We start from the raw sequence: 55759 nt of genomic DNA, 5'->3' as shown, positions 1-55759 counted from the left end.
GCTTCAGCCATTCCCCGCGACCCATGTTGCTCCCGGCAAGATCCGTATGCAGGCTCTGCCTGTCAATACTAAGCGGGCGCCGGGCAGGGCCGTTCGACGCGCGTCAGCAAGCGCGCGTTTGCATTGCCTGGTGGGCGCCGGTATGCTTGAATGATTGCCGTTGGGCAGCCCCAGAGTTTCTTTTCGGAAGGATCAGTAGCATGACCACGTTCGCCATCACCCCTCCCGCCATCCCGTCGCTCGCGATTGCCGGATCGTCCGAGCGCTTTCCGCTGCGGCGCGTCTTTTGCGTCGGGCGCAACTACGCAGCGCACGCGCGCGAGATGGGCAACGATCCGGACCGCGAGCCGCCGTTCTTCTTCACCAAGCCGGCCGACGCGGTGGTGCCCGCGGCCGGCACGCTGCCGTATCCGCCGGCCACGCGCGACATGCATCACGAGATCGAGATGGTGGTCGCGCTGGGCAAGGGCGGCGCCAACGTGGCGGTGGCGGACGCGCTGTCGCTGGTGTGGGGCTATGGCGTGGGCATCGACCTGACCCGGCGCGACCTGCAGGCCGTGGCCAAGGAGATGAGCCGGCCGTGGGACATGGCCAAGGGCTTCGACGCGTCTGCGCCGTGCAGTGAACTGCATCCGGTTGCGCAGGTGGGCCATCCGTCGGGCGCGCGCATCTGGCTCGAGGTGAATGGCGCGGTCAAGCAGGACGGCAACCTGGACGAGATGATCTGGCCGGTGGCGGACGTGATCGCGCACCTGTCGCGCTACGTCACGCTCATGCCGGGCGACCTGATTTTCACGGGCACCCCGTCAGGCGTGGGGCCGCTTGTGCCCGGCGACCGCGTGCGCGGCGGGCTCGATGGCGTGGCTGGCTTCCAGCTCGAAGTGGGGCCGGCTCCCGCGGCTTAAATGCGCGCGGCGATCAGGGCGGCGACCTGCGCGGTGAGCGCGGCGCGGGTTGCGTCGATCTGGTCGCCGTTGGTGTTGGCCGACAGCGTGGCCTTGTCCTTGCGGCAAAGGAAGTAGGCCACCCGCTCCGCGTTGGCGCCGGACGGGTGGGGCAGGCCGTGCAGGATGCGGGCCGGGTCGATCACGCCGCGCTCGGCCAGCCAGTCGAGCGCGTCGCTGACGGCCGCGCCCATCGGGATGAACAGCGCGCCGCGCAGCTGGGCCGCTTCGGCGCCAAACCATTCCAGCACCTGCTGCTGCAAGAAGGGCGTGCGCGTCATCGGCGGCGTGCCGCTGTAGTTCTTCCCGTTGACGAAGACCGCGTGGCGCAGCACCGAGGTCACCTGCACCAGGTCCGCATGCGCGCCGAACAGCGAGGCGCAGCTCTCGATGCCGAGCCAGCGCGCAACCCCGATCGCATCGAGCAGCGCCACCAGGTTCGGGCGGATCGCGCCGCTGAAGGCGCCGGCCACCCGCGCCGCGCGCAGCACCTCGTCCTGCGCGGCGCCGCGCGCCAGCTGGCGCTGCGCTTCGGCCACCGCATTCTTCCACTGGTTGAAGCCGGGCGTGATGCCGACCACGACCACTTTCGCCGCCGCGTTGATCGATTCGAAAGGGATGTAGTAGGTGGACAGCCTGCCTTCGCTCCTGACCAGGAAGCTGTCCGGGATCTGCAAAGGCGCCGCGACCTGCTGCAGGTCCACGGCGCCGATCGCGCTTGCATAGCGCGGGAAGAGCAGGGTCACTTGGCCAGGTTCCTGGCGACGATCGCGTCGGTGGCGGCCTGCGCTTCCTGCAGCGGCTGGGTCAGCACGCTGGTCTCGTAACGCGCCGTGGGCTGGGCCACGGTGCCAAGCGCGCTGCCCTGCTTGTTGCTGATGTCGATGTCCACCGTGGCCGACAGGCCCACGCGCAGCGGGTGCGCCGCCAGTTCCTTGGGGTCGAGCGAGATGCGCACCGGGAGGCGCTGCACCACCTTGATCCAGTTGCCGGTCGCGTTCTGCGCCGGCAGCAGCGAGAACGCGCTGCCGGTGCCGGCCGACAGGCCCACCACCTTGCCGTGGAACTTGATGTCGCTGCCGTACATGTCGGCCTCGATCGTGGCCGGCTGGCCCACGCGGATGTCGCGCAGCTCGGACTCCTTGAAGTTGGCATCCACCCACAGGTCGTTCAGCGGCACGATCGTCAGCAGCGGCGTGCCCGGCGCAATGCGGCTGCCCACCTGCACGCTGCGCTTGGAGACGTACCCGGTCACCGGCGCGACGATGGCGTTGCGGCGCGCGGCCAGCCAGGCGGACAGGTAGTCGGCCTTTGCGGCCAGCACGTTCGGGTGCTGCTGCGGCGCCACGCCGGCCACGGTCACGCGCGCGGCGGCGGCCTGCTTCTGCGCCACGTCGAGCGCGGCGCGCGCCTCTTCCACGTTGCGGCGCGCGTGCGCCACGTCCTCGCCCGACACGATCTGGCTCGCGGCCAGCGGCAGGCGGCGCGCCAGGTCTTCCTGCGCGGTCTTGAGCGCGACCCGGCGCTGCTCGACCGCCGCTTCGAGCTGCTGCACGGTGGTGTAGCGCTCGCGTTCCTGGCGCACCACGGTGCCCAGCCGGGCCTCGGCCTGGGCCAGCGCCACCTGGGCGTCGGACGGGTCGAGCTTGATGATCTCGGTGCCGGCCTGCACCAGCTGGGTCTCGTCCACGCGGATCTCGACCACGCTGCCGGTCACCTGCGAGCTCACGTTGACCAGGTTCCCGCCGACGTAGGCGTTGTCGGTTTCGACGCGCTTGGACAGCACCAGCACGTAGTAGGCGGCGTAAGCCAGGCCGCCAAGGATGAACAGGGCGGTGATCGCCAGCAGGAACGCGCGGCGCTTCTTTTCGTGGGGGGCGGTGGTTTCGTTACTCATTTGGCGATGGCGTGGTTGTCTTGTTGGTTGTTGGCGGCGGTCTGGATCGGTGAGGCGCGGTAGCCGCCGCCCAGTGCCTTGACGAGGGCGACCTGCGACTGCAGTTCAGCGTCGCGCAGCTGCAGGCCGGCGTCGCGCAGGCGCAGCGTGGCCAGTTGCGCCTGCAGCACGGCGGCGCTTTCGGCCAGGCCTGCTTTCAGGCGCGTGCGCGCGTTCGCTTCCAGGCTGGCGGCCTTGTCCACCGCTTCCTGGTAGGCGCGGCGTTGCTGCGCGATGCCGGACAGCGTGGCCGCCTCTTCGGCCACGTCGCGCACGGCGACCAGCACCGACTGGTTGTAGTCGGCCAGCAGCTCGTCGCGCTGGGCACGTGCTTCGCCCAGCCCGGCCTCCAGGCGACCGGCGTCGAAGATCGGCAGGTTCAGCGCCGCGCCGGCCAGCATGGTGCGGCTGCCGTACTGCAGCAGGCGCGACAGCGACACCGAGTTCAGGCCGGCCGCGGCCATCAGGTTCAGGTCCGGGTAGAACGCGGCTTCGGCGGCGCGCGTGCGGCCCAGCGCAGCCTCCACACGCCAGCGCGCGGCCAGCAGGTCGGGCCTGCGCGCCAGCAGTTCGATGCCCAGCTGTGCCGGCAGCGCGGCCTGCACCCCTTGCGGCGGCTGGAACGACAGCTTTGGCATGCCCTCGCTGTCCGCGCCGATCAAGGCGCGCAGGGCCTCGCGTTCGCGCCCGGCCTGGGTGGCGAAATACTGCGCCTGCTGGTTCAGGCTGGCCAGGTCCTGTTCGGCGCCTTGCACGGCGTCGATGTTGACCAGGCCCTGCTTGAGGCGCTGCTGGCGTCCGGACAGCACGTCGCGCTGGACCGCCTGCTGCGCGGCCACGTTGCGCTCGCGCGCCCACAGCATCTGCAGCCGGAAGTAGCTTTGCGCCACCGCCGCCGACAGCGTTTGCGCCGCCTGCGCGGCTTCAGCCTGGCGTGCGCTGGTTTCGCCCAGCGCGGCGGCCACCAGCGCGCGGTGCCGGCCCCACCAGTCGAAGTCATAGCTGGCCTTGACCTGCACGGTCGAATCGTTGAACCAGTTGCCGCCGATCGGCTCGGGGAAGAGGCCAGTGGCCGAGTACCGCTGGCGGTTCAGGCTGGCGTTCAGGCCCACCTGCGCGCCACCGGCCGCTTCCTCGGCGCGCAGCGCGGCGCGCGCGGTGGCCACGCGTGCCTGCGCCACCGCGATCGACGGGCCGTTGGTGAGCGCGCGCGCCACCAGGTCGTCCAGCTGCGCGTCGCCGTACTCCTTCCACCATTGCTGCGCCGGCCACGCGTCGCGCGCCAGCTTGAGCGCCGCTTCGTGCTGCGCCTGCGCGAAGTCGGGCGCCTTGGCGGCGCTGGTGTCGGCCGGGACGTGAACGCAGCCGGCCAGGGCAAGCGCCAGCACCGCGCCCGCCGCTTTCGTGAGTCGTAAATGTCGCACTGTCGTTTTAGCTTTCATGGTTATTCGAGGGCGGCGTGGTCCACCTGGGCTGGCGCGGCGCTGCGCTTGGGCGGGCGGATCAGGAGCAGCGCCGGGATCACGGCCGCGGTCAGGATCATCATCAGCCAGTAGTCGTCCACGTAGGCGATCATCGAGGCCTGGCGCGAGATCTCGGCATTGAGCGCGGCAGCGCCGGAGCCGGCCAGCGCGGCGGCCGGGTTGCCCAGCTCCGGGTTGGCGATGGTGACGTGCTCGACCAGCGAACTGTGCGCGATCTGCGTGTTGCGCACCAACAGGGTCTGCACCAGCGCGATGCCGATCGAGCTGCCGATGTTGCGGATCAGGCTGTAGAGCGCCGTGCCTTCGGCGCGCATTTGCGGCGACAGCGTGGCGAAGGTGGCGGCCGACAGTGGCACGAACACCAGGCCCATGCCGATCCCCTGGATCACGCCCGGCCACACGATGTCGCTTTGCGAGAGCACCAGCGTGTACTGGGTCATCTGCCACAGCGAGAAGCCGGTCACTGCAAAGCCGATGCCCAGCAGCAGGCGAAAGTCCACGCGGCCGGTGAGCTTGCCCACCACGAGCATCGACAGCATCGTGCCCAGGCCAGACGGCGCCGTGACCAGGCCCGCCAGCATGGCCGGGTAGCCCATCAGGCCCTGCAGCATGGTCGGCATCAGCGCGCGGGTGGCGAACAGCACCATGCCGACGATGAAGATCAGGAGCAGGCCGGTGACGTAGTTCGAATTGAGCAGCAGCCGGTAGTCGATGAACGATTGCCCGGCCGGGCGCGTGGCCGTGTGGGCGATGAAGTAGGCGGCGCTCATCGCCAGCAGAATCGCCTCGACCCAGGTTTCGGTGGAGCCGAACCAGTCGTTCTGCTCGCCGCGGTCGAGCAGCATCTGCAGCGCGCCGATCGCCACCGACAGCGTGACGAAGCCAAAGGTGTCGAACCTCACGCGCCGCGCTGCCGGCGTGGCGTGGATATAGCGCCAGATGCCGTAGAACGCGATCGCGCCGATCGGCACGTTGATGAAGAATACCCAGCGCCAGTTGTACTGGTCGGTCAGCCAGCCGCCCAGCGTCGGTCCCAGGATCGGGCCGATCATCACGCCCATGCCCCACACCGCCATGGCCGAGCCGTGTTTTTCGCGCGGGTTAATGTCGAGCAGGACCGCCTGCGACAGCGGCACCAGCGCCGCGCCGAACACGCCCTGCAGCATGCGCGCGATGACGATTTCGGTAAGCGTGGCCGAGATCCCGCACAGCACCGAAGCCGCGGTGAAGCCGGCCACCGAGGCCAGGAACACGTTCTTCAGGCCATAGCGGTCTACTAGCCAGCCGTTGAGCGGGGTGGCGATGGCGGCGGCCACGATGAAGGAGGTCAGCACCCAGGTGATCTGGTCCTGCGATGCCGACAGGCTGCCCTGCATGTGCGGCAGCGCGACGTTGGCAATCGTGCCGTCGAGCGCCTGGATCACGGTCGCGAGCATGATCGAGATCGTGATCATGGTGCGGTTGATCGGCGGAGCTCCCGGCGGAGCGGTGGCGGCAGCGCTCACAGCATCTCCTCGATGCGCTCGCGCAGCGATTCGAGCAGGGCGGTGGCGGCGGCCAGTTCGGCTGGCGGCACCTGGCCCAGCACCGAGGCGCGGAAGGCGTCGGCCTGCTTGCGCACCTTGGCGAACAGCGCGCGGCCGGCGTCGGTCAGGTGGACCAGCTTCACGCGCCGGTCGGTGGGGCAGGGCGCGCGCAGCACCAGGCCGGCCGATTCGAGCCGGTCGAGCATGGCGACCACGGACGGGCCTTCCACGCCCAGCTGGTCGGCAAGGGCGCGCTGCGACAGCTCGGTCTTGGACTTGGCCAGGATCGCGATCGTCAGCCAGCCCGACTGGCCCACGCCCAGGTCCTTCAGGCGCGCGTCCAGTGCCAAGCGCCAGCTGCGCGCGGTTGCGTGCAGCACGGTGGAAAAGCGCTCCTGCGGCGTCGGATCGGGTAGAACGGACATAATTCACCATCAAATAGGTAGGTAGCTATCTAGTTTATCGCAAGAAAACGAAATGCGTAAACTATGTGTGCCGGGTGGAAGGTGATTTTGTGACAAACCGGCGACGGATGTCGCAGCCTTGCTGGGGGTTTCGTAGGGTGGGCAGGTCTCCTGCCCACGCGTTCAGATCCGGCAAGCATTCCCCGCCCAAGCGTTCCGATCCGGCAGGCCTTGACTGAACGCGTGGGCGGGAAACCCGCCCACCCTACGAAAAGCGCGCCCGGGTCAGCTCGAACAGCGGCCGAATGTCCCCCGCCACCGTGCCGCGCGCATTCTTGATGGGCGGCTGGCGATAACGCTCCAGCACCGCGCGAGCGTGTTCGTCGAGCAGGCCAAGCTGGTCGAGCACGCGGTAGGTGGCCGTGTGCAGCGCGCGGCTGCCGCCATCGGCGATCTTGATCGCGATGCCAAGCCCCGCCGAGCGCACGCCGATCGCCTGCACCGCATCAGCACCGATCTTGCAGACCCAGTCGCCGCGCCCGGCGGTCATCAGGTGCAGGTCGCTGCGCTCCTCCCCGGACACCAGGTCGGGCCGCGCGGTCATCGCGTCGAACAGCGGACCGAATGCCGCGCCCAGCCGCGCGTCGCGCTCGCCCTGCGCCAGCCGCGCGTACAGGTGCGCAAGCAGCGACAGCGGCAGCGCATAGTTGGGCGCGGAGCAGCCGTCGATGCCGCACGCCAGCGCCTGCGCCGGCAGGCCCGCGGCCTCGGCCAGCCGCGCGCGGATCGTCAGCTGCAGCGGATGGCGCGGATCGACGTAGCGCGCGGTGGGCGCGCCGTGCAGCCGGCACCACGCTAGAAATCCGCTGTGCTTGCCGGAGCAGTTGTGGTGCAGCGCGCTCCAGCGCCGGTCCGCCGGCGGAGGCAGGTTCACCATGTCGTAATACAGCGGGACCTGGCAGCCGCACTCCAGGTGCTGTTCGTCCAGCCCGATCTTGCCAAGGATCGCGCGCACCACCTGCACGTGCTTCTCTTCGCCCGAATGGCTGGCGCACAGCAGCGCCACTTCGTCGCGCGACAGGCTAAAGCGATCGGCGCCGCCATCGAGGATGAAGGGCAGCGCCTGGAACGGCTTGAGCGACGAGCGGGTGAAGGTCAGGTAGCTTGCGTCGCCGGCGGACCACAGCAATCGCCCGTTGACATCGACCACCGCCACCGAACCCATATGCACGTTCTCGGTGGTGTAGCCGCTGTCCGGATAACCGCGCGTGGTGGCGACGAGGGGAATCGTATGCATGCTGTGGTCTCGCTCCATGTGCAAGCGAGCACTGTAGAACAAAGCGCCGCGCAAGCGCGCCCGTCACGACGGCTTGTTCCGCAAATCGCGCACTTCATCCCGCGTTTTGCGCACTTCAGCCGGTTGGCGCTTGAGGCGCGCGCTGCGCTGGCTACACTGTCATCATTCGCCAGGCTAATTACGAACGCGCCCGGCGAAATTGAACGACGTGGACCGCCCTGCATCGCGGTGCGGTCCGTCCCCAAATTTCACCAAAAGGATGAACATCATGCGCATGACCCACGTATTGGCCCTGGCCGCCGCCGCCACCGTTTCGCTGTCCGCTTCGGCCGCTCCGGCTGCTACCAACGTTGACGCCACCGTCAATGTTTCCGCTCCGGCGGTCCACGCCAGCTATCGCCTGGACCCGTCGCAATTCAAGGCGGTGCAGGGCGCCTACGCGCTGGAAGACGGCCGCACGCTGCACGTGACCGCCGACCATCGCAAGCTGTACGCCGAAGTGGATGGCGAGAAGACCGAGATCGTGCCGGTCGCGCCCAACCGTTTCGCCTCGCGCGACGACGCGATGCGCCTGAACTTCAACAGCGATTCGCTCGCCACCGACGTGACGATGAACGTCGCCGTACGCTAAGCCGCGCGCCACGGCGCGCCGCGTTCAGTGCGGCGCGCCGAACTTCCCGGCCTGGTAGTCGTTGATGGCCTGGATGATTTCCTCGCGCGTGTTCATCACGAACGGACCGTGCGACACCACCGGCGCGCCGATCGCCTCGGCGTGCCCGAACAGCAGCAGCGCGTCCGACTCGGCCGACAGGTCGAGCGCGTCGCCTTCCGCATTCAGCTCGGCCAGGTGCAGCGGCTCGACCTTGTCCGGCCCCACCTCGACCATGCCGCGCACCACGTACAGGAGCACGCTGCGGCCCGTCAGGCCCGTCAGCAGCAAGCGCGCGCCCTTGGAAAGCGCAATGGTGCTCATGAAGACGCCGGTCAGCGACTGCACCGGTCCCGTCACCCCATTGAACGTGCCCGCCACCAGGTTGACCACGGCGCGCCCGTCGTCCACTTCGATGGCGGGGATGTCCTCGCGCTGCAGGCCCACATAGGCCGGCTCGGCCATCTTCAGGTGCGGCGGCAGGTTCACCCACAACTGCAGGATCTCGAGCGGACCGCCGTGGCGCAGGAATTCGCGCGGCGAGATCTCGGCGTGGATGATGCCGCGCCCGGCCGTCATCCATTGCACGCCACCGGCCCGGATGATGCTTTCGTGGCCGGCGCTGTCCTGGTGCGTGAGCATGCCATCCAGGATGAAGGTCACGGTCTCGAAACCGCGGTGCGGGTGCGGCCCGAACGGCAGGCCCTGGTTGTGCGGCGGGTAGGTCTGCGGGCCGTGGTGGTTCAGGAACAGGAAGGGATCGACCTGGTCCAGGTGCGGGTTCGGCAGCGGCCGCTGGGTCAGCAGGTCGCCGATGTCGTCGCGCACTGCCGGGTGCACGCGCTTGATGGTCCTTTGGCTCATGTTCTTGTTCTCCGTGGCTTGGGTCGTTGGCAATACGATACTCCAAGCCGCGCGCGTGTGCCGGAGCGGGAAGCGCTGTTCCAACGCCGTTAACTCATCTGTAGTGCACTCTGGCCTGTAGGCGTCCGCCGCACGGAAACCCGTAAAAACGCCCATTCGTTTTGTAAGCCCAGGACTACGTCCTTGGCCGAGCGGCGCGTGCAACGTCGCGCTGTGCAACGCCTTCCCTCTGGGCGGCGCGGGCCACGGCCTGTTCCGTTGTCGCGCGGTAGCACACCCGGCTTTACCTATAGAAATTGCAATGGTTATGCACGGAAAAAGTGGTGAAAACTGCATGATAGGATCGGTCCCCAGCCGCGGTGCGTTGCCAAGGAAGGTCTTTGCGGCGTGCCTCCAATTCACATGCTCGACATTCAAACGATGCCATGCATTTCAAAGAATTAACCAAGCCGGACGGTCGACACCTCACTCTCTACAGCAACCAGCCCATACCGGACGGGATCGTGGCCCCGAGCCCGTTCGCCGACCCGCAGCATGCGAACCCGCACCTGCGCTGGCACCCGTTGCGAGGCGAATGGGTGACCTACGCGGCCTATCGCCAGAATCGCACTTACCAGCCGCCGCCGCAGTACAACCCGCTGGCGGTCACGGTTGATCCCGCGCACCCGACCGAACTGCCGCAGGGCGAGTACGAAATCGCCGTGTTCGACAACAGATTCCCGTCGCTGTCGTTCGAGTCGCACGACCCGCCGGTACTGACGGTGCCCACCGCGCCCGCCAACGGGCATTGCGAAGTGGTCGTGTTCACGCAGGACCCGGTGTCATCGCTGGGCGCGCTGCCGTTGTCGCGCATCGAGTTGCTGCTGGCCGTATGGGGCGACCGCACCACGCGCATCGGCGGCCAGCACCACATCCATTACGTGCTGCCGTTCGAGAACCGCGGCGCCGAGGTCGGCGTGACGCTGCACCACCCGCACGGGCAGATCTACGCCTATCCGTTCGTGCCGAGCGTGCCGGCGCGCATGCTGGCGCAGGAGCGCGAGTACTACCTGCAGCACGGCACCAGCCTGTTGTGCGACATGGCGCGCGACGAGGCGGCCGACGGCAAGCGCGTGCTGTACGAAGGCGAACACGCGATCGCATTCGTGCCGCCGTGCGCGCGCTATCCGTACGAGGTGTGGGTGATGCCGACGGCGCCGTGCAAGGACTTCGCCGCGCTCACCCCGCCGCAGCGCGAGGACCTGGCGCGCGCGCTCAAGACCGTGCTGCTCAAGTACGACCACCTGTGGGATCGTCCCTTCCCGTACCTGATGACCTGGTACCAGGCCCCGACCGACGGCGGCGAGCATCCCGAAACGCAGCTGCATGCCCAGTTCTTCCCGCCGTACCGCACGCGCGACCGGCTCAAGTACCTGGCCGGCACCGAGATCGGCGCCGGCATGTTCGCCATGGACGTGCTGCCCGAGACCACCGCTTACGAGCTGCAGCAGGTGCCGGCGAACCTGGAGGAGAGCGCATGAGCGAGGCAGTGGCAATCAGGAGCGCGGAGGCGCTCGAAAAGCTGGCGCTGCTGCGCACCGCCCTTGACCAGGCCGGCGCCGGCGCGATCCGGCTGCGCGGCACCGACTGGTTCGCGTGGATCACGGCGGGCGGCTCCAACACGGTGTTGATGGCCGCCGAGACCGGCGTGGCCGAGGTGCTGGTCTCGCGCGAGGAAGCCTGCGTGCTCACCGACGAGATCGAGGCGCAGCGCCTGCGCGACGAGGAAATTCCCCCGGGGTTTGCGTTCCACGTGGTGCCGTGGGCCGAGCTCGAACTGCGCGAGCGCTACGTGCTCGAGGTGGCGGACGGGCGGCCGGTGCTGTCGGATCGCCCGGTGGCGGCCGAGCAGGCGTTGCCGGCCGCGCTGCGCCAGCGCCGCCTGGTGCTCTCAAGCGACGAGCAGGAACGCTATCGCGCGCTGGGCCGCGAGTCGGCCGAGGCAATGACCGAGGTCTTGCACCTGGCGCGGCCCGACTGGACCGAATACGACCTGGCCGGCGCCGGCGCGCAGGCGCTGTGGCGGCGCGGCATCCACCCGGCGCTGGTGCTGGTGGCCGGCGAGCGCCGCTTGCCGCTGTACCGCCACGCCACCCCGTCCGGCGAGCGGCTCGGCCAGCGCGCCATGCTGGTGTTCTGCGCACGCCGCCACGGCCTGTACGCCAACCTGACGCGCTTCGTCAGCTTTGGCCCCGCCAGCGGCGACCAGCAGGACCTGATGGCGGTCGAGGCCACCGGCCTTGCCGCGATCAAGCCGGGCAATTCGCTGTCCGCGGTGTACTTCGCGTTCGAGCAGGCCTACCGCCACGCCAACCGGCCCGATGCGATCCGCGAGCACCACCAGGGCGGCATCACCGGCTACCTGTCGCGCGAGATCGTGGCCACGCCCTATACCGCGACCGAGCTCGAGACGGGCATGGCGTTCGCGTTCAACCCGAGCTTCGTGGGCACCAAGATCGAAGACACCTTCGTGCTCGGCGCGGACGGACTGGAGAACCTGACCTGCGACCCGGCCTGGCCGGCGCTGGAAGTGCAGGGCCGCAAGCGGCCGCTGTGGCTGGAGGTGACATGACGAGCAGCGATACCTTTTTCGGCGGCGCACCCGACGTGGTGGCCTCGGCGCCCGGCCGCGTGAACCTGCTGGGCGAGCACACCGACTACAACGACGGCTTCATGCTCCCGGTTGCCACGCCCCAGCACACCACGGTGGCGATGAAGAAGAGCGGCGACGGGCATTTCTACTTTTACTCGTCCACGCTCGACACCGGCATCGATTTCCCGGAAGGCGGCAGCCCGCCGCCGGGCTTCGGCAGCTACATCGAGGGCTGCATCCGTTTGCTCCAGTCCGAGGGCATCAAGGTGCCGGCGCTGCGCGTGTACGCGTCGACCGAGCTGCCGGTGGGCTCGGGCCTGTCGTCCTCGGCGGCGCTGGAAGTGGCGACTTTGCGCGCGCTGCGCCAGCTGCTCGGCATCGAGCTGGACGACGTGAAGCTGGCACGGCTGGCGCAGCGCGCCGAGATCGAATACGCGCGGGTGAACTGCGGGATCATGGACCAGATGGCGTCCAGCCTGGCCGACCGCGGCCACATGCTGTTCATCGATGCGCGCACGCTCGAGCACCGGCTGGTGCCGCTGCCGCCCGACGCCGAGATCATCGTGCTCGATTCGGGCGTGGCACGCAAGCTCGCCGCCAGCAAGTACAACGAGCGCCGCGCCGAATGCGAGGAGGCCGCGCGCAAGCTCGGCGTGGCCTCGCTGCGCGACGTGACAGATCCCGAATCGGTCGAGCAGCTTCCCCCGCCGCTGCGCCAGCGCGCGCGCCACGTGGTGCGCGAGAACCTGCGCGTGCTCGAAGCCACGCGCGGCGTCTCGGCCGAGCGTTTCGGCGAACTGATGAACGCATCGCACGCCAGCCTGCGCGACGACTACGAGGTGTCGATTCCCGAGCTCGACGCGCTGGTGGACGCGCTGCGCGCCGCGCCCGGCGTGTACGGCGCGCGCCTGACCGGGGCCGGCTTTGGCGGCGCGGTGGTCGCGCTGTGCCGCGCGGGGCAGGCCAGGCAGGCGGCGCAGGCTGCGCTTTCCGCATACAACAAGCATGAACGAGCCGGCCGGATCCTGATCCCGGTGCCAGAGCAAGGAAAGGAAAACAATGAGCCAGTTTGAGTATCCCCGCCCGCAGCTGGTGCGCGACCAGTGGATGAACCTGAACGGCAAGTGGCGCTTCCGCTACGACGACGAGGGCCAGTTCAAGCTGCCCGGCCAGGTGAGCGGCTGGACCCACGAGATCAACGTGCCGTTCGCGCCGGAGACCGAACTGTCGGGCATCGGCGACACCGGTTTTCACCGCGCCTGCTGGTACCAGCGCGAATTCGAGCTCAAGCCCAGCGCCGGGCGCACGGTGCTGCACTTTGGCGCGGTCGATTACGCATGCCGGGTGTGGGTCAACGGCCACCAGGTGACCGAGCACGCGGGCGGGCACACGTCGTTCTCCGCCGACATCACGATGGCGATGCACGCCGACGGCCGCCAGGTGGTCACGGTGTACGTCGAGGACGACCCGTTCGACCTCGAAAAGCCGCGTGGCAAGCAGGACTGGCTGCTCGAGCCGCACTCGATCTGGTACCCGCGCACCACCGGCATCTGGCAGACGGTATGGGTGGAGCAGGTGTCGAACACGTACATCGGCACGCTCAAGTGGACCCCGATCTTCGAGACCTTCGAGATCGGCTGCGAGGTGTTCGCGGCCGGCGATATCCCGACCGAGGACATGTTCGTCGAGGTGAAGATCTGGCATGGCCGGCAGCTGCTGGCGGACGACAATTACAAGGTCGTGTCGGGCGAGGCGAATCGCAAGATCGCACTGTCGGACCCCGGCATCGACGACTCGCGCAACGAGCTGTTGTGGAGCCCCGAGCGGCCGACCCTGCTCGACGCCGAGGTCACGCTGCGCGTGGACGGCCAGGTGGTGGACCGGGTGCGCTCGTACACGGCACTGCGCGCGTTCGCGATCAATCGCGACCGCCTCATGCTCAACGGCCGCCCCTACCAGCTGCGCCTGGTGCTGGACCAGGGCTATTGGCCCGAGTCCTTCCTGACCGCGCCGTCCGACCAGCACCTCAAGCGCGACGTCGAGCTGGCCAAGCTGATGGGCTTTAACGGCGTGCGCAAGCACCAGAAGATCGAGGACCCGCGCTACCTGTACTGGGCCGACCGGCTGGGCCTGCTGGTGTGGGAAGAGATGCCGTCGGCCTACCGCTTTTCGCCCAAGGCGATCACGCGCATGGTGCGCGAGTGGACCGAGGCGATCCACCGCGACTACAGCCACCCGTGCATCGTGGTGTGGGTCGCGTTCAACGAATCGTGGGGCGTGCCGAACCTGACGCTGACGCAGGCGCATCGCAACGCGGTCGAGGCGCTGTACCACCTGACGCGCACGCTGGACGCGACGCGCCCGGTGATCGGCAACGACGGCTGGGAGGCCTCGGCCACCGACATCCTCGGCATCCACGACTACGACTGCAATCCTGAAAAGCTGTGCGAGCGCTATGCCGTGTCCGATCCGGTGCGCACGCTGTTCGACCAGCGCCGTCCCGGCGGGCGCATCCTCACGCTCGACGGCTTCCCGCACCGCGGCCAGCCGATCGTGCTGACCGAATTCGGCGGCATCGCGTTCGACCCGAACGCGACGCCGGATGACAAGACCTGGGGCTACACGCGAGCCCACACGGACGAGAGCTATCTCTCGCTGTACCGCCGGCTGCTGGAGGTGGCCAACACCACCTTCATGTTCAGCGGCTTTTGCTATACCCAGTTCGCCGACACCTTCCAGGAAGCGAACGGCCTGCTCAATGCGGACCGTACTCCCAAGCTGCCGCTGGAGGTGATCAGCGCCGCCACACGCAATGTCTCGCTCGAGAAAAAGGATGTGGAGGAGGGAACCGGGCCCGGCGCATGACCTGCACCCTGGTGCAAGGCGGCCGGCCCATGTGCGACACAGACCGATTAACCGCACGCCTCGCGAGCGCGGGGCGGTAAAGGAGTCATCATGCCTTCGATCGTTGTATTCAGCCACCTGCGCTGGGATTTCGTCTTCCAACGGCCTCAGCACCTGCTGACGCGCCTGGCGCAGCACTATCCGGTCCTGTTTGTCGAGGAACCGGAACATGATGACGGGGAACCGTATCTCGACAAAAGCAGCCCGGCGCCCGGCGTGACCGTGTGCCGCGCGCATACGAAGGTAGCGGCCGGGGGCTTTCATGACGACCAGATCCCGCTGCTGCAACCATTGCTGGCGGACCTGCTACCGCCCGGGGAGCGCCCGATCGTCTGGTTCTACACGCCGATGGCGCTGCCCCTGCTGCAGGGGCTCAACCCGAGCCTGGTGGTGTATGACTGCATGGACGAGCTGGCATCGTTCAAGAATCCGCCCAAGCAGCTGTTGCAGCGCGAGACGGCGCTGCTGAACCTGGCCGACCTGGTGTTCGCCGGCGGCCCGAGCCTGTACGAAGCGAAGCGCACGCGCCACCACAGCGTGCATTGTTTCCCGAGCAGCGTGGACGTGGCCCACTTCGGCCAGGGCCGCGACCGGAGCCTGAGCCATCCGGCGCAGTCCGCGATCCCGCATCCGCGCCTGGGTTTCTACGGCGTCATCGACGAGCGCTTCGATACCGGCTTGGTAGAGGCGGTGGCCAAGGCCCATCCCGAATGGCAGATCGTGCTGGCCGGGCCGGTGGCCAAGATCGGCGAACATGAGCTGCCGCGCCAGCCCAACATCCACTACATGGGGCAGCAACCGTATGAGGCGCTGCCGCAGTTCCTGGCGGGCTGGGACGTGTGCCTGCTGCCGTTCGCGCTGAACGAGGCGACGCGCTTCATCAGCCCCACCAAGGTGCTCGAGTACATGGCGGCGGAGCTGCCGATCGTCTCCACGCCGATCGCCGACGTCGCCACGCCCTACGGCGACGTTGTCGCAATTGCCGAAGGCCCGGCCGAATTCATCGCCGCGTGCGAGGCGGCCCTGGCCATGGAGCCGGCCCAGCGCGCGGCCCAGGCCGAGGCGATGCGCGAGATCGTCGCGCACACCTCGTGGGACGCCACCGCCAGCCAGATGCGCGCGCTGATGGATGGCGCGCCGCCACGGCACGCCGCCAAGGCCAGCTTCGTGCAGCCGGGCGCGGCGGTCAAGGCCGACGGCAGCAAGGTCAATCCGCTGCGCTCGCCGCAGGGCGGGGCGGCGCAGAAGACCGGCACGGTGATCATCGGCGCCGGGCCCACCGGCCTGTCGGCCGCCTACCACCTGGGCGCGAACACCGTGCTGCTGGAGAAGAACGCGACCGTGGGCGGTTGGTGCCGCTCGGTGGACGACAAGGGCTTCACCTTCGATTACGCCGGCCACATCATGTTCTCCAACGACCCGTACGTGCTCAAACTGTACGAGGTCCTGCTGGGCGATAACATGCACTGGCAGAACCGCGAAGCCTGGGTGTACAGCAAGAACACCTACACGCGCTACCCGTTCCAGGGCGCGCTGTACGGGCTGCCGCCGAAAGTCATCACCGAATGCATCATGGGCGCGATCGAGGCGCGCTACGGCAACGCCGACGGCGGCGCGGCGTGTGCGATGAAGCCGGTCGAGGACTGCTGCGGCGACGGCACGGCCGACGTGGCCAATGCGACCCAGCTTGCGCCGAAAAAGCGCGAGGCCGCCAACTTCGAGGAATTCATCTACCGCGTGTGGGGCAAGGGCATCGGCAAGCACTTCGCGATCCCCTACAACCGCAAGCTGTGGACCGTGCCGCTGACCGAGATGGAAACCTCGTGGCTGGGCGGGCGGGTGCCGCTGCCGAACCTGGAGGAAATCATCGAGGGCGCGCTCGAGCCGGTGGGCAAGCCGATGGGGCCGAATGCGCGTTTCGGTTATCCGCTCAAGGGCGGCTTCCAGGCGCTGATGAACGGCTTCGTTCCGCACATCAAGGGCCGGATCGAACTGAATGCCTCGGTGGTGCAAGTGCTGCCGCGCGAGCATGTGGTGGTCATGGCCGATGGCAGCCGCTACCGCTACGACCACCTGGTCTCGACCATGCCGCTGCCCGAGCTCGTCAAGCTGATCGGCGAGCAGGCGCCGGAAGAGGTGCGCCAGGCCGCCAAGGGCCTCAAGCACATCTCGATCAAGTGCGTGAACCTGGGCGTGGGGCGCGAGAACGTCACCGACAAGCACTGGATCTATTACCCGGAGGACAGCATTTTCCATCGGATCTTTGTGCAGGGGAATGCCAGCCCGTACTGCAACCCGCCCGGTGGTTTTGGCCTGACCTGCGAGATATCGTATTCGCCATGGAAGCCGCTGCCGGTGGATGGCCAGGCGCTGATCGAGCGCTGCATCGCGGACTGCCGCAAGGTGACCATGCTGCGCGACGATGACGAGATCATCACCGCCAACATCGTCGACATGCCGTACGCCTACGTGGTGTACGACCACCAGCGCGCCGCCAACGTGCAAACCATCCGTGCCTGGCTGGCGCGCTACGACATCGTGCTCGCCGGACGCTACAGCGAATGGGAGTACTACAACTCCGACCATGCCTTCATCGCCGGCAAGAAGGCGGCCGAGGCCGTCATGGCCGAGCGCGCGCGCGCACAAAAGGTCGGCGCCGAGTAGACTGGTAGGGTGGGCGGGTCTCCCGCCCACGCGTTCAGGCGACGCATGAGCTGCCCAAGCGTGTGCCTGAAACGATTGATTGACGTGACAGAAAGCTACGCCGCATGCCAGCCAGGACATCGGGTGACCAACACAATGCGGCGCGGCACAGCCCCGGGCAGGCGTTCCTGGTCCGGGCGGCGTGGCGCCTGACCGCTGCCGCCGCACTGGCGCTGGCCAGCGCCGCCGCGTGGGCCGGCAACATGGCGCTGGCGGCCAGCACGCACATGCTGCCGCAACCGGCCGTGCCGCCAGGCCCGGCCCCGGTCGCCGCGCACCACCAGGGCGGGCTGTACCGCATCAGCCGCGACGGCCGCGTCGCCTACCTGTTCGGCACCATTCATGTGGGCAGCGCCGCGTTCTACCCGCTCGCCCCCGAAGTCGGCCGCGCGCTGCGCAGCGCGAGCCGGCTGGTGGTCGAGCTGGACACCCGCGGCAACGATGCGTTCGCGCGCGCCGTGGACAAGCACGGCAGCTACGCCCCGGGCGATGATGTGCGCAACCACCTGCCCCCGGACACGGCAGCGCAGCTCACCGAAGCCCTGCACGACCAGGGCATCAGCGTGGCAAGCATGCGCCGTTTCAAGCCCTGGCTGCTGGCCAACCTGCTCCTGAGCATGGCGCTGGAGCGCGACGGCTACCGCCGCAGCATCGGCGTCGAGAGCGTGCTGCTGGCGGATGCGCAAAGCCGCGGCGCACCGGTCGCCGAGCTGGAAAGCGCGGACTACCAGCTGGCCCTGTTCGACACCATGAACGATGTCGAATCCGAACGCTACCTGCGCGAAACGCTGCGCGCCTTGCGTGATGGCAGCGCACTGCGGCGCGCGCACGCGGTGGTCGCTGCCTGGTCGTCTGGCGACGCGCAGGCGCGCGACGCCCTGCTGCAGGACGCCACCCGGGGCGGCGACGCGGTAGCCGATTTCACGCGCCGCGTGCTGCTGGGCCGGCGCAATCCGGAGATGGTCGCCCACATCGAACAGCTGATGCGCCAGGGCAGCGTCACCTTCATTGCCGTTGGCTTGCTGCACCTGCTGGGCGCGAACGGATTGCCTCAGCTGCTTGCGCAGCGAGGCTATCTGGTCGAACAGGTCTACTAGCCGGTCAGTGCGAGATGACCCCGCTGGTCAGGTTGATGCGGTCGCCGGCGCGGTAGTCGGGGGTGGTCTCCTGGGTGACGACACGGGTGCTGCCGTCGTCCATGCGCAAGGTGACACGGTACACGCGGTCGGTGGCGCTGCCGGTCGCGCCGCCGGTGCTGCCGCCCACCGCCGCACCGGCCATGCTGCCGGCCCCGGTGGCGCCGCTGGCGCTGCGCGGGATGACGTCGATCGACACCACCGTTGCGTTCGGGGCCGAGCTGGCCGCCGTGGACTGGCCTGCCGCCGACGAACCCTGCGACATGTCCTGGCTGCCGGCGGCGGTGCCGGCCATGCTGCCGGCCGAACCGCTGTCTTCCATGCTGGCGCTGCCGCCGCCCGAGCTGCCCGACATGCCGGAGGTGCCCGAGGTGCCGGAGCCAGACTGGTCATTGCCCGAGGAACCGGAAGTGCCCGAGCTGCCGGAAGTGCCCGAACTACCCGAACTGCCCGAGGTGCCGCCCCAGCCCGAGGAGCCGGAGGTGCCCGTGCCGGCCGCGCCCGTGCCCGATTGCGAGCCGCCTGAGGCGCCGCTGGTGCCGCCGCCGTAGCCGCCGGCGCCGCTGCTGCCGGTGCCCGTGCCGGTGCCGGACTCGCCGCCACTGCTGGTGGCGCCCGACATGTCGCCGCCGGTGGATTGACTACCGCCGTGCCGCATGTTGCTGCACGCCGACAGCGCAATGGCCAGCAAGCCAACCAGCAGCAAGCTCTGGTGTCTATGCTTCATGATCAACTCCTTCCGATTGGAATGGTTTTACTGGAGATGCGTGACGATGCCGCGTGCCACTCGGGTGTAAGAGGCACGAACGGCGGGCGCGTTCCAGCTGACTCGGCTTGACCATGAGCCAGATCAAAGCTGGCTCGGGAGGAAGGAATGTTGTGGGCGCGTGGGGGTCAGCCGCGGCGCGCGCGCTCCTGGCCGGGCATCAGCAGCCACAGCAGCACGCTGGTGACGAGGGCGGCGGAACAATCGACGATCCAGTCGCCCACCGCCGGTCCGCGGTAGGGGAAGAAACTCTGGACGAATTCGTCGCCGGCGCCCATCACCGCCACCGCCAGCACCGCCTTGGCGGCGCGCGCGGGGGCGCTGCCGGTGCTGCCGGTGAACCACAGGAAGGCCAGCACCGCGTAGGCGATCGAGTGCAGCACCGCGCCGGAGGCGACGTGCCCGATCTCGGCGCGCGCGCCCGGGATCGAGCCGGCCACCAGGATGGTCAGGTACATCAGGATCGCGCAGCCGAGGCGCAGCGTGCGCAGTTTGGGATCGAAGACGAGGGTTGCTAACAGGGCAGGCATGGAAGACGTTCAATGCGGAAAACATCTACCATACCATGCCGCCCGGCAGCCCGGACGCACGACTGCCCGGCGTTCAGAGCGTCAGGGCCGGCGTGCCGTTGGCGTAATGGGCGTCAAAGCAGCTGTCGCAGCCGGAACAGAGCAGGTGGGCGATGCGCACCCGCGCCTGGCGCAGCACCAGCTTCAGGTGCTGCTTGCATTTGGGGCATACCTCGCGCACGTTGCCAAACGTGATCAGGTTCAGGGGCACCCCTTCGTCGAGCGCGTCCACGACCGCTTGTGGGTTCAGCTCGCTCAGGATCAGGTGGTCTTCCGGCCCGTGCTGGCGACGGCCGGAATCAGTCGGGTTCTCTCGTGCATTGGACATCGTTTCAGGTACGTGAATAGTCATCGGACCAGCTCCCTTTGTCGTTTGTCTGGCGCGGCGGCGTGGCGAAAACGCGGCGCGCGGAATTCATCATAGCCAAGACTGAGCCGTCTTCAAGACGGGCCGGCGTCCTTTTTTTGCTCGCTTTCCTGCAGGAAAAAATATGACTGGATAAAAAAATGCCCGCCGGTAGAGGCGGGCACAACCCAAGATCGGGCCAAGAGACGCGAGAATTCGGGTGGTGTGCCGTGCATGGGCAGGGCACACCGGGCTGCGAGTCGGGCATATCGGTTGCGCGTACCGCAGATGAATCCAGTATAGGCAGCCAATGTGACTGCAGGATGACGTGGCTCAAGCGTTTGGGCGTCACCGGGCGGAACATTTGCAGCTCGGCCGGATCGCCGTTGGCCCTGCCATTGCGCAAGCTATCAACACGCACAGTGTTGCGGCCGATTAAACCGGCACAAGATGATTTCCCTGCGAAACAAAACGGAGGAGGGGCTTGCCTCCTTACCCAAGCCCGCCCAAGAAGGGGGAGATCGACCATGCAAACGCTCGGAACGTATCTGGTGAACGGTCTTGCCGGCAACGAGAATGTCGCCGGTGCGCCAACGCTGCATTTTTCGCTGGTGGTGGTGTCCGGTAGCGGCAAGGTGTCCGGCCACGCCATGATCACGCAGGCGGTGGCCCCGCCCAACAACGAGAAGGTCATCAACAACGTGACCGGGCAGGTGCACGCGGCAGGGCTGGGCCCGGTGACCAAGCTGGTGGCGCTCAAGGGCACCTACCTGGATTACCTGCCGCCGCCTGCGATCGGCGTGGTCGAGGTGCCGTTCGAGGCCCACTTCGCGATCGATGATGCGTGGAACGGGCGCGGCGGCTTCCGCTGTGGCATGACCCAGGCCGAGAACGTGCCGGTGAAGACCATGCCGCGTTAATGTCCCGGATTTTCGTAGGGTAGGCGGATTTTCCGCCCACCCGTTCAACAGGCGCTGTTGCACATGCTCAGGCAGAAAGGACAAAAAAAAGCCCGCTGTAGAGAGCGGGCTTAAACTATTTTCTTGGAGGAGAATAGTGGAGACAGGTGAAGTATGCTGCGCCGCAAAATATATGTCCAATTTCGTTTTCCGATACCAGACATTCATTTTAGAAATATCACTGTCGCGCTGCTTCCCGCGCCCCGGTTTTCACTCCCGGACCGGCACCGTATAGTTCAGCGCCATCCGGCCGCCGTCCGCGTACAGGGTCTGGCCGGTCAGGTACGAGGCATCGTCGCTGGCCAGGAAAGCGGCGATGGCGGCCACCTCCTCCGGTTCGCCGCAGCGCCCCAGGGGCGTGCGCGACAGGATGGTATGTCGCGCTTCCGGGCTGCCCAGCACCGCCTTTTTCGCCAGTTCCGTCAGGATCGTGCCCGGCCCGATGGCGTTCACGCGCACCCCGTGCGGCGCCAGGCTGATCGCCGCCACCCGCGTCAGCTGGTTGACGCCGCCCTTGGACACCACGTAGGGCACCTGGTTGGGAATGGCCAGCTCCGCGTTCACGCTCGACATATTGATGATGCAGCCGCTGCCGCGCTTGACCATCTCGCGCGCCGCTGCCTGGCTGCACAGGAACATCGACTTCAAGTTGATCCGCAGCACACGGTCGAAGTCCTCCTCGGCCAGGTCGAGGAACTCGGCCGCATGGGTCACGCCGGCGTTGTTGACGAGGATATCGAGCTGGCCGAACCCCTCCAGGGTCGCCGCCACCAGCGCGTCCACGTCGGCCTTCTGGCTCACGTCCGCGCAAAAGAAGCGCGCCGCCGCGCCAAGTTGTTCGACAGCCGCGTGGCCCTCGGCCTCGCGCACGTCGGCCAGCATCACGCGTGCCCCTTCCTGCACCAAGCGCTTGGCGCAGGCCAGGCCAATACCCTGGCTCGCGCCAGTGACGATCGCGACTTTGTTGGCTAGTCTCATGGTGGCTCCTCGTGGTGGAATGCACGGCTGGTGGCCGCGCCATCGCTACAGCATGACCGGGTGGTCGGGCAGCTCGTTAGGGCGGGGACCGTCGGACGGGAAATGCTGGCGCAGCAGCTGGTTCACCTGGCCGATCGCGTCCAGCGTGCTGCTGCGGAACTCGCCGCGCGCGTAGCCCTCGGTCAGCGTGCGGCACACCTGCTGCCAGGTGGCCTGGTCGATCTTGCGGTCGATGCCGCGGTCGGCCACGATCTCCACCTGGTGCTCGGCCAGGTTCACATAGATCAGCACGCCGCAGTTTTCCTCGGTGTCCCACACGCCGTGATCGGCGAACAGGGCAAGCGCGCGCTGGCGGCTGCTCATGCAAGCCCAGGCCGCGTCCAGCGGCAATGCTTTCTCGACGATCAGGCGCACTTCGCCGCGATGGGTCTGCTCGCCGGCGGTGATCGCCTCGGCGAACGCCTTCAGGTCGTCCGGCGGGAAGGTGCGGCGCGCGTGCCCGGCACTGCTGCGCACATGGCGCAGGGCACGCTTGATACGGTGGTGCAAGCTGTGCGTCATCACCAGTTCCCCGAGGCGCCGCCGCCATCAAAACTGCCGCCGCCGCCCGAAAAGCCGCCGCCACCGCCGCCGCCAAATCCGCCACCGCCAAACCCGCCACCGCCACGGTGACGGCTCATGTCGGAAAGGATACTGCCGAGGATAAAGCCAGTGGCGCCGCTGCCCCAGCCGCCGCCGGACAGGCGCGACCGGCCGCCGCGCCGGAATATCGAAAGGAGGATCATGATGCCGATGAAGGTGAAGAACAGGCCGGGCAGGGCGCCGCCGTCATCCTCCTGCGGCTGCTGGCGCTGCTGCGCGGCCGCCGGGAACTGCTCCTGGTTCAGCAGGGTGGCAATCGCCCCCACGCCGGCCACCAGGCCCTCGTAATATTGGTTCTGGCGAAAGTAGGGCGCAATCACGTCCTGCAGGATGCGCTTGGACTGGGCGTCGGTGAGCACGCCCTGCACGCCGCGGCCTGCCTCGATGCGCAGGCGCCGCAGGGCGGGCGGATTGTCGCGCGCCACCATCAGCAGCACGCCGTCGTCCACGCCCTTGCGCCCGAGCTTCCACTGGTCGGTCACGCGGATGCTGTACTGTTCGATCGCTTCCGGCTCGGTGGACTTGACCAGCAACACCGCGATCTGGCTGCCGGTCTTGGCCTCGTAGTCGGCCAGCACCGCTTCCAGCCGCTCGCGCTGGCTGGCGTCGAGCATGCCCGCCTGGTCCACCACATGCGCGGTGAGCGGCGGCACGGGCTTGAACTGTGCGTGCGCCGGCCCGGCCAGGCAGAACGCCAGGGCCAGGCACCAGAAATAGCGCAACAGGATCATCGTCTTATTTGCCGAAATCGACTTTGGGTGCCGTCGAAATCGCCGCCTCGTTGGCCACCGTGAACGACGGCTTGGGCTGGTAACCGAACACCTTGGCCGTGATATTGGTCGGGAAGCTGCGCACCGTCACGTTGTAATCCTGCACTGCGGCGATGTAGCGCTGGCGGGCCACGGTGATGCGGTTCTCGGTCCCTTCCAGCTGCGACTGCAGGTCGCGAAAGCTCGTGTCCGCCTTCAGGTTGGGATAGTTTTCCGACACCGCCATCAGGCGCGACAGGGCGCTGGTCAATTCCCCCTGCGCCTGCTGGAACTTCTGGAACGCAGCCGGGTCGTTCAGCACCTCAGGCGTGACCTGGATGCTGGTGGCAGCCGCGCGGGCGCGGGTGACCGCTTCCAGCGTGTCCTTCTCGTGCGAGGCGTAACCCTTGACGGTGTTGACCAGGTTCGGGATCAGGTCCGAGCGGCGCTGGTACTGGTTCACCACCTCGCTCCACGCTGCCTTGGTGGCCTCGTCCTTTTGCTGGAACTCGTTGTAGCCGCAGCCGGACAGCACGGTCGTGACGAGAGTGAAGGCAAAGAACAGGCGGAACCAGCGCGCAAAAACGGATCGGGTCATGATGCACCATTAGCAAGGTTGTTGAATGTCCAAAATATACTCCAAACGGGCAAACCCCGCACTTCTGCCGGGTACAATGGCGGGGTTTGCAGAATTGGAAAGGTAAGCCATGAACTTCATCGACAAACTCTCGGCCGCGTGGGCGGGCAACAACTCGCTGCTCTGCGTTGGCCTGGACCCCGACCTGGCGCGCTTTCCTGCGCACCTGCGCGGGCAGGCGGACGGCATCTACCAGTTCTGCAAGGCCATCATCGACGCCACCGCCGACGTGGCCTGCGCATTCAAACCGCAGATCGCGTACTTTGCCGCGCTGGGCGCCGAGGCCCAGCTGGAAGCGGTGTGCCGCTACCTGCGCGAAACCTACCCCCATATCCCGCTGGTGCTGGACGCCAAGCGCGGCGACATCGGCGCCACCGCGCACCAGTATGCGCGCGAGGCCTTCGACCGCTACGGGGCCGATGCGGTGACGGTCAACCCTTACATGGGCTCGGACTCGGTGGAACCGTACATGGAATGGGCGGACCGCGGCGTGATCGTGCTGTGCCGCACCTCCAACCCTGGCGGGTCGGACCTGCAGTTCCTGCAAGTGGATGGCGTGCCGCTGTACCAGCACGTGGCGCGGCTGGTGGCCGAAAAGTGGAACCGCAACGGGCAGTGCGCGCTGGTGGTAGGCGCGACCTTTCCGGAAGAGCTGGCCCAGGTGCGCAAGATTGTGGGCGACATGCCGCTGCTGGTGCCGGGCATCGGCGCGCAGGGCGGGGATATCGCGGCGACCGTCAAGGCAGGGCGCACGGCGGCGGGCACCGGCATGATGATCAATTCCTCGCGCGCGATTCTGTACGCCACGCCAAAGGACGGCGAGGATTTTGCCGCGGCGGCGCGGCGCGTGGCGATCGAGACGCGCGACGCCATCAACCAATACCGCTGATGATTTGTAGGGTGGGCTCTCGAGCCCACGCGGCCGCACACGGCGCGTGACAAGCGCGTGGGCTCAAGAGCCCACCCTACGTGTGCTACCGCCGATTTTGGTAGGGTGGGCAGGTTTCCTGCCCACGCGTTCAACCAGTGCATGCGCTGCATGAACGCGTGGGCGGGAAACCCGCCCACCCTACGGACATCTCAGCGCCGGCTCGGGGCGATGGATTCGGCGTAGTCGTACAGCGCGCCAAGAATCTCTTCGTCGCGCTCGCTTGCCGTCTCCGACAGCGCATCGATCTCGCCCATCAGCTGCTCGATCGTGCGCGCTCCGCCGGCGCCTTCGAACAGCCGCGCGGCCCGGTGCTCTTCCCATTGCTGCATTTCTGTTTCGGACAAGGTGTGCGGGAAGTTGCGTGCGCGGTAGCGGAACAGGAGTTCGCCCAGCCGCGGATCGTCGAACGCGGGCCGCAACTGCGCCAGCCGCTCCGGCGCTTCCTGCCGCAGCGAGTCCAGCTTGCGCCGGTCGCCATTGCCCACAAAGCCGCCGTACAGGTCTTCATCCACATCCACCGGCCCCTCGGCGCGCGGCCGCTCGAATACCTGCGCCCAAGTCGCCGCCATGTCCGGACCCTGCGCCGCCGCCTGCGCGTGCGCGCGGCCGCGTTCCAGGTCCATGCCCCAGCGCTGGGCCATTTCCTGGCTCAGGGTCTTGAGGTTGGAGACCAGCATGGGCGACTTGTTGATGTGCACGCTCTTGATCGGCAGCCGCGTCACGCCCTCGGGCAGCTCGCTGCTGCGCGTGAACATGCGCGTGCGGATCGTGTCCACGTCCAGGTCGAACAGTTCGGACGGGTCGTGCGCGCAGTCCCACACCAGGATCTCGTTCTTGTTGGTGGGGTGCTGCGCCAGCGGCCACACCAGCGCAAGGCACCCGCGGTCGGCCGGGAACATGCCCGACACATGCAGGAACGGCTGGCGCTCGGCTGGGGCCAGGTGCAGGCCCATCTCGGCCGCCACCTTGTCCTTGTTGCGCAGCCCCAGGCAGAACTCGAACAGGCGCGGCTGCTTTTGCCGGATGAGGCGCGCCATGGCGATGGTGGCGCGCACGTCGGACAGCGCGTCGTGCGCCGCCTCGTGCGTGAGGCCGTTGGCGCGGGTCAGGTGTTCCAGCCTGAAGCTTGGCTTGCCATCGTCGTTGCGCGGCCATTCGATGCCTTCGGGCCGCAACGCGTAGGTCATGCGCACTACGTCGAGCAGGTCCCAGCGCCCGCAGTTGTTCTGCCACTCGCGCGCATAGGGGTCGATCAGGTTGCGCCAGAACAGGTGGCGCGTCACCTCGTCGTCGAAGCGGATCGTGTTGTAGCCCACGCCGATGGTGCCCGGCTGGCTGAAGGCCTCGCAGATGGTGGCGGCGAACTTGTGCTCGGGGACGCCGTATTCCAGGCACTGCTGCGGCGTGATGCCGGTGATCAGGCAAGCCTGCGGATCGGGCAGGTAATCCGGCGCCGGCTGGCAGTACAGCATGATCGGGTCGCCGATCTCGTTCAGGTCCGCGTCCGTGCGGATCGCGGCGAACTGCGCCGGCCGGTCGCGCCGCGGTGTTGCGCCGAAGGTTTCGTAGTCGTGCCAGAGGAAGGTATGCGTGCTCATGGGGTAGGTTCTCGCCTGCGCATCTTGCCACGCGCGGGCGGAAAGGACAGGGGATAGGTCAATCGTTCAAAGCGAAATGGTGTCGCGCCCGGCTTGCTTGGCGCGGTACAGGGCGGCGTCGGCCGCTTCCAGCAGCGTGTTCTCGTCCAGCCCCGGCGCCAGCGTGGCGATGCCGAAGGAGCCGGTGATGTGCGGCAGCGGCAGGCGCATGTCGTCGAACACCACGGCCGCGCGCACGCGCCTGCACAGGCGCTCGGCCACGGACAGCGCGACCTTGCCACCGGTCTCGGGCAGCACCACCAGCATCTCTTCGCCGCCGTAGCGCACCGCAAAGTCGGTCGGGCGCAGCGCCGCGCGGATCACGTTGGCGGCGGTGCACAGCGCGCTGTCGCCGGCCAGGTGGCCGTGGGTGTCGTTGAACTTCTTGAAGTGGTCCAGGTCGATCATCACCAGCGACAGAGGCCTGCCGTCCTGGCAGGCGCGCGCCACTAGTTTACCCAGCATCTCGTTGAGCCAGGCGCGGTTGTACAGCCCGGTGAGCGGGTCGTTCAGCGATAGTTCGCGGTAAAACTCGCCCAGCCGCTGGCGCCGCCGCAGCAGCGCATTGGCGGCGCGCACGCGGAACGACAGCAGCCGCAGCAGGGCGCGCGGCAGCGCCACCGATTCGTCGATCAGGCGCCAGACCAGCTCGTGCTCGATCACCAGCAGCTCGCTGTCCTCCACCGCCGAAATGCGCGACAGGTTGGGCGACTCGTCCAGCACGGCCTGCTCGCCCACGCTCTCGCCGGGGTGGATCAGCGTGACGGTGCCGTCGTGGATGCCGACCGGCACGTCCGATTCCACTGCCAGCGCGCCGGACAGCACGATGTACAGGCGCGCCAGGAACGGGTCTTCCACGCGGCTGCCCTTGGCGACGCGCACGACTTCGCACCCGGCCAGCGCATCGAGCACGGCCGGTTCGTCGGACTCGCAGAACAGCTGCAGGTCGCGGATCGAGTAGCGCGAGGCACCAAAGGTGCCGATCGTTTCCAAGTGGAGTTCCCCCGGGGGTGGTAGTGACAACTATCATACCTGATTGCAACTGTGGTGCGCAGGGTGGCATTCTGCCGGCAACAATGGTCCAATAACAGGCTATGACCACTCCTGAATTCGTTGACGCCATTGGCCAGCGGCACGCCCGGTGCCTTGATGCGCGCATTGTCTCGCTGGTGCCATCGATAACCGAACTGCTGTGCGACCTGGGGCTGGCCGGCCGGCTCGTCGGGCGCACCGGTTTTTGCATTCACCCGGCAACGACCGTGGCCACCATCCCCAAGGTGGGCGGGACCAAGGACGTGAACATCGACAAGATCCGCCAGCTCGCGCCCACGCACCTGGTCGTGAACGTCGACGAAAACGAGAAGCCGACCGTGGACCTGCTGGCGCAGTTCGTGCCGCATGTCGTGGTCACGCACCCGCTGGTCCCTGAGGACAACCTGGCGCTGGCGCGGCTGGTCGGCGGCGTGTTTGGCGCGGACGAGGCGGCGGCCAGCTGGTGCGAGGCCTTCGGGCGCGAGCTGGCCGCGCTGCGCGCCCTGCCGCCGGCGCCCGCGCGCACGGTGCTCTACTGCATCTGGAAAGACCCGTGGATGACGGTGTCGGCCGACACCTACATCGGCGCCATGCTGCACGAGCTGGGCTGGCAGGTCGCACCGCTGGCGCAGGATGGCAGCCGTTACCCGCGCTTTGCATGGTCGCAGGAACTGGTGGACCAGCTCGACGCGGTGCTGCTCTCGTCCGAACCCTATCGTTTTACCGAAGAGCACGCGGACGCGCTGGAACGCCAGATCGGCAAGCCGGTGTTGCTGGTGGACGGGGAGATGATGTCCTGGTACGGCAGCCGGGCGCTTGCCGGGGTGCGCTATTTGCGCGAGCTGCGCGCGCGGCTCGCGTAGGGTGGGCGGGTTTCCCGCCCACGCGTCCAAACAGAGCATGCATTCGTTGGACGCGTGGGCAGGAGACCTGCCCACCCTACGATGAACTGGTCAGGTTCTTGTACGACTCGGCGTCCACTGGCGGCGGCTCGTGCATTTTCTTGTCGTTGAGCCGGCCCAGCGCGCTGTCCAGCGCCCGCTTGAGCTTGCCGCCGGCGTTGTCGATGGCCTGGTGCAGGTCGGCCGCATGGTCGTGCACCACGACCGGCTCGTAGCCCGTGACCAGCGCTTCCATCATGCAGTAGTTGCCGCCGTCGGCGCGCTTTTCCCGGTTCTCGTTGCTGAGGTGCACGTCCACGCGCCGGATGTGCTCGCCAAAACGCTCGATCGATGCCTCGACCACGGACCGCACGTACTCGTCCAGCCCCTGGTGCTTGCTCTTGATGGTGTTGTCGGTATTGACGTTGATTTGCATAAGATCGCTCCTCCTTTCGAACGATCTTACCCGTTTCGCCATCTTTCCAGCGCGCCCAAGCGGATCACTGGTTGAGCATACCTGCCGCGATGTTGATCGAAAAGCCGAGGATGGCCAGGTTGAAGAAGAACGACAGCACCGACTGGCCCAGCACGAACTTGCGCATCGTGCGCGACACCACCACCACGTCCGAGGTCTGCGCCGCCACCGCGATGGTGAAGGAAAAGTAGAGAAAGTCCCAGTAATCCGGTTCCTTGAGGTCGTCGGGAAACCGCAGCGGCAGCCGGTCTTTGGCCGCGCGGTAATACATGTGGGCGTAGTGGAAGGTGAACAGCACGCCGACCAGGAACCAGGAACCGCCCACCGTCAGTGCGGTGAAACCGTAGCGCAGCGCGCGCGCGTGTTCGGGCAGGTGTGGAATCTGTCCCAGCTCGAACACGATGGCAGACAGGCTCAGCACCGCGCCGATGGTCAGGCTGAACAGGACCAGGCCCGCGCTCTCGTCCTGCTGGCCGGCGATGGCGCGCACCTTGCGATGGTCGGCGCGGGTCATGAGCACACCCACCGTCACCAGGTACACCCAGACCGCGACGTTCCAGCCGATCAGGGCACGGGTGAGCGGCGGTTCCGAGTCGGGCACCAGCAAGCCCACCAGCACCCCCAGCGCGATCGCGAGCGACAGGTGGGGGCGGCTCCGGATGAAACGGTGCAGCAGCTGGTTCTTCCCGATCATGTGCAAAGGCTGAGATGTTGACGTTCAGCCATTATTCCACATCGGCTAGGAAGCACGCGCCGCTTCCTCTTTCTCGTGGTGCGGGAAGCGGTCCATGCGCGAGAGCACAGGGAACAGCACCGACCAGATGCCCGTGACCGCCAGCGTGGCCGCGCCGCCCAGCAGGATCGCGCGGACCAGGCCGAACCAGCCGGCGGTGATGCCCGATTCGAACTCGCCCAGCTCGTTGGAGGCGCCGATGAACACCGAGTTGACGGCCGAGACCCGGCCGCGGATTTCGTCGGGCGTTTCGTACTGCACCAGCAGGTGCCGCACATAGACGCTGATCATGTCGCCGGCGCCGAGCGCGAACAGCGCGGCCAGCGCCACCGCGGTGTTGCCGGTCCAGCCCAGCACCAGGGTGGCCAGGCCAAACACGGCCACGCCGCCGAACATCCATACGCCGACCCGGCGGGTGATCGGAAAGAAAGCCAGCGCGACCGAGCACAGGGCGGCGCCGGCGCCGGGCGCGGTACGCAGCAGGCCCAGGCCGGTGGGGCCCGCGTGCAGCACGTCGTGCGCGTAGGCGGGCAACAGCGCCGTGGCGCCGCCGAACAACACCGCGAACAGGTCGAGCGAAATGGCGCCCAGCACGATCGGGCGCGACCACACGAAGCGCAAGCCTTCGAGCAGGGTGTGCCAGCTGACCGGGTTCTTGTTCATCGCCTGCGGCGCGCTCTTGGTGATGCCCATCAGGATCACCGCCAGCACCAGCAGCGCGGTGGAGGTACCGTACACGGCGGCCGGGCCGAACACGTACAGCAGGCCGCCCAGCACCGGGCCGGCGATCACCGCCACGTGGAAGGTCGAGGACGACAGCGCCACGGCTTCGCCGAATTGTTCGTTGGGCACGATGTTGCGCAGCACAGCCTGCGAGGCCGGCATCATGAACGCGCGGGCGCTGCCGTACAGGACGAGGATGGCGAACACGAGCGCGACATTGTGGCTGCCGCTGAAGGTGAACAGGAGCAGCAGCACGCTGCACAGCAACTGGACCGACTGGCACAGCTGGACGATGACGCGGCGGTTGTGGGTATCGGCCACGTGGCCGGCCCACAGGATCAGCAGCAGGAAGGGCGCGAACTGCGCCAGGCCGATCAGGCCCAGGTCGAACAGGCTGCCGGTGAGCTGGTACACCTGCCAGCCGACGGCGACGCTTTGCATCTGGACGGCGACCGTGCCGAGGAAACGGGAGGACAGGTAGAACGAGAGATTGCGGTTGCGAAGGACGCCCAGGCCGCGGGACGACGATGCTGACATAAATGCTTTCGGAACAATGATCGGCGGATGCCGGCCCGACATTGTGCCGGAAAAGGGGCGGGGAGGCTGTACCTACGGCTGATTTGGCGCCTGCACGGGAACAGTACCACCAGCCGCAAATCCGTCGTCCCGGCGAAGGCCAGGACCCATAGAGCGCTCGCTACTTCGGCAAGTCAGCATGGATCCCGGCCTGCGCCGGGATGACGTTGCTTGATTTCTGTGGAAGTGCAGGCGCCTCGGCTTCGGCCTTACTTCACGAACCGGATGGCAAACTTGTCATCCGGTGCGCCCTTCATTTCCCAGAACGGCTGCTCGCGCGGATCGGACGGCGCGCGCAGGTAGTCGCTCTTGGCGTCGACCTTGAAGCCGGCCTTGGTCACTTCCTCGATCACGGCCGCCTCGTCGATGCGGTGCAGGGTCTTGGTGGCCGACAGGCCGCTGCCGTTCTTGGCCGCGTTGTCGATCACCACGTAGTAGCCGCCCGGCTTGAGCGCGTCGTAGAGTCGCTTGTTCATCGCGGCGCGGTCCACCGGCGCGTTCACCACGTCGTGGTAGGACATGTTGATGGTCACCAGGTCAAGCGGCGGCATGTCTTTGGCGATCGGGTTGTCGATCGAGGCGACCACCGCGTGCAGGTTCGGCACCTTGCCCGAGGCGATCCGCTGGTCGATCTTCTCCGACGGCTTGAACGTCTGCGCCCACACCTCGCCGCCCGGCATCACGGCCGCGGCCAGCAGTGCGGACGTGGTGCCGCCACCGGCTGCCAGGTCCAGCACCTTCATCCCGGGACGAACCTTGGCAAAGGCCAGGAATTCGGCTGGCTTGCGCTTGTCGTCGCTCTTGCGGTCATCGTCGGTGCGCGCCGGGCTGGCGATGGCTTGTGCGTACTGCGATTGGCCCTGCGGCGCGGCGGCCGGTTCGGCGAAGGCCTGGCCCAGGAGGCCACAGGCGGCCAGGGCGAGGGCGGCGTGGGCGAGTCGGTATTTTTGTTGCATGTTCTGACCCTTCGGTTGGTTGATCTGGGAACGCGGCAGGTGCTGCGCGCGAACTGCATAACATACCTGAAACTGTTGTCACAAGCATCAAGATTTGCGTGCATATGCGAAGTCCCGGACAATACCGCCGACCGAACATTGTTCAAGCAGGAAAATGGATTCTCTCACCTTGTCCGTGCAAGACCGCTGGATCGACACGCCACGCGGGCGCCTGCTGGCGCGCAGCTGGCAGCCGGCCGGGGCCGATCCGGCACTGGCGCCGGTGCTGCTGTTTCACGATTCGCTGGGTTGCGTCGAATTGTGGCGCTCGTTCCCCGAGGCACTTGCCCTGGCAACGGGCCGGCGCGTGGTCGCTTACGACCGGCTCGGCTTCGGGCAATCCGCGCCGCGTACGGACCGGCTCGATAGTGGCTTTGTCGGGGAAGAGGCGGAGCATGTCCTGCCTTTGCTGCGCCAGCAGCTGCAGATCGACCGCTTCGTGGCGTTTGGGCACAGCGTGGGCGGCGGCATGGCCGTGCATTGCGCGGCGCGCGAGCCGGCCGCATGCGAGGCGCTGGTGACCGAGTCGGCGCAGGCCTTCGTGGAGGAGCGCACGCGCGCGGGCATCACGCAGGCGCGCGAGCTGTTCAGGCAGCCCGGGCAGTTCGAGCGGCTGCAGCGCTACCACGGCGACAAGGCGCGCTGGGTGCTGTCGGCATGGATCGACACCTGGCTGTCGCCGGAATTTGCGGCGTGGTCGCTGGCGCCGGTGCTGGGCCAGGTGCGCTGCCCGGCGCTGGTATTGCATGGCAGCGAGGATGAATACGGGTCGCAGCAGCACCCGTTGGCGATCGCGCGTGGCGTTTCGGGGCCCGTCGAGCTTCAGATCATGCCGGCGGTGCGGCACGTGCCGCACCGCGAGCAGGAGGCGGTGGTGGCGGCGCGCGTGGCCGCCTTCCTGGCGACGCTTAAGGCTGCGCCAGGTCCTTCTCGGTCGTGAACGCGTCGGCGTAGAACTCCTCGGCCGGCAGCTTGCACTGCTCCACGTAGTCGCGCCGCGCCGCATCGACCATCACCGGCGCCCCGCAGGCGTACACCTGGAACCCGGACAGGTCCGGGAAGTCCTGCATCACGGCCAGGTGCACGAAGCCGGTGCGGCCTTGCCAGTTGTCCTCGGGCAGCGCGTCGGAAATGACCGGGATGTAACGCAAGTGCGGCAGCTCGGCTGCCCATTTCTCGCACAGCTCGTGCATGTACAGGTCCTGCGGCCGGCGCCCGCCCCAGTACAGCGAGACCGGGCGCGTGGACTTCAGGTGGATCATGTGCTCGACCAGCGCCTTGACCGGGGCAAAGCCGGTGCCCGAGGCGAGCAGCACGACCGGCTTGTCCGACTCCTCGCGCAGGAAGAAGGTGCCCAGCGGCCCCTCGAAGCGCAGGATCTCGCGCTCCTTCATGGTGTTGAACACGTGGTCGGTGAAGGAGCCGCCGGGCATGTGGCGGATGTGCAGTTCCAGCGGCTGCTCCAGCGACGGCGCACAGGCGATGCTGTAGGCGCGGCGCTTGCCGTCCTTGAGCAGGAATTCGATGTACTGGCCGGCGCGGTAGGCCAGCGCCTCGTTGGCGGGCAGCTGCAGGGTGATGATGGCCACGTCCGGCGCGGCCTTGCGGATGCTGGCAACGCGGGTGGGCATTTTGCGCACCGGGTAGTCGCCGGTACCGGCCACTTCGCGCGCCTCGATCACCAGGTCGCCTTGCGGTACCGCGCAGCAGAACAGCGACATGCCGCGCACTTCCTCGTCCGGCGACAGCGCGCGCTCCTGGTGCGCCTTGTGGACCACCGAGCCCTCGACGACCTTGCCCTTGCACGATCCGCATGCCCCGTTCTTGCACCCGTAGGGCAGGCCGATGCCGGCGCGGATCGCGGCCGCGAGGACGGTATCGCCTTCCTCGCATTCGAATTGGTGGCCGCTGGGCTGGACAGTGATCTGGAACGTCATACAATCCTCGATATGAAGAACAATAAACACAGGTTGAATTTGCCGCGCCTTGTCATCGTTGGCTGCGGCGATGTCGGCATGCGCCTTTTGCCGCTGGTGCGCGAGCACTTTCGGGTGTTCGCGGTCACCAGCGATCCCGGGCGGCGGGCCGAGCTGCGCGCCGCCGGGGCGGTGCCGGTCGTGGCGAACCTGGACCGCAAGGACAGCCTGCACCGGCTTACCGGGCTGGCGCGCCGGGTCGTGCACCTGGCGCCACCCCAGCCGCAAGGGCCGCGGGATTGCCGTACACGCAATTTGACCGCCATTCTACCCGACGGGGCGCAGGTCGTTTACGTCAGCACCAGCGGGGTCTATGGCGATTGCGGCGGCCAGCTGATCGACGAGACGCGCCCGGTGGCGCCAAAGAACGCGCGCGCGCTGCGCCGGGTGGACGCCGAACGCGCCCTGCGCGCGTGGGCGCGGCGCGCGGCAGGGCGGGTGTCGATCCTGCGCGTGCCCGGCATCTACGCGAACGACCGGCTGCCGCTCGAGCGGCTGCGTGCCGGCACGCCGGCGCTGGCGCCGGAGGAAGACGTGTACACCAACCACGTCCACGCCGACGACCTGGCGCGCATGGTGGCGCTGGCGCTGTTTCGCGGCCTGCCCGGGCGGGTGTACCACGCGAGCGACGACACGCGCATGAAGATGGGCGAATACTTTGACGCGGTGGCCGATGCGTTCGCGCTGCCGCGTCCGCCGCGCTTGCCGCGCAAGCAGTTGCGCCAGGTGGTGTCGCCGGCGGCGCTGTCGTTCATGGTGGAGTCGCGCCAGCTCGACAATCGACGCATCAAGCACGAGCTTGGCGTGCGGCTGCGCTACCGCACCGTGGCGGACGCGCTGGCACGGGTTGCGCAGGGCTGAGTGTACGGGGCGCCACACGCGGGACGGTGTACCGGCTCCGCTTGATTCTCCTCAACCCGGGCCCGGTTGGTGCTCGTATCGTGGAGGCGTTCGTATCCCAGAGTCACTTTGTGGTGGAGCTCGCCATGGACCGCTGCGTAACCCATCCGACCAAAGAGCAAGTGCGCGCCTATATGCTGGCGCGCGAGCATGACGTGCGCCCGCCACCGCCGCCGGACGAGATCCGGCGGCAGTTGGACTGGCATGTCGTTTCTTCGGAGCCCGACCTGGCACTGGTGTCGCTGTGCCTGCTGCCTGCACGGCTGGGGCAGTTTGCCATGCAGGCGGCGTTCGGTTGGTGCTTTGTTCCGTTGAGTGTGCCAAACACCAGCCGCCATTAGCCGGCTTCAGCCAGTACCGACCATTGGCAGCGGCAATGCGCTGGCTTTCGCCTAGTTCGGCGCTTGCCCGGATAGACGCGGCCGGATCAGTGACGCTGCGGTAGACGGGGTCATCGAGTACGCTTGGCCAGCGGTACTCATCGAATAGGCTGCGCTCGACGTGCTCATCGAATAGGCGGGCCCGGTCGTGCTCATCGAATAGGCGGCTCCCGACCTGCTTTTCGCATGGGCAGTCCTCGCTGCATTGTCGGTTTCTTCCTGAAGCTGTTCGCCGTGCCCCTCGGTGGTAAACGGATAGGTGTCGCCGAACGTGTCTTCGTACAGGGAACGCATACGCGCACCAACGCGCTGGTGGGTAATGAGGTCGTCCTCACCGCGCAGGCCAACATAGGGGAAATGATGAAGGAAATAGCCGAACACGACTTGGCAGTCCTCGGCATACTTGAGCGTGTCGAGAATGTGGTAGTGCCAGAACGTGTCGACTTCCATGCTCGGTGACGCTTGTTCCTGCGGGAACTTCTTCATCAAATACAAGAAGCGGCGATATTCAAACTCTGCCGCCGCTGCACGCTCCAGGGACCAGGCTTCCCCAGACTCCTTGTGCATCAGTTTGACCTTGATCGGGTCGAGATCCAATGAGGCAATTGTTGCAAATTCGTTGTTCGAAGTACTCATAAGCTTCTCCCTCGTCATTTAGTTGGTTTGGATCGTAGGATTTGCGTCGTCGTTTGACGGAGGTCAACTATTAGGTGAACTCATGAGTCCGCTTTTGATATAGATCAATTGTATGGGTCATTCAGAATATTCCTAATGTTGAGTAGGACCGGGACTACTTATGATGGCAACAGGATGAGGCGGACGGGGACAAGCCCGAGTTAGACAAGCGCTTGCGTAGGCTCGAAGAAGGAATGAGTGTGACTGAACTGTCAGTGGGTCGAAGTGAACAAAAAAAATGCCGTTCAGTTGCAGCTGAACGGCATGGTGATGCAAACAACTTAAGGTCAGTTTGCTATGGCTTGCACCGGAAGTCGCGGGCGGGTCGTGAAAAACGTGTTCATCGAGATGTGACGGTCGGCAACGGTCACGGCAGTATTCTTCGAAAATGCGCTGGTTGGGGCGTGGGAGGGGAAGTCCGTCTCGTCCGCATTCGCACTGAGCGTGCGCGCTTCGGTGGTGGTGCCACCCCCAGGGGACATGCAATAAGCCGGCTTGGCCGAGGTGCCGCCGGTGGTGGACATGCAGTAGGCAGGATGGGCTGCACTGCCACCGCCGGTCGCCATGCAGTAGGCGGGCTTGGCCGTGGTGCCACCCCCGGTTGCCATGCAGTAGGCGGGCTTGGCCGTCGTGCCACCGCCGGTTGCCATGCAGTAGGCGGGCTTGGCCGTCGTGCCACCCCCGGTCGCCATGCAATAAGCTGGCTTGGTCGCGCTGCCACCCCCGGTTGCCATGCAATAGGCCGGCTTGGCCGTGGTGCCACCGCCGGTTGCCATGCAGTAGGCGGGCTTGCTGGTGGTGCCGCCGACGTCGCTGTGGCTGGCGGTGAACGAAGAAACCTGCGCACCGGTCGGGCTCCACTGGTACTTTTCGCCGAAGGCTTCCTCGTAGAGGAGCGCCATGCGCTCGCCTGCCTGCATCAGCGTAGCGAGATCCTGTTCCGAGCGGAGGCCGACGTAGGGAAAGTGATGGAGGAAATAGCCGAACACCTGCTTGCAGTCTTCCGCGTATTTCAGGGTGTCCAGGATGTGGTAGTGCCAAAAGGTATCAACGTCGTCGGAGGTGGCAATTTTCTCATTCGGGAACATTTTGCTCATGTACAGAAAACGGCGATATTCGGCTTCCACCGCGTTCGCCTGTTCCAGGGTCCAGCCCTCGCCTGATTCGTCGTGCATTAACTTGAACTTGATCGGGTCGAGATCGAGTTCAACGATTTCCGTGCATTCGTTATACGAGTTCATGGTCCACTCCTATTCAATTTTGACGTTTTCTTACAAATTTATTCAGGATTCGGACGGATAGATATGTAGTCGATTCTTACGCCTCCTCTGTAATGGTTGATCGGTGGTTAGGGCTGCTCCATGCATTCGGGATTGTTATGGCACAAGCATGAGAGGATTCTTATCCAAACTTATGCATAGGAAGCTGACTTCGCTCAACATTTTGCTCAGCACCTTCCGAAAAACCTAGGATGATGTCCGACACGCCAACAAGGCGTCTGCCCAAGCGAAATTAGGAAAATCAGGCCGTTAGGCGAGTTCGTCGTGCAGGGACTCTTCTGCAATTGCCGAAAGAGGGCGCTGACCGCCGTCGGGATTTTCCTGCTGTGTCGGTAATGCGATATCGATCACAGTGCCACCTCCCGGGGCATCACCGATTGAGAAGGTCCCACCGAGCATGTTGACGCGTTCTTCAATGCCGAGAAGTCCAAAACTGCCGGGCTTGCGCGCGCCCCGGACGAAGCCCGTGCCGTTGTCGCGGATACTCATCCGGAGCCATCCATTTTCGACCAGCAGGTCAACCCGTACCCAGTTCGCGTGGGCGTGGCGTCGTACATTCGACAAAGACTCCTGCAGGATTCGGAAGGCGGCAGTCGCCAGCTCGTCGTTTACCCTGATGTCCCGGTGGTACTCGACGAGGTCGCAGAGGATGCCCGTACGGCGGCGGAAGTCGGCAACCTGCCAGTCGACAGCAGCGTTCAATCCAAGATCAAGCACAGTGGGGCGCAAGTCGTTGATGATCTGGCGCACGCTTTTGATTGTCCTGTCGATGTGGTTCAGGGTCGCACCGGCTCGCGCATGCAGGCGAGGGTGGCGCTCTCGGGTGCGAGAGAATAGCAGCTCGGCTTCGATACGTAGCGCGAGCAGGTTCTGCCCGAGATCGTCGTGGATTTCCCGCGCGATCCGCTTGCGCTCTGCCTCTTTGATGTGTTCGGCGTGCGCGGCGAGCCGCCGGAGTTTATGATGCGAGCGAATGAGCTCGGCCTGGCTGTCCCGAAGTTCCATCGTCATCTCTTTTGCGAGCTCAAGGGCACGCGAGCGCGACGAAGTCAATGTGTAGTAGAGACCGTACAACAACATTGTGGTCGTAAATCCGGCGACCATGGCCAGCAGGGGAATCGAAGCGTCGCTGCGCCTGTTGACCGATTTCTTCGGCACACTGAAATGCACAGTCCATGGATGCCCGTTGAAGTCAACGGGCAACCAGACGTGAAATTTTGTCGGGTCGTGGAAGTCCTGGGGCTGGGGCGGACGATCCGGCGCAGTCGCGCTGTCGTAGATTAACCGAACAGGCTTGTTTTTGTTGAGTTCGTTAACGTTGAACAAACTGAACCGTACAGGTTTCACCGGCACATCGTCGAGCACGCCGTGCACCATGATCGCCACGTTGAAAGCGACACCGACCGAGCCGCGGAAGGCCTCCCGACGTTGCTCGACCGTGTCGAGCGGTGCCCCTGGCCGATAGACAGGTAGCCTCATGGCCAGGCCGAGTCGCTTTTGCGTCATCATCACCGGTACCGGCATACCCGATGTCGCGATTTCTCCAGTGTCGCGGGATTCGAGATATTTTTTCAGATAGTTCGGATCCGCAGTCATGTCCCGCCCCAGAAACGTGAGGTATGCGGCAGGTTCAGCCAACACAAGAGCGGAATAGTTGGGGCGGCGGCCGGGCGGAAAGATGCGAAACGGAGGGCCGCCGAGATGTTGCTCTTGCTGTTCGCGGCGCATCTTTGCCTCGAACGCGTCACGCTCGTCGGCGCGTACCCACGCCATAAAGTTGAGCGTTTCAATCGCTGGATAGTGGGTCGCGAGGTCAAGGCCCGTGACGTAACGATGGAATTGTTGGCGGGTGACTTCCGGCGTCGAGTTGAACATGCTTGCCATCGCCCGCAACACATAGGTGTAAGACCTGATGCGCGCGTTAATGGTGAATTGCGCAGTCCGCGCCATACTCTGAAAACGCAGTTCGTTCTCGTGCTCAATGGTCCGGAGCGTCACGAAATACGCGAGGACGCCGACGGCAAGCGATAGCACGAGCCCGAGCAAAATCCCCGGCTTCACGAAGATGGCAAACGCACTAAGACGGCGGCTCAGTTGCATGACGTTCACCTCTGGCAATGTGGGAGATCCGGCGTGGTTTGTGGCCGGTCAAGTGTTACCGATTCATTAATGCAAGTTACACATTGCCGAGTGAACTGATACCTATCAGCCGTAACAGGTAGCGGTTTCGCGAAAGCGTGCTTGTGGCCAGGATGAAAAAAATCCCGCCGCCGGCCGGGCCGGGGCGGGATTCGTCAGGGCGCGGGACGCGCGGGTTTACTTGCCGCCCCAGCTATCCTTGAGCGTGGTGATGCGATTGAACACCGGCTTGCCGGGCTGCGAATCGACGCGGTCGGCCACAAAATAGCCGTGGCGCTCGAACTGGAAGCGGTCTTCGGCGTTCGCCTTGGCCAGCCCGGGTTCGAGGTAGGCCGTGATGGTTTCCAGCGCGTTCGGGTTGAGCGCCGCCTTGAAGTCCTTGCCGCCCGCGTCCGGATGCGGGTCGGTGAACAGGCGGTCGTACAGCCGCACCTCGGCCTGGAGCGCATTGGCGGCGCTGACCCAGGTGATGTTGCCCTTGACCTTGTAGTTGTCCGCGCCCGGCGTGCCCGATTTCGAATCCGGGAAGTAGTTCACGTGCACCGCCGTGACCTTGCCGTTCTCGTCCTTGTCATAGCCGGTGCACTCGGCCACGAAACCATACTTCAGGCGCACGCGGCTGCCCGGCTTGTCGTCCACCGGCGGGGTGAAGCGGAAGTAGCCCTTGGTGGGCACTTCCATGAAGTCTTCTTCCTCGATCCACAGCTCTTTGGTGAACGGGAAGCTGCGGGTGCCCCACTCGGGGTGGTGCGGGTGCACGGGCGCGGAGCAGTCGACCGACTCGCCCTCGGGGAAGTTATCCACGATGAGCTTGAGCGGCCGCAGCACGGCGATGCCGCGCGGCGCCTTGGGATCGAGGTCGTCGCGCAGCGCGATTTCCAGGTTGCCCATGTCGATCCAGCCGTCGGCCTTGGAAACGCCGCTGCGCTCGCAGAACAGTTGGATCGATTCGGGCGTAAAGCCGCGGCGGCGCAGGCCGACCAGGGTGGGCATGCGCGGATCGTCCCAGCCGGACACGATGCCTTCCTCCACCAGTTGGCGCAGCTTGCGCTTGCTGGTGACCACATAGGTCGTGTTCAGGCGCGCGAATTCGTACTGGCGCGGCACCGGGCGCTGGAAGAAGCCGCCTTCGGCCAGCGTGTCGACCAGCCAGTCGTAGAACGGACGGTGGTCCTGGAACTCGAGCGTGCAGATCGAGTGGGTGATGTTCTCGATCGCGTCCGAAATCGGGTGCGTGTAGTCGTACATCGGGTAGATGCACCACTTGTCGCCCGTGCGGTGGTGGTGCGCGTGACGGATGCGGTACAGGGCCGGGTCGCGCATGTTCATGTTGGGCGAGGACATGGCGTCTTCGCTGATCTTCGCGCGCAGGATGTGCTCGCCGTCCTTGTACTTGCCGGCCTTCATGTCGCGGAACAGCTGCAGCGATTCCTCGGCCGGGCGGTTGCGGAACGGCGAGTTGGTGCCCAGCGTGCCGAAGTTGCCGCGGTTTTTCGCCATTTCCTCGGCGCTCTGGCTGTCCACGTAGGCCTTGCCGGTCTTGATCAGGTACTCGGCCATTTCGTACAGCTTGTCGAAGTAGTCGCTCGCGTAGTGCAGGTAAGCCTCGCCGTCCTGCTCCCACGAAAAGCCGAGCCACTTCACGCTGTCCATGATCGTGTCAACGTATTCCTGCTCTTCCTTCTCCGGATTGGTGTCGTCGAAGCGCAGGTGGCAGCGGCCGGCATAGTCGCGCGCCAGGCCGAAGTTCACGCAGATCGACTTGGCGTGGCCCAGGTGCAGGTAGCCGTTCGGCTCGGGCGGGAAGCGCGTGATCACCGACGGCAGGCCCGGTCGCTTGTGCTTGCCCGTCGCAATATCGTTCTCGACGATTGCGCGCAAGAAATTGGACGACGGCGCGTTCGCGGCCGCGTTGTTGTTGTCGTTGCTCATTGAAAACTGAGATGGATAAGTAAAGTTGCCGACATTTTACCGTACGTGATGCAGGACAGCCCTCTATGTGGCGAAACGCACGGTACAGCGGCCAGGAATGATCAATACTGGGGGCAGAGTCCTCAAGTTGCAAGACAAAACCATGAAAACCCTCGCTACCGACCGCGCCCTCGTCACCGCCTGGCTGCTGGCCCAGGGCGGGTTGACTGTGCCCGTGCAGCAGGCCGGCCCGGCAGCCGCTGCGCCAACGGCAGCGCCGGTGCCGTCCTCGGCCACGCAACGCTGACACGTCGTCCCGGCAATAGCCGGGACCCATAGACAGCTTGCTGCACCGGCACTGCTGGCGCTCATCTGATATGAGTTCAGCATGGGTCCCGGCTTTCGCCGGGACGACGGTGGTATGCGTGTGGGAGTAGCCTGCACGAGACATCCCGGCGTTTTCTGTAGGATAATCCCGCTTTTCCCCTGTTTCGGCCCAAGCCGGAGAGTTCCAATTGGAAAACCTATACGCGATCCTCGGCGTCGCGCCGAACGCCAGCGACGACGAAATCAAGAAGGTGTACCGCTCGCTGGCGATGCGCTACCACCCGGACCGCAACCAGGCCCCGGGTGCGGAAGCGCGCTTCAAGGCGGTCACCAAGGCCTACGAGATCCTGTCCGACCCGGCCAAGCGCGCCGAGTACGACCAGAGCGTGAACCATCGCATCGTGCTGGACGCGGCGGGCGAGGCGTACGAGCTGTGGCGCTCGCTGTTCGCGCTGCACGGCGTCACGCTGGCGCCGTAATGACCGGCATTCAAAATTCAAGAAGCTACCCATGAAGAGAGTACATCCCGAGTTCGCCTACCAGTCGCGCGAACTGGAAGGCCAGATCGAAGGCGTGCTGGGCGACCCGCCCGACCGCCGCAACTACCAGCGCATGGTCGACGCCCTGGTGTCCGAGTACACCCAGGGCGGCGGCATCGACGACGTGAACATGATGAGCTTTGCGCTGGTTGACCGCATCCGCTTCCTCGACCCCAAGGGCCTGGTGCGCGAAGCGGCCGACTACGAAGGCGACGACCCCGAGCGCGTGTTCGCGATGGCGCAGTGCGATGGCGACGATGGCACCGCGCTGTACGACGCCATCACGAGCGAATACCCGGAACTGGCGCGCAAGGCGATCATCACCGCATTCCTGTACAAGAACCAGAACCGCTGGGAAGACGACGACCAGTCGCTTGACCAGCTGGCTGAGGGCGACGAAGGCGACGAGGACGAAGAGGAAAGCGCCGCCTCGGACGAGTTCATGCAGATGTTCGATCCTGAAGGAGACAAGGAATGAGCGACGACGACAAGACCTACCTGCCGGCGCTGACCAAGCAGGTGAGCGAGCTGGTGCTCTCCGGCTCGCTGCAGCACGCCGAGGAAGCGCTGTCGCAAGCGGCCGACGCGCAGGGCGACTATGCGGTCGCCGAAGTGCTCTCGACGCTGCCGCCGCACGTGACCGCGCTGCACCTGGCAGGCTTTGACGGTTCCAAGACCTCGCTCGCCACGCTCCTGGTGCCGCCCAAGGCATGGGCCGACAGCCTGGCCTACATGGCCGCCACCTGGCCGGACGACATGATCGAGGACGACCCCGAGCGCATCGCCGAAGGCCTGTTCAACCACGTGCACGGTATCGTGTTCGGCACCGACGACATCGAGCGCCGCCACGAGCTGCTGGCGGAAGCCTCCGCGACCGACCATGGCGCCACCGTGTTCGCGATCCTGTGGTCGCTCGCGCCCAAGGAGATCCTCGAGGTGGCGGGCGAGATCATCGCCAAGGGGCCGTACACCACTGGCCAGACGAGCTCCGACAGCGACATCGTGCCGCTGGCGCTGGAACTGGCCAAGGCCAGCGAAGATGGCTGGGAGCGTTCGCTGATCGAGCTGTTCCCGGAGTTCCGCCACAGCGCCGACCTGGCCGATGCCGAATTTTCGGACGACCCGGACGAGGAGCCCAAGCACATGCAGCGCACCACGCGCGAGCTGCTGTACCGGCTGCGCAAGCAGGTGCCTTCGGTGCGCTCGACGTCGCGCCGCGGCGCCCGCAAGAGCATGGGCACGGACATCTTCTCGTAACAGGACCGATACCAACGCATGCTTCCAGCAATAGTCATTGAAAAGCTGCCGCGCCTGATCCGCGCCATCAAGCTCATGCCCGGCGACGCCGACGAAGAAGAGGCCGCGATCCTGGCCGAGGAGCTTGCCGGGATCACGGCGATGGTGGCGGAGAAGTTCACCAACGACCGCACCGCCGAGGGCATCCAGCGCGCGCAGCTGCTCACCATCGGCGGTGTGTCGCTCGGTCTCGAGCACGCGGTGCAGGGCGAGGACGACATGGCCGCGCTCGACTACCTGATCGAGAACGGCGCCGAGCAGGCGTTCCAGGCGGGCTTCCGGCTGATCCGCGAGCTGGCGGCCATGCCCGAGGATACGCTGGTGGGCGAGTACGACAACGACCCGGTGTATTCGCAGCGGCGGCTCAAGGAGCTGTTCGTGGACCTCTGCACCGCCGATCCGGCCGAAACCTGGTCCGGTTATGAGCGCTACCTGGGCCAGTTGAAGCAGCGGCAGCAGGTGCAGGCGATCGTGGATGCGGCCCGGTGGCTGCGCCGGCACCACGCCGAGGGGCCGGTCAAGGATCCGGACCTGAACGCGGAAGGTGTGATCGCGCTGGCGATCATCTTTGCCGTGGAAGGGGGCGGGCGCATCGTCGCGCGCGCGGGGCAGAAGGAGTTCGAGCGCTTCGTCGCGTCGGTACGCAAGAACAAGCCCGACTTCCAGGCTGGCTGGGCCGAGCTGATGGAGCACATTCCGGCGCCGCACCAGCCGATCGTCGCCGAGCGCATCGCCAACTACCGCGAGAACTGCACGGTGCTGCAAAAGCTGTACACCAGGGCGTCGATCAAGCAGCTGTGGACTGAGCTGGAAAACTACGCAGGGTCCGAGATCGAGGCTGATTACCCTTGATATCCCGTCGTTCACGCGCAGGCGGGAACCCATGCCGAGCGTCCTGACACGCGTTCCATGGGTTCCCGCCTGCGCGGGAACGACGGGTTGGCGCTAACCGCGCCGCACGCGCCTGCGTCACCTCCGCCGTCGTCCCGGCGATAGCCGGGACCCATACAAACTTTGGGCCGCCGCGCGGCATGCGAGGCCGCGTTCCGGTTGCACTCAGCATGGGTCCCGGCTTTCGCCGGGACGACGTGACGACTGCACTTGTTGTGCCTCCTGCGGCTCCGCCCGGTTCGGCGTATCATGTCCTGCTTCTAGCCAGGATATTCATGCAGCACTCCGCAATCGCCGCCGGCACACCTGATTTCAAGCGTATCAACCGGGCCATGGCCTTTGGCGGGTTCTCCACCTTCGCCCTCCTGTACTGCGTGCAGCCGCTGATGCCGCTGCTGGCCCGCGACTTTGGCCTCACTCCCGCGCAAAGCAGCCTGGTACTGTCGCTGTCCACCGGCACGCTCGCCGTCGCCCTGCTCGCTTCGAGCGTGATCTCGGACCGCTTTGGCCGCAAGCCCATCATGGCCGCGTCCATGCTCAGTGGCGCCGTATTGACGCTGGCGGCCGCCTTCTCCCAGGACTATGCGCAACTGCTGGCGCTGCGTGCCTTGCTTGGCCTGCTCATCGCCGGCATGCCCGCCGTGGCGATGGCCTACCTGAGTGAAGAAATCGACGGCAGGTCGCTGGGCCTGGCGATGGGCACCTACATCGGCGGCAGTGCGTTCGGTGGCATGCTGGGCCGCGTGATCGCCTCCTTCATCAGCGACTTCTATTCATGGCGCGTGGCGCTGGCGGCGATGGGACTGGCGGGGCTGTACGCCGCCTTCGAGTTCTGGCGCAGCCTGCCGGCTTCGCGCAACTTCCGCCCCGGCGCGCGCGGCGTGGGCGCCTTGCTTGGCGGCCTGCGCACGCACCTGTTTGACGCCGGGCTGCCGCTGCTGTTCTCGATCGCGTTCCTGCTGATGGGTGCGATGGTCAGCATGTACAACTACATCGGCTACCGCCTGCTGGCGCCGCCGTTTTCGATGCGCCAGAGTGCGGTCGGCGCGCTGTCGGTCCTGTACCTGCTCGGCATCTTCTCGTCCGTGTGGGCGGGCCGGCTGGCGGACAGGCTCGGCCGCCGCAACGTGCTGTGGATGGTGATGTCGGTGATGCTCGCCGGTCTGCTGCTGACGCTGCTGGACAACGTGTGGATGATCGTGGCTGGCATGGGCCTGTTCACCTTCGGCTTTTTCGCGTCGCACTCGGTGGCGAGCAGCTGGGTTGGCCGGCGCGCGCAGGCACCGCAGGCGCTGGCCTCGGCAATTTACCTGTTCCTGTACTACCTCGGTTCCAGCGTGGTAGGCTGGATCTCGGGCTACCTGTGGTCGCATGGCGGCTGGCTCGGCGTGGTCGCGCTGCTGTCGGCGGTGCTCGTGGTGGCCCTGCTGCTTGCACTGCGGCTGCGCAGCGTGCCGCCGCTTAATCCGCAAGAGGCCCGGACGTAGGGTGGGCGGGTCTCCCGCCCACGCGTCCAACCAGCGCTCGCGCGGCTCGTCCGCATTTGTTTGAACGCGTGGGCAGGAAACCTGCCCACCCTACGACTGCAACTTTGGTCGTATGCGCGGATCAAACCTGATCTAACAGACCATGGAGGCAAGCATGTTGCAACAAGCCGAAATCCAGCAGCGGTTCAGTCACCTGCAGCAAACCATCGTCGAGGCCGAGAAAGCCTGCAAGGATTCGACGGATACGCCGAACGAGGTGAGGGACTGCATTTCCAAACTGGCGCGCGAATCCAAGCAGGCGGAAGGCGTGATCCAGTCAAACGACCAGCAGCGCATCACCGAATGCGTGGACAGCCTGGAAGCGATGGGCGACGAGGTCAAGCGCCTGTCGCGCAGCTCGTCGCACATGCCGGCCCACCTTGAAGCGGTGGTCACGCGTGTGCACAGTGAGCTGTCCGACTTCAAGCATCACCTGCACTGAAGCCGTGGTCCCGGCGAGTGCCGGGATCGTCAGACCACGCCCTTGGCGCGCAGCGCGTCGATTTGGGCAGCGTCCTTGCCCAGCACCTCGCGCAGCACTTCTTCCGTGTGCTGGCCGAGCATCGGCGGCGCCTTGTCGCTGGTTGCGGGCGTGGCGGACATCTTCATCGGGCTGCGCACCAGCTTGACCTTGCCGGCGGCCGGGTGGGGCAGTTCGATCGCCACCCCGCGCGCCTGCACCTGCGGGTTGGCGAACACCTCGCCCACGTCGTTGATCGGCCCGCACGGCACGCCCACCGCCTCCAGCATCTCGATCCACTCGTCACGCCGGCGCGTGCGTACCATCTCGGCCAGGATCGGCACCAGCTCGTCGCGGTTCTGCACGCGCAGCGGGTTGGTGGCAAAACGCGGGTCGCGCGCCAGCTCGGGCCGCCCGCCCGCCTCGACGAATTTCTGGTACTGGCCGTCGTTGCCGGTCGCGACGATGATGTGGCCGTCGGCGCAGGCGAAGGTCTGGTACGGCACGATGTTCGGGTGCGCATTGCCCCAGCGCTTGGGCGGCTTGCCGCTGTTGAGGTAGTTGCTGCCCACGTTGGCCAGCATCGCCACCTGCGTGTCGAGCAGCGCCATGTCGATGTGCTGCCCTTCACCGGTGCGGTCGCGGTGGGTGAGGGCGGCCAGCACCGCAATGGTCGCGTACATGCCGGTCATGAGGTCGGTGAGCGCCACGCCCACCTTTTGCGGGCCGCCGCCCGGCAGGTCGTCGCGCTCGCCGGTCACGGACATCAATCCGCCCATGCCCTGGATGAGGAAGTCGTAACCCGCGCGGTGCGCGTACGGCCCGTCCTGGCCGAAGCCGGTGATCGAGCAGTACACGAGGTCGGGCTTGATGGCCTTGAGCGACGCGTAATCGAGCCCGTAGCGCTTCAGGTGCCCGACCTTGAAATTCTCGAGCACGACGTCGCAGTGGCGCGCCAGCTCGCGCACCAGCGCCTGCCCCTCGGCCGAGGCGATATCCACCGTGACCGAGCGCTTGCCGCGGTTGGCGGACAGGTAGTAGGCGGCCTCGCTGGTGTCGCGGCCTTCGGCGTCCTTGGCGTACGGCGGCCCCCAGGCGCGCGTGTCGTCGCCGCTGCCGGGGCGCTCGATCTTGATCACGTCCGCGCCGAGGTCGGCCAGGTTTTGCGAGCACCAGGGCCCGGCCAGCACGCGCGACAGGTCGAGCACGCGGATGTGGCCCAGTGCCTGGGGCGAAGTGGAAGCAGGATTGGTCATGGTCGTCCTTGCCGCAGTATCGAAAACTGCGGGCGATTATAGCTGGCCGCGCTCGACGATTCTCACGTTTCGCGCAAGCGGTTGCAGGGCCTGGTGGATGACGTGGAGCGCGCGCTCGGGCTGCGCCAGCCCGCACATGAAGATGTCCACGGCCGCAAAACGGCTCTCGGGCCAGGTGTGGATCGAGATGTGCGATTCGGCCAGCAGCAGCACGCCGGTCACGCCCATGCCCTCGCCAAAGGTGTGGAAGTGGCCGTGCAGGATGCGCGCCCCGGCCGCCAGCGCCGCCTCGCGCAGCATGGCGTTGATCTGGTCCGGATCGCGCAGCAGCGCCGGCTCGATGCCTTGCAGGTCAGCCAGCAGGTGCTGTCCGGCCGGACGAAAGTCGCGGTTCACTTGTGGCCACCGCCGCCGGACCAGCCGCCGCTGTAGCCGCCGCGCGAGTGCGAGCTCCAGCTGCTGCCGCCGCCGCTGGAGGATGCGCTGACCAGGTTCGTCCAGCTCATGATGGTGGAGAACGCGGTGATCACGATTGCATACACGACGAAGCTTTTTTTCATATGATGATGTTAATCGTCGCCCGTGATGAAACGAGGTGGAATGAGCAACGCGAAGATCCCGAGCAGCAGCCACCCGATCGTGCCCGAAAAATTGAAGAGCAGTGGAATCGCGTTCGCCGCGAGAAGCAACCAGATGAAGGACATGGCTACCTGCTTGTGCGCACGCGCGGGCTTGGGCGCCTGTGCGGCCAGCCCGGGCGCCGCGGCGCCGAACCAGGCGCGGATCTGGTCGAACGCCACCGGGGTCGATTGCGACCAGGTGAGTTCCTCGTCGGTGCGCTCGGCCGCCAGACGGTTGGCGCCCCGCTCGTATTCGACGACGCGCACGAGGTCGCCCTTGGCAACGCGCCAGTTGAACGCGCCCGCGGCATAGTCCACGCGTGCGGTGTACGCGTATTTGCGTTCGAACTCCACCTTGTCGCATACCACCGCGACGGCATCGAAGCGGCCCGGCTCCGGCCATGTGTCCATCACCTTGGCGCGCGACCAGCCCTCGTCGGTTTCAACCAGCCAGAAGAACGAAGCATTGGTACTGTACAGCAGGTACTCGGTCCAGCTGCTCGATTCGTCATCGCTGCGCATCATCGCCCCGATAACCTGGTACGGGTAGCCATGGATCGTGGCCTTGGCGCCGAGCGGCAGCGTGAAACGCACGCGTTCGAGCTCTTCGCCCTTGGCCAGCACCTGCACTTGCGGGCTGGCGGCGTCCAGCTGCGCGTGGCAGCTCTGGCATACCACGCTTGCGGTCATGCCCGGCAGGTAGCCGATCGCGGTGCCGCACGACGGGCACTCCAGCGTTTCCACCCGGCCGCGGTACTTGCCCGCGCTGGCCTTGATCTGCTCGTCGTCGCGCAGCAGCTGGCACTGCAGCTGCTCGAGCGTGATGGCGCTGCCCGCGTACACAACCGGCTGCTCGCCATCCGAATAGTCCAGCGTGACAAACTGCGCGCCATTGCGAAAGTCCGCCACGCGCGCCTGCCAGCCTTCGCCCACGCGGAAGGGCAGTTCGCCCTGGCCGCCGATGCATTGCGCCACCCGTTTTTCCGATGCGACGAAGCGTCCCAAGCCCAGTTCGTACTCGCGCCCGGGGCGGATGTCGTGGAACCCGGGCGCGGCGGCGCCGGATTCGCGCTCGGTGGTGATGACGTACAGGCCCGACGAATCGCCCAGCCAGCCGGTGGCGCCGTCGCCGAACATCAGGAACCATTCGTTCCACATCCCTGCCGCGTAGCGCAGCTGGATGCGACCGACCACGGTGAAGTCGCGGCGCCCGAACACGCCGGTGGTGCCGACCTGGATGCGCGAGTAGTCCTCCAGCACCTGCGACATCTTGCCCAGGCTGGCGACCGCATCGCCTTCCTTGACGACCACCGCGCGGCAGTAGTCGCACACCGCCATGACGGAAGCGTGCGACTTGAATTCGACCGGCGCGCCGCAGCTGGGGCAGGAGACGTTCTGCAAGGCGCGCTTACCCGATCAGCTTCTTGAGCAGTTCGGCCTTGGTGCTGTCGTAGTCTGCGGCGGTGATCAGGCCCCTGTCCAGCAAGCCTTTCAGCTTGGCCAGGCGGTCCTCGATCGATTCGGCCGCCGCGGGCACGCTGGCTGGCTGCGGCTGGGCGAACGCGCCGGACAGGCCCTGCGCCATCATCTGGCCCACCGCCATGCCCGCGCCCACGCCTGCACCAATGCCGGCCAGGCCGCCCTCGTTCTGCGCCGCGAGCGGAATGCTGCTGGCCACCTGGAACTGCGTGAAGCCGCCCATCTTGTCCGCCGACAGGCCTCCCTTCATGCCGGCCGAGATGCGCTCGTCCAGCGCCGACTGCAGCTCTTCCGGCAGGCTCACGCTCTGCACGTTGAATTCGTCAAGGCCGATGCCGTAGCGCTCGAACGCGCTGGCGAGGTCGCCGCGCACCTGCTGCGCCATCAGCGCCTGGTTGGCCGCCATGTCGAGGAACGGGATTTGCGACGCGCCCAGCGAATTGGCCATCGTGGCCATCAGGATGCCGCGCAGCTGCTCTTCGGCCTGCTCGCGCGTGTACACCTCGCGGGTGCCGCTGATCTCAGTGAAGAATTTGCGCGGATCGGTGACGCGGTACGAATACATGCCAAAGGCACGCACGCGGATCATGTCGAAGTCCTTGTCGCGGATCGTGATCGGCTGCGGCGTGCCCCACTTGCGGCCGGTCTGCACCCGGGTGCTGAAGAAGTACACGTCCGACTTGAACGGCGACTCGAACAGCTTGTCCCAGTTCTGCAGGTTGGTCAGCACCGGCAGCGTTTGCGTGGTGAGCTTGTAGGTGCCGGGGCCGAACACGTCGGCGAACTTGCCCTCGTTGACGAACACCGCGATTTGCGACTCGCGCACGTTGAGCACCGCGCCATTCTGGATCTCGAAGTCCTGCATCGGGTAGCGCCACGCCAGCACGCCATCCGTGTCCTCGTTCCACTGGATGACGTCGATGAACTGCTTCTTGATGAAAGAGCCTAGGGACATGATGGTTCTCCGTGAAAGGGCGTTGTTGGGTCAGGATATGCAGCCCGCATTGACCAGGCCGATCGACAGCGAGATCGCGCCAAGCAGGCCGCCGAACGCGCAGTTGTTCGCCTCGATCTGGTCCTTGGACATGCGCAGCAACCGGGTGGTGACCGTGAACACCAGCACCTGCACCAGCATGGCGCCCAGCGCCCAGCCGGTGAACTGATAGTAGTCGCTCGTGTGCACCAGCGCCGAGGCGATGGTGGCGGAAAAGCCGATCAGGGTGCCGCCCAGCGACAGGGCCGCGGCGCCGTTCCCCTGGCGCACCAGCAGCACTTCGTCGAACGGCGTGATCCGTACGTACACCACAAAAAAGGCCAAAACCAGCGCGGCAGCCGTCGATAGATGCAGCAGATAGTTTAGGATGGCGGGCACGGCATTCTCCAAAGAAATAGTCAGAATGACAGCACCGCATCTTAGAACAAAAGAACATTGATGACCAAAAGAATTCTCATACTGTCGGTATTTGTTGTCGCATCTTGCGGACTGGCCTACGAACTGATCGCCGGCGCCCTGTCGAGCTACCTGCTGGGCGACTCGATCCTGCAGTTCTCGACGATCATCGGCTGCTACCTGTTTGCGATGGGCGTGGGCGCGCACATCTCCAAGTATGTGCGCGACGAGGACGTGCTGGCGCGTTTCATCGACATCGAGCTGGCCGTGGGACTGATCGGCGGCATGTCCGCGGCGCTGCTGTTCATGACGTTTTCGTGGATGACCGCGCCGTTTCGCACGCTGCTGTACGTGCTGGTGTTCATGGTGGGCGCGCTGGTGGGCATGGAGGTGCCGCTGGTGATGCGCGCCCTGAACGCGCGCCGCACCGAATTCAACGAGCTGGTAAGCCGCGTGCTGACCTTCGACTATCTTGGCGCGCTGGCCGTGTCCCTGCTGTTCCCGCTGGTGCTGGCGCCGTACCTCGGGCTGGTGCGCACCGGCTTTTTGTTCGGGATGCTCAACGTGGGCGTCGCGTTCTGGACGCTCTATACCTTCCGGCGCGAGCTGGCCCATGCCGCAGGCCGCGTGATGCGCGCCGCGCTGGTGCTGTGCGCGCTGGCCGGCGGATTCGTTGCGTCCGACCACATGGTGGAGTGGGGCGAGCATGGCCTGTTCGGCGACGAAGTAATCTACTCCACGACCACGCCTTACCAGCGCCTCGTGATCACCCGCTGGAAGGACGACCTGCGCCTGTACATCAACGGCAACCTGCAGTTCTCGTCGCGCGACGAATACCGCTACCACGAGGCGCTGGTGCACCCGATGCTCACCGCGCTGCCGTGGGCGAAAAGCGTGCTGGTGCTGGGCGGCGGCGATGGCCTGGCGCTGCGCGAGATCCTGCGCTACCCGAACATCAAGCAGGTGACGCTGGTGGACCTGGACCCGGCCATGACACGCGCGTTCACGACGCGCGCCGAGCTGGTCAAGCTGAACCACGGCTCGTTTTCCGATCCGCGGGTGAAGGTGATCAACGCGGACGCTGCAGTCTGGCTGCAGAACAGCGACGGCATGTTCGACGCTGCCGTGGTGGACTTCCCCGACCCGTCCAGCTTCGCGCTTGGCAAGCTCTATTCGGTGCCGTTCTTCGGCATGCTGAAGAAGCACCTGTCGCAAAACGGGCTGGTGGTGGTGCAGTCCACATCCCCCTTCTTTGCGCCGCACGCCTACTGGACCATCGACGCGACGCTGCGCGACGTGGGCCTGTCGACCTGGCCCTACCACGCCTACGTGCCTTCGTTCGGCGAATGGGGCTTCATCCTGGCGTCGCCCCAGCCGCGCTACACGCCGCCTGACCGCTATGCGCTGCCGATGCGCTACCTGAACGCGGACACCACGCGCGAGATGTTCAGCTTCCCGCCAGACATGCAGCGGCTGCAGATGGCGCCCAACCGCCTGAACACCCAGTCGCTGGTGCGCGAGTTCGAGCAGGACTGGCGGCAGGTGATCCGCTGATGGACCGGCGTTCGTTCCTGGCCTGGGGCGGCGCGGCGGGTGTGTCTGGCGTGGCCGGCGCTGCCGGCTTCCTGCGCTGGCAGGAGATCGACGCGAGCGTGGCCTATCCCGGCCGCGACGAGGGCCACTACCTGCGCGACCGGCGCCGGCTGCCGCCGCCATCCGGCGAGGTGAGCACCGACGTGCTGATCCTCGGCTCGGGCATCGGCGGCCTGTCGGCGGCTTGGAAGCTGAACCACGAAGGGCACCGCGACTTCCTGATGATCGATGGGCCGCAGCCGTACGGGAACGCGGCCGGCGGGCACTTTGGCGAATACGCGTATCCGACCGGGGCGCACTACCTGCCGCTGCCGTCGCCGGAATCGACGCACGTGCGCGAGATCCTGTTCGACCTGGGGATCATCCAGCGCGACCCGTTCGCGGAAAAGCCGTATTACGACGAGCGCTTCATCCTGCACGCGCCGGAGGAACGGCTGCTCATCAATGGCCGCTGGCAGGACGGATTCATCCCGACCGAAGGCGTACCCGAACACGAACTGGCCGAGCACCGGCGCTTCTTCGCGGAGGTGGAACGGCTGCGGCGCCTGCGCGGGGCGGACGGGCGCCGGCCATTCGTGTTCCCGACGGTCGAATCGTCGCTGGACCCCGAGTGGCAGGCGCTCGACGGGATCACGCTCAAGCAATGGCTGGAACGGGAAGGGTACAGCTCGCCCACGCTGCACTGGTACCTGAACTACTGCTGCCGCGACGATTACGGCACGCGCTACGACAAGGTGTCCGCCTGGGCCGGGTTGCACTACTACTGCAGCCGCTGGGGGCAGGCGGCCAACTCGGGCAACGGCGCCTGGCTCACATGGCCCGGGGGCCTGTCACCATTGGCCGAAGCGATGGCGCGGCGCTCGCGGGTGCCGCGCAGGCAGGGCACCGCGGTCTCGCTCAAGCGCACCGCGCACGGCGTGGAGGCGCTGTGCTTTACGCTGGAGGGCGGCAAGCCGCACACTTACCTGGCAAAGGCGCGCAAGGCGATCTGTGCGATGCCGCTGTATGTTGCATCGCGCGTGGTTGAATCGATTGGCGAATATGGCTTTGACGCCAAGCGTCACATGCCAAGCTACGCCCCGTGGATGGTGGCGAACTTCCTGATGAAGGCGTTCCCGGCCGAGCGGCCCGCCATGCCGCTGTGCTGGGATAACGTGGTGTACGACGAACCGGGCTTGGGCTATGTGGTCTCGACCCACCAGGACATCCGTGTGGCGCCGCCGGAAAAGACGGTGTTCACGGCCTACGTGGCGCTGTCGGACCGCACGCCGGACCAGGCGCGCAAATGGCTGATGAAGGCCACGCCTGGCGAGCTGGTCGACGTGGCCAGCCGTGACCTGAAGACTGCCTATGGCTGGAAGTTCGCGCCCTGCGTGGAGCGCGTGGACATTACGCTGCGTGGGCATGCGATGGCCGCGCCGCTGCCGGGCTTTCGATCCAATGCGGGGCTGCGCGCGCTACGTGAGGCCGATGGCTCGATCCTGTTTGCGCACGCCGACTTGTCGGGCTTTTCGGTGTTCGAGGAAGCGGCGTGGTGGGGCATACGGGCCGCGCAGCGCGCCTTGGTTTGAACGCGTGGGCAGGAGGACCTGCCCACCCTACGGGAATGCGGACGGATTCTGCGCGTGCGTTACTTCGCCGCCCCGGGTTCGGCCACCAGGGCCGCTTCGTGCGCTGCCCGCTCCTGGTTGATGATGCGGTCCACCAGCCGTTCTTCCAGTCCCACCGATTCGAGCACGAAAGCCGACAGCTGCAGGCTCGCTTCCAGCGTTTCGGGCACGACCACCGACGCCCCGGCCAGCCTGAGCGCGCGGGCGTGCTTCTCGTCGCGCGAGCGTACGAACAGCCGCACATGCGGGAACTCGCGCCGGATGCCGCGCACCGCCTGCAGCGCCGATGCCGGGTGGTCCATGGTCAGCACGATGGCGGGCGCCTCGTCGGCGTGCACGCGCTTGAGCAGCTCCGACCGCGCGGCATTGCCGAAATAGACCGGGATACCCTGCGCGTGCAGTTTCGACACGAGCTTGGCATTGTTCTCGAACGCGACGTATTCGATGCCCTGGTCGGCGAGCAGCTTGGCCAGCTGCTGGCCAACGCGACCGAAGCCGGCGATGATGATGCGCCCACGTGCGCCTTCGAGCGCGCTGTCGTCAAGCTGCGCTGCCTCCTCGTGTTCCTTGCTCTCCCAGCGCTCGCCGATCGAGCGGCCGATCCGCGCCAATAGCGGCGTGATGAACAGCGACAGGCCAACCGCCAGCATCACGCGCGCGCCCAGGCCGGGGTCGAGCAGTTTGGAGGTGACCGCGTAGCCGATCACGATGAACGCGAATTCACCGCCTTGGCCCAGCAGCAGGCCGCCCTCGATTGCGCGGCCCCACGACAGGCGGCCGATGCGAAACAGCAGCGTGACCACGATGGCCTTGAGCGCCACCAGGCCAACCACCGCGCCCGCCAGCCAGAGCGGCGCTTGCACTATCTGGCGCGCGTCCATGTTCATGCCCACGCTCATGAAGAACAGGCCCATGAGCAGCCCCTTGAACGGCTCGACCATCAGCTCGACTTCGTGCTTGAACTCGGTCTCGGCCAGCAGCAGGCCGGCAATCAGCGCGCCCAGCGCCATCGACAGGCCGAACATGGCCGACAGGCTGGCAATGCCGAAGGTGGAAAGGAGGATGAGCGCCATGAACACGTCTGGCTGGCGGTGCCGGGCGAACGCGCGAAACAGCGGGTGGATCACGCGCCCGCCGGCCAGGTAGATCAGCGCGATCGCCACGCCGGCCTTGAGCATGGCGCCCAGCGCGGCCATCAGCACGCCGTCGGTGCCGCCGGTGCCAAGCGCGCCGATCAGGATCAGGATCGGCACCACCGCCAGGTCCTGCAGCATCAGCACCGCGAACGCGGCCTGTCCCAGCCGGGTGCCGGTGGCTTGCTGCTCGCCCATCAGCTGCATCACGACCGCGGTGGACGAGAGCGACAGCACCAGGCCCAGGATCATCGAGGCCACCGGGCCCTG

Annotated in this window: 56 protein-coding genes (2 of these 56 cut by a window edge); 23 read left to right on the top strand and 33 right to left on the bottom strand. The window is 66.4% G+C overall.

Annotated elements, in window-relative coordinates; translation table 11 throughout:
* Positions 1-25: the 5' end (the start) of a phenylacetate--CoA ligase family protein gene (locus NX774_RS12985; RefSeq protein WP_258822595.1), read on the bottom strand. Its footprint begins 1283 nt before the window's first position; only the first 25 of its 1308 coding nucleotides appear in the window; its start codon is at positions 23-25; its stop codon lies beyond the left edge, outside the window.
* Positions 26-200: 175 nt separating this feature from the next.
* Here NX774_RS12985 and NX774_RS12980 point away from each other — a divergent pair, with 175 nt between their 5' ends.
* The gene (locus NX774_RS12980) at positions 201-905 is read left to right on the top strand and encodes a fumarylacetoacetate hydrolase family protein (RefSeq protein ID WP_258822594.1); all 705 of its coding nucleotides are present in this window, start codon (positions 201-203) and stop codon (positions 903-905) included.
* Here NX774_RS12980 and NX774_RS12975 read toward each other — a convergent pair.
* The 6 genes from NX774_RS12975 to NX774_RS12950 all read right to left on the bottom strand — a co-directional run bounded on the left by NX774_RS12975 (position 902) and on the right by NX774_RS12950 (position 7591).
* Positions 902-1690 (bottom strand): hypothetical protein, encoded by a 789-nt coding sequence (locus tag NX774_RS12975; RefSeq protein ID WP_258822593.1) that lies wholly within the window; start codon positions 1688-1690, stop codon positions 902-904. The genes NX774_RS12980 and NX774_RS12975 overlap by 4 nt on opposite strands.
* Positions 1687-2841, bottom strand: coding sequence for an HlyD family secretion protein (locus tag NX774_RS12970; protein WP_258822592.1), 1155 nt, complete (start codon positions 2839-2841; stop codon positions 1687-1689). Before NX774_RS12970 ends, NX774_RS12975 begins: the two co-directional genes overlap by 4 nt.
* A complete protein-coding gene (locus NX774_RS12965) occupies positions 2838-4304 on the bottom strand; it encodes an efflux transporter outer membrane subunit (RefSeq protein WP_258822591.1) in 1467 nt (488 codons plus the stop codon). The genes NX774_RS12970 and NX774_RS12965 overlap by 4 nt, the downstream gene beginning before the upstream one ends.
* Before the next feature lie 20 nt (positions 4305-4324).
* Positions 4325-5818 (bottom strand): MDR family MFS transporter, encoded by a 1494-nt coding sequence (locus tag NX774_RS12960; RefSeq protein WP_258822763.1) that lies wholly within the window; start codon positions 5816-5818, stop codon positions 4325-4327.
* A gap of 47 nt (positions 5819-5865) precedes the next feature.
* Complete coding sequence (locus tag NX774_RS12955) at positions 5866-6315, bottom strand: MarR family winged helix-turn-helix transcriptional regulator (protein ID WP_258822590.1); 450 nt, start codon at positions 6313-6315, stop codon at positions 5866-5868.
* A gap of 244 nt (positions 6316-6559) precedes the next feature.
* The gene (locus NX774_RS12950; RefSeq protein ID WP_258822589.1) at positions 6560-7591 is read right to left on the bottom strand and encodes an asparaginase; all 1032 of its coding nucleotides are present in this window, start codon (positions 7589-7591) and stop codon (positions 6560-6562) included.
* Between the two features lie 268 nt (positions 7592-7859).
* On the opposite strand from NX774_RS12950, the gene NX774_RS12945 reads away from it, so the two are divergent.
* A complete protein-coding gene (locus NX774_RS12945; RefSeq protein WP_258822588.1) occupies positions 7860-8222 on the top strand; it encodes a hypothetical protein in 363 nt (120 codons plus the stop codon).
* Between the two features lie 24 nt (positions 8223-8246).
* On the opposite strand, the gene NX774_RS12940 is transcribed toward NX774_RS12945, so the two are convergent.
* Entirely contained in the window at positions 8247-9104 is an 858-nt protein-coding gene (locus NX774_RS12940; RefSeq protein ID WP_258822587.1) for a pirin family protein, read from the bottom strand.
* Positions 9105-9529: 425 nt separating this feature from the next.
* On the opposite strand from NX774_RS12940, the gene galT reads away from it, so the two are divergent.
* The 6 genes from galT (at position 9530) to NX774_RS12910 (ending at position 18440) form a co-directional block, all read left to right on the top strand.
* Positions 9530-10624 carry a galactose-1-phosphate uridylyltransferase gene (galT, locus tag NX774_RS12935; RefSeq protein ID WP_258822586.1) on the top strand — a complete coding sequence of 365 codons (1095 nt, stop codon included), beginning with the start codon at positions 9530-9532 and terminating at the stop codon, positions 10622-10624.
* Positions 10621-11715, top strand: coding sequence for a M24 family metallopeptidase (locus NX774_RS12930; RefSeq protein WP_258822585.1), 1095 nt, complete (start codon positions 10621-10623; stop codon positions 11713-11715). Before galT ends, NX774_RS12930 begins: the two co-directional genes overlap by 4 nt.
* A complete protein-coding gene (gene galK, locus NX774_RS12925) occupies positions 11712-12809 on the top strand; it encodes a galactokinase (RefSeq protein ID WP_258822584.1) in 1098 nt (365 codons plus the stop codon). Before NX774_RS12930 ends, galK begins: the two co-directional genes overlap by 4 nt.
* The gene (locus NX774_RS12920; RefSeq protein ID WP_258822583.1) at positions 12796-14601 is read left to right on the top strand and encodes a glycoside hydrolase family 2 protein; all 1806 of its coding nucleotides are present in this window, start codon (positions 12796-12798) and stop codon (positions 14599-14601) included. The genes galK and NX774_RS12920 overlap by 14 nt, the downstream gene beginning before the upstream one ends.
* 90 nt (positions 14602-14691) lie before the next feature.
* Positions 14692-17304: an FAD-dependent oxidoreductase gene (locus NX774_RS12915; RefSeq protein ID WP_258822582.1), complete on the top strand. Its 2613-nt coding sequence runs from the start codon at positions 14692-14694 to the stop codon at positions 17302-17304.
* Positions 17305-17408: 104 nt separating this feature from the next.
* Positions 17409-18440, top strand: coding sequence for a TraB/GumN family protein (locus tag NX774_RS12910; RefSeq protein WP_258822581.1), 1032 nt, complete (start codon positions 17409-17411; stop codon positions 18438-18440).
* 4 nt (positions 18441-18444) lie between these two features.
* Here NX774_RS12910 and NX774_RS12905 read toward each other — a convergent pair whose 3' ends face one another.
* The 3 genes from NX774_RS12905 to NX774_RS12895 all read right to left on the bottom strand — a co-directional run bounded on the left by NX774_RS12905 (position 18445) and on the right by NX774_RS12895 (position 20142).
* On the bottom strand, positions 18445-19206 hold the full coding sequence (locus NX774_RS12905) for a hypothetical protein (protein ID WP_258822580.1): 762 nt from the start codon (positions 19204-19206) through the stop codon (positions 18445-18447).
* A gap of 167 nt (positions 19207-19373) precedes the next feature.
* Positions 19374-19775: a VanZ family protein gene (locus NX774_RS12900; RefSeq protein ID WP_258822579.1), complete on the bottom strand. Its 402-nt coding sequence runs from the start codon at positions 19773-19775 to the stop codon at positions 19374-19376.
* 73 nt (positions 19776-19848) lie between these two features.
* A complete protein-coding gene (locus NX774_RS12895) occupies positions 19849-20142 on the bottom strand; it encodes a hypothetical protein (protein ID WP_258822578.1) in 294 nt (97 codons plus the stop codon).
* Between the two features lie 545 nt (positions 20143-20687).
* On the opposite strand from NX774_RS12895, the gene NX774_RS12890 reads away from it, so the two are divergent.
* Positions 20688-21080 (top strand): DUF1842 domain-containing protein, encoded by a 393-nt coding sequence (locus tag NX774_RS12890; protein WP_258822577.1) that lies wholly within the window; start codon positions 20688-20690, stop codon positions 21078-21080.
* A gap of 249 nt (positions 21081-21329) precedes the next feature.
* Here NX774_RS12890 and NX774_RS12885 read toward each other — a convergent pair whose 3' ends face one another.
* The 4 genes from NX774_RS12885 to NX774_RS12870 are packed head-to-tail and all read right to left on the bottom strand — an operon-like array spanning position 21330 to position 24086.
* Positions 21330-22097, bottom strand: a complete 768-nt coding sequence (locus NX774_RS12885; protein ID WP_258822576.1) for an SDR family NAD(P)-dependent oxidoreductase — start codon at positions 22095-22097, stop codon at positions 21330-21332.
* A gap of 45 nt (positions 22098-22142) precedes the next feature.
* Positions 22143-22658, bottom strand: a complete 516-nt coding sequence (locus NX774_RS12880) for a TPM domain-containing protein (RefSeq protein ID WP_258822575.1) — start codon at positions 22656-22658, stop codon at positions 22143-22145.
* A complete protein-coding gene (locus NX774_RS12875) occupies positions 22658-23470 on the bottom strand; it encodes a TPM domain-containing protein (protein ID WP_258822574.1) in 813 nt (270 codons plus the stop codon). The genes NX774_RS12880 and NX774_RS12875 overlap by 1 nt, the downstream gene beginning before the upstream one ends.
* 4 nt (positions 23471-23474) lie before the next feature.
* Positions 23475-24086, bottom strand: a complete 612-nt coding sequence (locus NX774_RS12870; RefSeq protein ID WP_258822573.1) for a LemA family protein — start codon at positions 24084-24086, stop codon at positions 23475-23477.
* Positions 24087-24195: 109 nt separating this feature from the next.
* Between NX774_RS12870 and pyrF the strand changes: the two genes are divergently transcribed.
* Complete coding sequence (gene pyrF, locus NX774_RS12865; RefSeq protein ID WP_258822572.1) at positions 24196-25014, top strand: orotidine-5'-phosphate decarboxylase; 819 nt, start codon at positions 24196-24198, stop codon at positions 25012-25014.
* 191 nt (positions 25015-25205) lie between these two features.
* Here pyrF and sbcB read toward each other — a convergent pair whose 3' ends face one another.
* On the bottom strand, positions 25206-26654 hold the full coding sequence (sbcB, locus tag NX774_RS12860) for an exodeoxyribonuclease I (protein WP_258822571.1): 1449 nt from the start codon (positions 26652-26654) through the stop codon (positions 25206-25208).
* Between the two features lie 66 nt (positions 26655-26720).
* Positions 26721-27686 carry a GGDEF domain-containing protein gene (locus tag NX774_RS12855; RefSeq protein ID WP_258822570.1) on the bottom strand — a complete coding sequence of 322 codons (966 nt, stop codon included), beginning with the start codon at positions 27684-27686 and terminating at the stop codon, positions 26721-26723.
* A gap of 101 nt (positions 27687-27787) precedes the next feature.
* Between NX774_RS12855 and NX774_RS12850 the strand changes: the two genes are divergently transcribed.
* Complete coding sequence (locus NX774_RS12850) at positions 27788-28588, top strand: helical backbone metal receptor (protein WP_258822569.1); 801 nt, start codon at positions 27788-27790, stop codon at positions 28586-28588.
* A gap of 76 nt (positions 28589-28664) precedes the next feature.
* On the opposite strand, the gene NX774_RS12845 is transcribed toward NX774_RS12850, so the two are convergent.
* The 4 genes from NX774_RS12845 to NX774_RS12830 form a co-directional block, all read right to left on the bottom strand.
* Positions 28665-29042 carry an HPF/RaiA family ribosome-associated protein gene (locus NX774_RS12845; protein WP_258822568.1) on the bottom strand — a complete coding sequence of 126 codons (378 nt, stop codon included), beginning with the start codon at positions 29040-29042 and terminating at the stop codon, positions 28665-28667.
* 64 nt (positions 29043-29106) lie between these two features.
* Positions 29107-29775 carry a DUF1345 domain-containing protein gene (locus NX774_RS12840; protein ID WP_258822567.1) on the bottom strand — a complete coding sequence of 223 codons (669 nt, stop codon included), beginning with the start codon at positions 29773-29775 and terminating at the stop codon, positions 29107-29109.
* Positions 29776-29820: 45 nt separating this feature from the next.
* Positions 29821-31074: an MFS transporter gene (locus tag NX774_RS12835; RefSeq protein ID WP_258822566.1), complete on the bottom strand. Its 1254-nt coding sequence runs from the start codon at positions 31072-31074 to the stop codon at positions 29821-29823.
* 248 nt (positions 31075-31322) lie between these two features.
* Complete coding sequence (locus tag NX774_RS12830) at positions 31323-32069, bottom strand: class I SAM-dependent methyltransferase (RefSeq protein ID WP_258822565.1); 747 nt, start codon at positions 32067-32069, stop codon at positions 31323-31325.
* A 154-nt stretch (positions 32070-32223) separates the two neighbouring features.
* Between NX774_RS12830 and NX774_RS12825 the strand changes: the two genes are divergently transcribed.
* A complete protein-coding gene (locus tag NX774_RS12825) occupies positions 32224-33048 on the top strand; it encodes an alpha/beta fold hydrolase (RefSeq protein WP_258822564.1) in 825 nt (274 codons plus the stop codon).
* On the opposite strand, the gene NX774_RS12820 is transcribed toward NX774_RS12825, so the two are convergent.
* Positions 33017-34045 carry a CDP-6-deoxy-delta-3,4-glucoseen reductase gene (locus NX774_RS12820; protein WP_258822563.1) on the bottom strand — a complete coding sequence of 343 codons (1029 nt, stop codon included), beginning with the start codon at positions 34043-34045 and terminating at the stop codon, positions 33017-33019. The genes NX774_RS12825 and NX774_RS12820 overlap by 32 nt on opposite strands.
* A gap of 12 nt (positions 34046-34057) precedes the next feature.
* Between NX774_RS12820 and NX774_RS12815 the strand changes: the two genes are divergently transcribed.
* Both NX774_RS12815 and NX774_RS12810 read left to right on the top strand, forming a co-directional pair.
* Positions 34058-34945, top strand: a complete 888-nt coding sequence (locus NX774_RS12815) for an NAD-dependent epimerase/dehydratase family protein (RefSeq protein ID WP_258822562.1) — start codon at positions 34058-34060, stop codon at positions 34943-34945.
* A gap of 125 nt (positions 34946-35070) precedes the next feature.
* On the top strand, positions 35071-35325 hold the full coding sequence (locus NX774_RS12810) for a hypothetical protein (RefSeq protein ID WP_258822561.1): 255 nt from the start codon (positions 35071-35073) through the stop codon (positions 35323-35325).
* A 51-nt stretch (positions 35326-35376) separates the two neighbouring features.
* On the opposite strand, the gene NX774_RS12805 is transcribed toward NX774_RS12810, so the two are convergent.
* The 4 genes from NX774_RS12805 to NX774_RS12790 form a co-directional block, all read right to left on the bottom strand.
* A complete protein-coding gene (locus NX774_RS12805; RefSeq protein ID WP_258822560.1) occupies positions 35377-36000 on the bottom strand; it encodes a glycine-rich domain-containing protein in 624 nt (207 codons plus the stop codon).
* Positions 36001-36326: 326 nt separating this feature from the next.
* Entirely contained in the window at positions 36327-37280 is a 954-nt protein-coding gene (locus tag NX774_RS12800) for a UCP032817 domain-containing protein (protein WP_258822559.1), read from the bottom strand.
* Between the two features lie 288 nt (positions 37281-37568).
* On the bottom strand, positions 37569-39419 hold the full coding sequence (locus NX774_RS12795; protein ID WP_258822558.1) for a CHASE domain-containing protein: 1851 nt from the start codon (positions 39417-39419) through the stop codon (positions 37569-37571).
* 216 nt (positions 39420-39635) lie between these two features.
* Positions 39636-41390: a glutamine--tRNA ligase/YqeY domain fusion protein gene (locus tag NX774_RS12790; protein ID WP_258822557.1), complete on the bottom strand. Its 1755-nt coding sequence runs from the start codon at positions 41388-41390 to the stop codon at positions 39636-39638.
* A gap of 142 nt (positions 41391-41532) precedes the next feature.
* On the opposite strand from NX774_RS12790, the gene NX774_RS12785 reads away from it, so the two are divergent.
* The 7 genes from NX774_RS12785 to NX774_RS12755 all read left to right on the top strand — a co-directional run bounded on the left by NX774_RS12785 (position 41533) and on the right by NX774_RS12755 (position 46390).
* The gene (locus NX774_RS12785) at positions 41533-41676 is read left to right on the top strand and encodes a hypothetical protein (RefSeq protein ID WP_258822556.1); all 144 of its coding nucleotides are present in this window, start codon (positions 41533-41535) and stop codon (positions 41674-41676) included.
* A 208-nt stretch (positions 41677-41884) separates the two neighbouring features.
* Positions 41885-42175, top strand: a complete 291-nt coding sequence (locus NX774_RS12780) for a DnaJ domain-containing protein (RefSeq protein ID WP_258822555.1) — start codon at positions 41885-41887, stop codon at positions 42173-42175.
* A gap of 31 nt (positions 42176-42206) precedes the next feature.
* Positions 42207-42713 (top strand): hypothetical protein, encoded by a 507-nt coding sequence (locus NX774_RS12775; RefSeq protein WP_258822554.1) that lies wholly within the window; start codon positions 42207-42209, stop codon positions 42711-42713.
* Positions 42710-43492: a hypothetical protein gene (locus NX774_RS12770; RefSeq protein ID WP_258822553.1), complete on the top strand. Its 783-nt coding sequence runs from the start codon at positions 42710-42712 to the stop codon at positions 43490-43492. The genes NX774_RS12775 and NX774_RS12770 overlap by 4 nt, the downstream gene beginning before the upstream one ends.
* Before the next feature lie 18 nt (positions 43493-43510).
* Positions 43511-44383: a hypothetical protein gene (locus tag NX774_RS12765; protein ID WP_258822552.1), complete on the top strand. Its 873-nt coding sequence runs from the start codon at positions 43511-43513 to the stop codon at positions 44381-44383.
* Between the two features lie 314 nt (positions 44384-44697).
* On the top strand, positions 44698-45909 hold the full coding sequence (locus NX774_RS12760; RefSeq protein ID WP_258822551.1) for an MFS transporter: 1212 nt from the start codon (positions 44698-44700) through the stop codon (positions 45907-45909).
* A gap of 154 nt (positions 45910-46063) precedes the next feature.
* Positions 46064-46390: a hypothetical protein gene (locus NX774_RS12755; RefSeq protein ID WP_258822550.1), complete on the top strand. Its 327-nt coding sequence runs from the start codon at positions 46064-46066 to the stop codon at positions 46388-46390.
* A gap of 29 nt (positions 46391-46419) precedes the next feature.
* On the opposite strand, the gene NX774_RS12750 is transcribed toward NX774_RS12755, so the two are convergent.
* The 6 genes from NX774_RS12750 to NX774_RS12725 are packed head-to-tail and all read right to left on the bottom strand — an operon-like array spanning position 46420 to position 51135.
* Positions 46420-47664 carry a CaiB/BaiF CoA transferase family protein gene (locus NX774_RS12750; protein WP_258822549.1) on the bottom strand — a complete coding sequence of 415 codons (1245 nt, stop codon included), beginning with the start codon at positions 47662-47664 and terminating at the stop codon, positions 46420-46422.
* Positions 47665-47700: 36 nt separating this feature from the next.
* Positions 47701-48060 (bottom strand): adenosylmethionine decarboxylase, encoded by a 360-nt coding sequence (gene speD / locus NX774_RS12745; protein WP_258822548.1) that lies wholly within the window; start codon positions 48058-48060, stop codon positions 47701-47703.
* Positions 48057-48224, bottom strand: coding sequence for a hypothetical protein (locus NX774_RS12740; protein WP_258822547.1), 168 nt, complete (start codon positions 48222-48224; stop codon positions 48057-48059). The genes speD and NX774_RS12740 overlap by 4 nt, the downstream gene beginning before the upstream one ends.
* A 9-nt stretch (positions 48225-48233) precedes the next feature.
* Positions 48234-49685: a DUF4178 domain-containing protein gene (locus tag NX774_RS12735; RefSeq protein WP_258822546.1), complete on the bottom strand. Its 1452-nt coding sequence runs from the start codon at positions 49683-49685 to the stop codon at positions 48234-48236.
* A gap of 7 nt (positions 49686-49692) precedes the next feature.
* Positions 49693-50718 (bottom strand): SPFH domain-containing protein, encoded by a 1026-nt coding sequence (locus tag NX774_RS12730; protein ID WP_258822545.1) that lies wholly within the window; start codon positions 50716-50718, stop codon positions 49693-49695.
* 30 nt (positions 50719-50748) lie between these two features.
* Positions 50749-51135, bottom strand: a complete 387-nt coding sequence (locus NX774_RS12725; protein WP_258822544.1) for a DUF350 domain-containing protein — start codon at positions 51133-51135, stop codon at positions 50749-50751.
* Between the two features lie 60 nt (positions 51136-51195).
* Here NX774_RS12725 and NX774_RS12720 point away from each other — a divergent pair, with 60 nt between their 5' ends.
* The gene (locus NX774_RS12720) at positions 51196-52707 is read left to right on the top strand and encodes a polyamine aminopropyltransferase (protein ID WP_258822543.1); all 1512 of its coding nucleotides are present in this window, start codon (positions 51196-51198) and stop codon (positions 52705-52707) included.
* A complete protein-coding gene (locus NX774_RS12715) occupies positions 52707-54317 on the top strand; it encodes an NAD(P)-binding protein (protein ID WP_258822542.1) in 1611 nt (536 codons plus the stop codon). The genes NX774_RS12720 and NX774_RS12715 overlap by 1 nt, the downstream gene beginning before the upstream one ends.
* 59 nt (positions 54318-54376) lie before the next feature.
* On the opposite strand, the gene NX774_RS12710 is transcribed toward NX774_RS12715, so the two are convergent.
* Positions 54377-55759 carry the 3' portion of a cation:proton antiporter domain-containing protein gene (locus NX774_RS12710; protein ID WP_258822541.1) on the bottom strand. It continues 375 nt past the right edge of the window, so only the last 1383 of its 1758 coding nucleotides appear in the window; the start codon falls outside the window, past its right edge — the gene reads right to left on this strand; it ends in the stop codon at positions 54377-54379.

This window comes from Massilia agilis (assembly GCF_024756255.1).
Lineage (GTDB): Bacteria > Pseudomonadota > Gammaproteobacteria > Burkholderiales > Burkholderiaceae_D > Telluria > Telluria agilis.
Note: the sequence above shows the minus strand (reverse complement) of the source record. Positions and strands in the feature narration are given on the sequence as shown.

Bases quoted from the DNA above. Each gene is read 5' to 3' on its own strand.
- NX774_RS12980 (WP_258822594.1), top strand. From the start codon at position 201: ATGACCACGTTCGCCATCACCCCTCCCGCCATCCCGTCGCTCGCGATT.
- NX774_RS12970 (WP_258822592.1), bottom strand. From the start codon at position 2,841: ATGAGTAACGAAACCACCGCCCCCCACGAAAAGAAGCGCCGCGCGTTC.
- NX774_RS12960 (WP_258822763.1), bottom strand. From the start codon at position 5,818: ATGATCACGATCTCGATCATGCTCGCGACCGTGATCCAGGCGCTCGAC.
- NX774_RS12955 (WP_258822590.1), bottom strand. From the start codon at position 6,315: ATGTCCGTTCTACCCGATCCGACGCCGCAGGAGCGCTTTTCCACCGTG.
- NX774_RS12950 (WP_258822589.1), bottom strand. From the start codon at position 7,591: ATGCATACGATTCCCCTCGTCGCCACCACGCGCGGTTATCCGGACAGC.
- NX774_RS12945 (WP_258822588.1), top strand. From the start codon at position 7,860: ATGCGCATGACCCACGTATTGGCCCTGGCCGCCGCCGCCACCGTTTCG.
- NX774_RS12940 (WP_258822587.1), bottom strand. From the start codon at position 9,104: ATGAGCCAAAGGACCATCAAGCGCGTGCACCCGGCAGTGCGCGACGAC.
- galT (WP_258822586.1), top strand. From the start codon at position 9,530: ATGCATTTCAAAGAATTAACCAAGCCGGACGGTCGACACCTCACTCTC.
- NX774_RS12930 (WP_258822585.1), top strand. From the start codon at position 10,621: ATGAGCGAGGCAGTGGCAATCAGGAGCGCGGAGGCGCTCGAAAAGCTG.
- galK (WP_258822584.1), top strand. From the start codon at position 11,712: ATGACGAGCAGCGATACCTTTTTCGGCGGCGCACCCGACGTGGTGGCC.
- NX774_RS12920 (WP_258822583.1), top strand. From the start codon at position 12,796: ATGAGCCAGTTTGAGTATCCCCGCCCGCAGCTGGTGCGCGACCAGTGG.
- NX774_RS12915 (WP_258822582.1), top strand. From the start codon at position 14,692: ATGCCTTCGATCGTTGTATTCAGCCACCTGCGCTGGGATTTCGTCTTC.
- NX774_RS12910 (WP_258822581.1), top strand. From the start codon at position 17,409: ATGCCAGCCAGGACATCGGGTGACCAACACAATGCGGCGCGGCACAGC.
- NX774_RS12905 (WP_258822580.1), bottom strand. From the start codon at position 19,206: ATGAAGCATAGACACCAGAGCTTGCTGCTGGTTGGCTTGCTGGCCATT.
- NX774_RS12900 (WP_258822579.1), bottom strand. From the start codon at position 19,775: ATGCCTGCCCTGTTAGCAACCCTCGTCTTCGATCCCAAACTGCGCACG.
- NX774_RS12895 (WP_258822578.1), bottom strand. From the start codon at position 20,142: ATGTCCAATGCACGAGAGAACCCGACTGATTCCGGCCGTCGCCAGCAC.
- NX774_RS12890 (WP_258822577.1), top strand. From the start codon at position 20,688: ATGCAAACGCTCGGAACGTATCTGGTGAACGGTCTTGCCGGCAACGAG.
- NX774_RS12885 (WP_258822576.1), bottom strand. From the start codon at position 22,097: ATGAGACTAGCCAACAAAGTCGCGATCGTCACTGGCGCGAGCCAGGGT.
- NX774_RS12880 (WP_258822575.1), bottom strand. From the start codon at position 22,658: ATGACGCACAGCTTGCACCACCGTATCAAGCGTGCCCTGCGCCATGTG.
- NX774_RS12875 (WP_258822574.1), bottom strand. From the start codon at position 23,470: ATGATCCTGTTGCGCTATTTCTGGTGCCTGGCCCTGGCGTTCTGCCTG.
- NX774_RS12870 (WP_258822573.1), bottom strand. From the start codon at position 24,086: ATGACCCGATCCGTTTTTGCGCGCTGGTTCCGCCTGTTCTTTGCCTTC.
- pyrF (WP_258822572.1), top strand. From the start codon at position 24,196: ATGAACTTCATCGACAAACTCTCGGCCGCGTGGGCGGGCAACAACTCG.
- sbcB (WP_258822571.1), bottom strand. From the start codon at position 26,654: ATGAGCACGCATACCTTCCTCTGGCACGACTACGAAACCTTCGGCGCA.
- NX774_RS12850 (WP_258822569.1), top strand. From the start codon at position 27,788: ATGACCACTCCTGAATTCGTTGACGCCATTGGCCAGCGGCACGCCCGG.
- NX774_RS12845 (WP_258822568.1), bottom strand. From the start codon at position 29,042: ATGCAAATCAACGTCAATACCGACAACACCATCAAGAGCAAGCACCAG.
- NX774_RS12840 (WP_258822567.1), bottom strand. From the start codon at position 29,775: ATGATCGGGAAGAACCAGCTGCTGCACCGTTTCATCCGGAGCCGCCCC.
- NX774_RS12835 (WP_258822566.1), bottom strand. From the start codon at position 31,074: ATGTCAGCATCGTCGTCCCGCGGCCTGGGCGTCCTTCGCAACCGCAAT.
- NX774_RS12830 (WP_258822565.1), bottom strand. From the start codon at position 32,069: ATGCAACAAAAATACCGACTCGCCCACGCCGCCCTCGCCCTGGCCGCC.
- NX774_RS12825 (WP_258822564.1), top strand. From the start codon at position 32,224: ATGGATTCTCTCACCTTGTCCGTGCAAGACCGCTGGATCGACACGCCA.
- NX774_RS12820 (WP_258822563.1), bottom strand. From the start codon at position 34,045: ATGACGTTCCAGATCACTGTCCAGCCCAGCGGCCACCAATTCGAATGC.
- NX774_RS12815 (WP_258822562.1), top strand. From the start codon at position 34,058: ATGAAGAACAATAAACACAGGTTGAATTTGCCGCGCCTTGTCATCGTT.
- NX774_RS12810 (WP_258822561.1), top strand. From the start codon at position 35,071: ATGGACCGCTGCGTAACCCATCCGACCAAAGAGCAAGTGCGCGCCTAT.
- NX774_RS12805 (WP_258822560.1), bottom strand. From the start codon at position 36,000: ATGAGTACTTCGAACAACGAATTTGCAACAATTGCCTCATTGGATCTC.
- NX774_RS12800 (WP_258822559.1), bottom strand. From the start codon at position 37,280: ATGAACTCGTATAACGAATGCACGGAAATCGTTGAACTCGATCTCGAC.
- NX774_RS12795 (WP_258822558.1), bottom strand. From the start codon at position 39,419: ATGCAACTGAGCCGCCGTCTTAGTGCGTTTGCCATCTTCGTGAAGCCG.
- NX774_RS12790 (WP_258822557.1), bottom strand. From the start codon at position 41,390: ATGAGCAACGACAACAACAACGCGGCCGCGAACGCGCCGTCGTCCAAT.
- NX774_RS12785 (WP_258822556.1), top strand. From the start codon at position 41,533: ATGAAAACCCTCGCTACCGACCGCGCCCTCGTCACCGCCTGGCTGCTG.
- NX774_RS12775 (WP_258822554.1), top strand. From the start codon at position 42,207: ATGAAGAGAGTACATCCCGAGTTCGCCTACCAGTCGCGCGAACTGGAA.
- NX774_RS12770 (WP_258822553.1), top strand. From the start codon at position 42,710: ATGAGCGACGACGACAAGACCTACCTGCCGGCGCTGACCAAGCAGGTG.
- NX774_RS12765 (WP_258822552.1), top strand. From the start codon at position 43,511: ATGCTTCCAGCAATAGTCATTGAAAAGCTGCCGCGCCTGATCCGCGCC.
- NX774_RS12760 (WP_258822551.1), top strand. From the start codon at position 44,698: ATGCAGCACTCCGCAATCGCCGCCGGCACACCTGATTTCAAGCGTATC.
- NX774_RS12755 (WP_258822550.1), top strand. From the start codon at position 46,064: ATGTTGCAACAAGCCGAAATCCAGCAGCGGTTCAGTCACCTGCAGCAA.
- NX774_RS12750 (WP_258822549.1), bottom strand. From the start codon at position 47,664: ATGACCAATCCTGCTTCCACTTCGCCCCAGGCACTGGGCCACATCCGC.
- NX774_RS12740 (WP_258822547.1), bottom strand. From the start codon at position 48,224: ATGAAAAAAAGCTTCGTCGTGTATGCAATCGTGATCACCGCGTTCTCC.
- NX774_RS12730 (WP_258822545.1), bottom strand. From the start codon at position 50,718: ATGTCCCTAGGCTCTTTCATCAAGAAGCAGTTCATCGACGTCATCCAG.
- NX774_RS12720 (WP_258822543.1), top strand. From the start codon at position 51,196: ATGACCAAAAGAATTCTCATACTGTCGGTATTTGTTGTCGCATCTTGC.
- NX774_RS12715 (WP_258822542.1), top strand. From the start codon at position 52,707: ATGGACCGGCGTTCGTTCCTGGCCTGGGGCGGCGCGGCGGGTGTGTCT.